At 64.9% G+C, this 55,995-nt stretch carries 53 protein-coding genes, 1 tRNA gene, 1 pseudogene and 1 CRISPR repeat array (1 of these 56 cut by a window edge); of the genes and pseudogenes, 11 read left to right on the plus strand and 44 right to left on the minus strand.

Annotation, left to right across the window (positions count from 1 at the left end):
• The 10 genes from L0F51_RS07820 to L0F51_RS07865 form a co-directional block, all read right to left on the minus strand.
• Positions 1–1,218, minus strand: the 5' portion of a protein-coding gene (locus tag L0F51_RS07820) for a peptidoglycan DD-metalloendopeptidase family protein (RefSeq protein ID WP_234628646.1). 234 nt of this gene lie to the left of the window's left edge; 1,218 of the gene's 1,452 nt are visible here — the first part of the coding sequence; its start codon is at positions 1,216–1,218; the stop codon falls past the left edge of the window.
• A gap of 94 nt (positions 1,219–1,312) precedes the next feature.
• Entirely contained in the window at positions 1,313–1,792 is a 480-nt protein-coding gene (rlmH, locus tag L0F51_RS07825; protein WP_234628647.1) for a 23S rRNA (pseudouridine(1915)-N(3))-methyltransferase RlmH, read from the minus strand.
• A 19-nt stretch (positions 1,793–1,811) separates the two neighbouring features.
• The gene (gene rsfS / locus L0F51_RS07830) at positions 1,812–2,198 is read right to left on the minus strand and encodes a ribosome silencing factor (RefSeq protein ID WP_092810605.1); all 387 of its coding nucleotides are present in this window, start codon (positions 2,196–2,198) and stop codon (positions 1,812–1,814) included.
• 226 nt (positions 2,199–2,424) lie between these two features.
• Positions 2,425–3,057, minus strand: a complete 633-nt coding sequence (locus L0F51_RS07835) for a nicotinate-nucleotide adenylyltransferase (protein WP_370642380.1) — start codon at positions 3,055–3,057, stop codon at positions 2,425–2,427.
• A 15-nt stretch (positions 3,058–3,072) separates the two neighbouring features.
• Positions 3,073–4,359, minus strand: coding sequence for a glutamate-5-semialdehyde dehydrogenase (locus tag L0F51_RS07840; RefSeq protein ID WP_234628648.1), 1,287 nt, complete (start codon positions 4,357–4,359; stop codon positions 3,073–3,075).
• Positions 4,360–4,432: 73 nt separating this feature from the next.
• Positions 4,433–5,548, minus strand: coding sequence for a glutamate 5-kinase (gene proB / locus L0F51_RS07845; RefSeq protein ID WP_234628649.1), 1,116 nt, complete (start codon positions 5,546–5,548; stop codon positions 4,433–4,435).
• 96 nt (positions 5,549–5,644) lie between these two features.
• Positions 5,645–6,676: a GTPase ObgE gene (gene obgE / locus L0F51_RS07850; protein ID WP_234628650.1), complete on the minus strand. Its 1,032-nt coding sequence runs from the start codon at positions 6,674–6,676 to the stop codon at positions 5,645–5,647.
• Entirely contained in the window at positions 6,673–7,263 is a 591-nt protein-coding gene (locus L0F51_RS07855; RefSeq protein WP_234628651.1) for a GNAT family N-acetyltransferase, read from the minus strand. Before L0F51_RS07855 ends, obgE begins: the two co-directional genes overlap by 4 nt.
• Positions 7,264–7,454: 191 nt before the next feature.
• Positions 7,455–7,724, minus strand: a complete 270-nt coding sequence (rpmA, locus tag L0F51_RS07860) for a 50S ribosomal protein L27 (protein ID WP_092810591.1) — start codon at positions 7,722–7,724, stop codon at positions 7,455–7,457.
• Between the two features lie 2 nt (positions 7,725–7,726).
• Positions 7,727–8,431, minus strand: coding sequence for a 50S ribosomal protein L21 (locus L0F51_RS07865; protein WP_234628652.1), 705 nt, complete (start codon positions 8,429–8,431; stop codon positions 7,727–7,729).
• Between the two features lie 538 nt (positions 8,432–8,969).
• Here L0F51_RS07865 and L0F51_RS07870 point away from each other — a divergent pair.
• Positions 8,970–9,059 (plus strand) — tRNA-Ser (locus L0F51_RS07870).
• A 310-nt stretch (positions 9,060–9,369) separates the two neighbouring features.
• Here the strand turns inward: L0F51_RS07870 and L0F51_RS07875 are convergent.
• Positions 9,370–10,188, minus strand: coding sequence for an SDR family NAD(P)-dependent oxidoreductase (locus L0F51_RS07875; RefSeq protein WP_234628653.1), 819 nt, complete (start codon positions 10,186–10,188; stop codon positions 9,370–9,372).
• 28 nt (positions 10,189–10,216) lie between these two features.
• Here L0F51_RS07875 and L0F51_RS07880 point away from each other — a divergent pair, with 28 nt between their 5' ends.
• Entirely contained in the window at positions 10,217–10,858 is a 642-nt protein-coding gene (locus L0F51_RS07880; protein WP_234628654.1) for a TetR family transcriptional regulator, read from the plus strand.
• A 311-nt stretch (positions 10,859–11,169) separates the two neighbouring features.
• Here the strand turns inward: L0F51_RS07880 and L0F51_RS07885 are convergent, their stop codons facing one another.
• Positions 11,170–12,069 (minus strand): SDR family NAD(P)-dependent oxidoreductase, encoded by a 900-nt coding sequence (locus L0F51_RS07885; protein WP_234629378.1) that lies wholly within the window; start codon positions 12,067–12,069, stop codon positions 11,170–11,172.
• A 67-nt stretch (positions 12,070–12,136) separates the two neighbouring features.
• Positions 12,137–13,111 carry an SDR family NAD(P)-dependent oxidoreductase gene (locus tag L0F51_RS07890; protein ID WP_234628655.1) on the minus strand — a complete coding sequence of 325 codons (975 nt, stop codon included), beginning with the start codon at positions 13,109–13,111 and terminating at the stop codon, positions 12,137–12,139.
• A 98-nt stretch (positions 13,112–13,209) separates the two neighbouring features.
• Between L0F51_RS07890 and L0F51_RS07895 the strand changes: the two genes are divergently transcribed.
• A complete protein-coding gene (locus L0F51_RS07895) occupies positions 13,210–14,127 on the plus strand; it encodes an AraC family transcriptional regulator (RefSeq protein WP_234628656.1) in 918 nt (305 codons plus the stop codon).
• Positions 14,128–14,481: 354 nt separating this feature from the next.
• Here the strand turns inward: L0F51_RS07895 and L0F51_RS07900 are convergent, their stop codons facing one another.
• The 3 genes from L0F51_RS07900 to L0F51_RS07910 form a co-directional block, all read right to left on the minus strand.
• Positions 14,482–15,003, minus strand: a complete 522-nt coding sequence (locus L0F51_RS07900) for a ClbS/DfsB family four-helix bundle protein (RefSeq protein ID WP_234628657.1) — start codon at positions 15,001–15,003, stop codon at positions 14,482–14,484.
• 62 nt (positions 15,004–15,065) lie between these two features.
• The gene (locus L0F51_RS07905; protein ID WP_234628658.1) at positions 15,066–15,488 is read right to left on the minus strand and encodes a type II toxin-antitoxin system VapC family toxin; all 423 of its coding nucleotides are present in this window, start codon (positions 15,486–15,488) and stop codon (positions 15,066–15,068) included.
• Positions 15,485–15,739 carry a plasmid stabilization protein gene (locus tag L0F51_RS07910; protein ID WP_234628659.1) on the minus strand — a complete coding sequence of 85 codons (255 nt, stop codon included), beginning with the start codon at positions 15,737–15,739 and terminating at the stop codon, positions 15,485–15,487. The genes L0F51_RS07905 and L0F51_RS07910 overlap by 4 nt, the downstream gene beginning before the upstream one ends.
• 179 nt (positions 15,740–15,918) lie before the next feature.
• Here L0F51_RS07910 and L0F51_RS07915 point away from each other — a divergent pair, with 179 nt between their 5' ends.
• A complete protein-coding gene (locus L0F51_RS07915) occupies positions 15,919–16,956 on the plus strand; it encodes a zinc-dependent alcohol dehydrogenase family protein (RefSeq protein WP_234628660.1) in 1,038 nt (345 codons plus the stop codon).
• A gap of 172 nt (positions 16,957–17,128) precedes the next feature.
• Positions 17,129–17,836 (plus strand): trans-aconitate 2-methyltransferase, encoded by a 708-nt coding sequence (locus L0F51_RS07920; RefSeq protein ID WP_234628661.1) that lies wholly within the window; start codon positions 17,129–17,131, stop codon positions 17,834–17,836.
• 113 nt (positions 17,837–17,949) lie between these two features.
• Positions 17,950–19,501: direct repeats of the CRISPR family, unit length 21 nt; unit sequence GTTTCGATCCACGCCCCTGCG.
• Positions 19,502–19,787: 286 nt separating this feature from the next.
• On the opposite strand, the gene L0F51_RS07925 is transcribed toward L0F51_RS07920, so the two are convergent.
• The 15 genes from L0F51_RS07925 to modA all read right to left on the minus strand — a co-directional run bounded on the left by L0F51_RS07925 (position 19,788) and on the right by modA (position 36,122).
• On the minus strand, positions 19,788–21,002 hold the full coding sequence (locus tag L0F51_RS07925; RefSeq protein ID WP_234628662.1) for an acetate/propionate family kinase: 1,215 nt from the start codon (positions 21,000–21,002) through the stop codon (positions 19,788–19,790).
• 13 nt (positions 21,003–21,015) lie between these two features.
• Positions 21,016–21,957, minus strand: coding sequence for a bifunctional enoyl-CoA hydratase/phosphate acetyltransferase (locus L0F51_RS07930; protein WP_234628663.1), 942 nt, complete (start codon positions 21,955–21,957; stop codon positions 21,016–21,018).
• Between the two features lie 193 nt (positions 21,958–22,150).
• On the minus strand, positions 22,151–23,326 hold the full coding sequence (locus tag L0F51_RS07935) for an acetyl-CoA C-acetyltransferase (RefSeq protein ID WP_234628664.1): 1,176 nt from the start codon (positions 23,324–23,326) through the stop codon (positions 22,151–22,153).
• A 115-nt stretch (positions 23,327–23,441) separates the two neighbouring features.
• Positions 23,442–24,098 carry a 3-oxoacid CoA-transferase subunit B gene (locus L0F51_RS07940; protein ID WP_128291325.1) on the minus strand — a complete coding sequence of 219 codons (657 nt, stop codon included), beginning with the start codon at positions 24,096–24,098 and terminating at the stop codon, positions 23,442–23,444.
• A complete protein-coding gene (locus tag L0F51_RS07945) occupies positions 24,091–24,753 on the minus strand; it encodes a CoA transferase subunit A (protein WP_234628665.1) in 663 nt (220 codons plus the stop codon). Before L0F51_RS07945 ends, L0F51_RS07940 begins: the two co-directional genes overlap by 8 nt.
• 96 nt (positions 24,754–24,849) lie before the next feature.
• Positions 24,850–25,164 (minus strand): hypothetical protein, encoded by a 315-nt coding sequence (locus L0F51_RS07950; protein WP_128291323.1) that lies wholly within the window; start codon positions 25,162–25,164, stop codon positions 24,850–24,852.
• Positions 25,161–26,501 carry an acyclic terpene utilization AtuA family protein gene (locus L0F51_RS07955; RefSeq protein WP_234628666.1) on the minus strand — a complete coding sequence of 447 codons (1,341 nt, stop codon included), beginning with the start codon at positions 26,499–26,501 and terminating at the stop codon, positions 25,161–25,163. The genes L0F51_RS07950 and L0F51_RS07955 overlap by 4 nt, the downstream gene beginning before the upstream one ends.
• Before the next feature lie 48 nt (positions 26,502–26,549).
• The gene (locus L0F51_RS07960) at positions 26,550–27,857 is read right to left on the minus strand and encodes a CitMHS family transporter (protein ID WP_234628667.1); all 1,308 of its coding nucleotides are present in this window, start codon (positions 27,855–27,857) and stop codon (positions 26,550–26,552) included.
• Positions 27,858–28,591: 734 nt separating this feature from the next.
• Positions 28,592–29,575 carry a LysR family transcriptional regulator gene (locus L0F51_RS07965; protein WP_234628668.1) on the minus strand — a complete coding sequence of 328 codons (984 nt, stop codon included), beginning with the start codon at positions 29,573–29,575 and terminating at the stop codon, positions 28,592–28,594.
• Positions 29,576–29,895: 320 nt separating this feature from the next.
• Positions 29,896–30,213 carry a multidrug efflux SMR transporter gene (locus L0F51_RS07970; RefSeq protein ID WP_234628669.1) on the minus strand — a complete coding sequence of 106 codons (318 nt, stop codon included), beginning with the start codon at positions 30,211–30,213 and terminating at the stop codon, positions 29,896–29,898.
• 164 nt (positions 30,214–30,377) lie between these two features.
• Positions 30,378–31,664, minus strand: a complete 1,287-nt coding sequence (locus L0F51_RS07975; RefSeq protein WP_234628670.1) for a glycosyltransferase — start codon at positions 31,662–31,664, stop codon at positions 30,378–30,380.
• Positions 31,665–31,808: 144 nt separating this feature from the next.
• Positions 31,809–32,828 (minus strand): NAD(P)H-binding protein, encoded by a 1,020-nt coding sequence (locus tag L0F51_RS07980; RefSeq protein ID WP_234628671.1) that lies wholly within the window; start codon positions 32,826–32,828, stop codon positions 31,809–31,811.
• A 137-nt stretch (positions 32,829–32,965) separates the two neighbouring features.
• Positions 32,966–34,558 carry a ModD protein gene (gene modD / locus L0F51_RS20140; protein WP_370642333.1) on the minus strand — a complete coding sequence of 531 codons (1,593 nt, stop codon included), beginning with the start codon at positions 34,556–34,558 and terminating at the stop codon, positions 32,966–32,968.
• Positions 34,555–35,349: an ABC transporter permease gene (locus tag L0F51_RS07995; RefSeq protein WP_234628672.1), complete on the minus strand. Its 795-nt coding sequence runs from the start codon at positions 35,347–35,349 to the stop codon at positions 34,555–34,557. The genes modD and L0F51_RS07995 overlap by 4 nt, the downstream gene beginning before the upstream one ends.
• Complete coding sequence (modA, locus tag L0F51_RS08000; protein ID WP_234628673.1) at positions 35,346–36,122, minus strand: molybdate ABC transporter substrate-binding protein; 777 nt, start codon at positions 36,120–36,122, stop codon at positions 35,346–35,348. The genes L0F51_RS07995 and modA overlap by 4 nt, the downstream gene beginning before the upstream one ends.
• A gap of 220 nt (positions 36,123–36,342) precedes the next feature.
• On the opposite strand from modA, the gene L0F51_RS08005 reads away from it, so the two are divergent.
• On the plus strand, positions 36,343–37,428 hold the full coding sequence (locus tag L0F51_RS08005; RefSeq protein ID WP_234628674.1) for a trypsin-like peptidase domain-containing protein: 1,086 nt from the start codon (positions 36,343–36,345) through the stop codon (positions 37,426–37,428).
• A gap of 68 nt (positions 37,429–37,496) precedes the next feature.
• Here the strand turns inward: L0F51_RS08005 and L0F51_RS08010 are convergent, their stop codons facing one another.
• A complete protein-coding gene (locus L0F51_RS08010) occupies positions 37,497–37,715 on the minus strand; it encodes a hypothetical protein (protein ID WP_234628675.1) in 219 nt (72 codons plus the stop codon).
• Here L0F51_RS08010 and L0F51_RS08015 point away from each other — a divergent pair.
• The 5 genes from L0F51_RS08015 to L0F51_RS08035 all read left to right on the plus strand — a co-directional run bounded on the left by L0F51_RS08015 (position 37,709) and on the right by L0F51_RS08035 (position 42,621).
• A complete protein-coding gene (locus L0F51_RS08015) occupies positions 37,709–38,773 on the plus strand; it encodes an ABC transporter ATP-binding protein (protein ID WP_234628676.1) in 1,065 nt (354 codons plus the stop codon). The genes L0F51_RS08010 and L0F51_RS08015 overlap by 7 nt on opposite strands.
• A gap of 135 nt (positions 38,774–38,908) precedes the next feature.
• Positions 38,909–40,225, plus strand: coding sequence for an ABC transporter substrate-binding protein (locus L0F51_RS08020; RefSeq protein ID WP_234628677.1), 1,317 nt, complete (start codon positions 38,909–38,911; stop codon positions 40,223–40,225).
• Between the two features lie 119 nt (positions 40,226–40,344).
• Complete coding sequence (locus L0F51_RS08025; protein ID WP_128291311.1) at positions 40,345–41,274, plus strand: carbohydrate ABC transporter permease; 930 nt, start codon at positions 40,345–40,347, stop codon at positions 41,272–41,274.
• Between the two features lie 12 nt (positions 41,275–41,286).
• On the plus strand, positions 41,287–42,186 hold the full coding sequence (locus tag L0F51_RS08030; protein WP_370642334.1) for a carbohydrate ABC transporter permease: 900 nt from the start codon (positions 41,287–41,289) through the stop codon (positions 42,184–42,186).
• A gap of 234 nt (positions 42,187–42,420) precedes the next feature.
• The gene (locus L0F51_RS08035) at positions 42,421–42,621 is read left to right on the plus strand and encodes a hypothetical protein (RefSeq protein ID WP_234628678.1); all 201 of its coding nucleotides are present in this window, start codon (positions 42,421–42,423) and stop codon (positions 42,619–42,621) included.
• 193 nt (positions 42,622–42,814) lie between these two features.
• Here L0F51_RS08035 and L0F51_RS08040 read toward each other — a convergent pair whose 3' ends face one another.
• The 12 genes and pseudogenes from L0F51_RS08040 to L0F51_RS08095 all read right to left on the minus strand — a co-directional run bounded on the left by L0F51_RS08040 (position 42,815) and on the right by L0F51_RS08095 (position 55,868).
• Positions 42,815–43,756, minus strand: a complete 942-nt coding sequence (locus L0F51_RS08040) for a 2-hydroxyacid dehydrogenase (protein ID WP_234628679.1) — start codon at positions 43,754–43,756, stop codon at positions 42,815–42,817.
• A gap of 31 nt (positions 43,757–43,787) precedes the next feature.
• Entirely contained in the window at positions 43,788–45,308 is a 1,521-nt protein-coding gene (locus tag L0F51_RS08045) for a tripartite tricarboxylate transporter permease (RefSeq protein WP_234628680.1), read from the minus strand.
• A 5-nt stretch (positions 45,309–45,313) separates the two neighbouring features.
• The gene (locus L0F51_RS08050; RefSeq protein WP_234628681.1) at positions 45,314–45,787 is read right to left on the minus strand and encodes a tripartite tricarboxylate transporter TctB family protein; all 474 of its coding nucleotides are present in this window, start codon (positions 45,785–45,787) and stop codon (positions 45,314–45,316) included.
• Between the two features lie 48 nt (positions 45,788–45,835).
• On the minus strand, positions 45,836–46,822 hold the full coding sequence (locus L0F51_RS08055; RefSeq protein WP_234628682.1) for a tripartite tricarboxylate transporter substrate binding protein: 987 nt from the start codon (positions 46,820–46,822) through the stop codon (positions 45,836–45,838).
• A 215-nt stretch (positions 46,823–47,037) separates the two neighbouring features.
• Positions 47,038–47,880 (minus strand): fumarylacetoacetate hydrolase family protein, encoded by an 843-nt coding sequence (locus L0F51_RS08060; RefSeq protein ID WP_234628683.1) that lies wholly within the window; start codon positions 47,878–47,880, stop codon positions 47,038–47,040.
• A gap of 39 nt (positions 47,881–47,919) precedes the next feature.
• Positions 47,920–48,666 (minus strand): SDR family NAD(P)-dependent oxidoreductase, encoded by a 747-nt coding sequence (locus L0F51_RS08065; RefSeq protein WP_234628684.1) that lies wholly within the window; start codon positions 48,664–48,666, stop codon positions 47,920–47,922.
• 83 nt (positions 48,667–48,749) lie between these two features.
• Complete coding sequence (locus L0F51_RS08070; RefSeq protein WP_234628685.1) at positions 48,750–49,541, minus strand: GntR family transcriptional regulator; 792 nt, start codon at positions 49,539–49,541, stop codon at positions 48,750–48,752.
• Positions 49,525–50,424, minus strand: a complete 900-nt coding sequence (locus tag L0F51_RS08075) for an NAD(P)-dependent oxidoreductase (RefSeq protein WP_234628686.1) — start codon at positions 50,422–50,424, stop codon at positions 49,525–49,527. Before L0F51_RS08075 ends, L0F51_RS08070 begins: the two co-directional genes overlap by 17 nt.
• Positions 50,424–51,416, minus strand: coding sequence for a D-erythronate dehydrogenase (gene denD / locus L0F51_RS08080; RefSeq protein WP_234628687.1), 993 nt, complete (start codon positions 51,414–51,416; stop codon positions 50,424–50,426). Before denD ends, L0F51_RS08075 begins: the two co-directional genes overlap by 1 nt.
• 34 nt (positions 51,417–51,450) lie before the next feature.
• A complete protein-coding gene (locus L0F51_RS08085) occupies positions 51,451–52,203 on the minus strand; it encodes an SDR family oxidoreductase (RefSeq protein WP_234628688.1) in 753 nt (250 codons plus the stop codon).
• Positions 52,204–52,335: 132 nt separating this feature from the next.
• Positions 52,336–54,124 (minus strand): annotated as a pseudogene (locus L0F51_RS08090) (IlvD/Edd family dehydratase).
• A gap of 268 nt (positions 54,125–54,392) precedes the next feature.
• Positions 54,393–55,868, minus strand: coding sequence for a mannitol dehydrogenase family protein (locus tag L0F51_RS08095; RefSeq protein ID WP_234628689.1), 1,476 nt, complete (start codon positions 55,866–55,868; stop codon positions 54,393–54,395).
• Positions 55,869–55,995: the final 127 nt, after the last annotated feature.

A 55,995-nucleotide genomic window follows, 5' to 3' on the forward strand; every position in this document is an offset into this window, starting at 1 on the left:
CCCGACGTTCAGGATCAAGACCTGCCCGTAGCTGCGGAAGGGGCCCGCATAGACGACCCAGCCATCGGCGGGTGAGACAACACGCGCATCCGGGCGTGTGGCGATCGAAATCCCGCCGGCATGCGCCCCGAATTCGTCCCTTTCGCCGAAATGCGTCAGGATCGGGCCCGCCGCCGGCAGCGGCAAAATCCCGCGCGCCTTGTCGAACTCCACGGCCGGCGCCATGCGCGCCGTATCCTGGAGATCGCGCGCCGCCTCTTCGGGCGTCTTGTTGCGGGCGGCCTCCTCGGCCCGTCGCGCCTCTTCGGCGGCCCGCGCCGCGGCCTCGACCTCTTTCTCCAGCGAGCCGATCAGGTCTTCGAGCCCGCTCGCATCTTCGGCGAGCGCGGCCGCTTTCTTCTGTTCGTCGGTGAGTGCGGCCTCGGTTCTTTGGCGCTGCTCTTTCTTCGATTCGATCAACAGATTGATGCGCGTCTGTTCCTCGCCGAGCGTGGCGTACTGCTTCTTCAGATCCTCGTGCTCTTCTTCGATCCGCGCCTTGAGCTGCGTGAGCTCGGCAAGATCGGCGGCGAGCGCCTCCGCCTCCACGCGAATATCCGGCAGAACGGCACCGGCGAGGATCGATCCGCGGATCGCCTTCAAGGCATCCTCCGGCCGCGACAGGATCGGCGGCGGCGGCGTGCCGCCCATGCGCTGCAAGGCCGCAAGCACTTCGCCCAGAACTTCGCGCCGCGCTTCCAGCGACTGCCGCACCCCGTCCTCGTTGGCCTGCAGCCGGTCGAGCCGGACCTCGGTCTCCTGGATGCTGTTTTCCGCCCGGCGCAGCCGTTGCGCCGTCGCAATCAGCTCGCTGCTGAGCTTCGCCCGATCGGCTTCCACCGTCTCGATCTCGCGGCGGAGCGCTTCCTGGCGTTTTTTGGAGACTTCGATCGAGCGCCGCACCGCTTCGAGCTCGGCCGCCCGTGCCCGGCGTCTGGCTTCGGCGGACAGGGACATGCCCCCCTCCGTCACACCTTCGTCCGCGACCGCCGCCTCGTCCGGCAGCTCCGTCTCGGTGGCGAAACTCGGCCCGAACGCGAGCGGCAGCCCGGCGCAGACGAGCACCGCCGCCCGAATGCCGTTCCTCAGGATCCGCGCCCGATATGTCGGAGAGTGATTCGTCACCGTCTCACGATGCCAGTCGATCAAGGCCTTGCGCCACGCCTTTTGGAGAGACACCCACGCACGCCCGTCCGGTCAAGTGCGTTCTCGCAGGCGTCTTTCACACGCCCCGGCCTCTCATGCCCGGTGGCCTCTCATGCACGGTGACCCCTCACGCCCGGTGATAAGGATGCCCGCTCAAGATGGTGACGGCCCGGTAGACCTGCTCGGCGAGCATGGCACGCGCGAGCTTGTGCGGCCATGTCATCCGCCCGAAGGCGATGGCCGCGATCGCCTCCTCGCGCAGGCCTGCATCGAGCCCGTCCGGTCCGCCGATCACGAGACAAAGGCCGGAAACGCCCTTTTCCGCCTCGCCACCGATGAGCCCGGCGAAATCTTCCGATGAGAGATTGCGGCCCGTCTCGTCGAGCGCGACGATCGGGTATCCGGCCGCAAGCTTTTTGAGGCTCGCAGCTTCCTCCGCCTTGCGGTCGTCTGCCCTCGAGGCGGAGGATTCGGCAATTTCGCGCACGCTGATCCCGCTGATGCCGACCGACCGGCCGGCTTTGCCGACCCGCTCGAGATAGCGGGCCGCAAGCTCGGCTTCCGGTCCGGCCTTCATCCGGCCGACCGCGAGAACAAGGATCTGCAACGCGTCTAACCCGGCCTACTCAGCCCTGGACGCGGCGCTCCGCATAGGGCTCCGCCGACCACATCTTTTCCAGATTGTAGAACTCGCGCACTTCCGGACGGAAGACATGGACGATCACGTCCCCGGTGTCGATCAGCACCCAGTCGCAATGGGGCAGCCCTTCGACGCGGGGAATGTTATGGCCGAGGCCCTTGAGCTCGCTGATCACCCTTTCGGCGATGGCGCCGACATGGCGATGCGAGCGCCCCGAGGCGACCACCATGTGATCCCCCAGCGCGGATTTCCCGGCGATGTCGATGGTCACAACATCCTCGGCCTTCGCATCATCCAGGCTCGAGAGGACGGTTTTCAGCTCATCCGCCGCTATAAGGTTGGCGCCGGCATGAGACGCGTGAGGCGCAAACATCGGAATGCTCGCCTCGCTCTGGCTAGTAGTCAGGAGTAAGATCCTCTTTCCTTCCTGCCGTGAATAGGCCGGGCCAAAGTAAGCCACATGCCTACGGTGACGTTGTGTCACCCCTTAAAGATAGAAACGACACCATGACGGTTTCAAGTCCAATCTCTCCGGAAGAGGCCTGTCATGGACGATGTGACGCGAAAAATCGCGCTTTCCGGCATAGCCTTAGCGCAAGTCAGCCGCTCGCGGCCCGCAGCGCCGTCGACGAAACCGGCGTGCGCGGACCGGGCAGGACGACGAAGGCGGGCGCTCTCAGGTCGGCGAGGCAGGCCGCTGATTCGTTGCCCTGGCGATAAGGCGCAAGCGCCCGCGCTGCCGGCGCGGCCAGCGGCGCACTCAAAGACCCCGGCCGCGGGACGATGGCGATCGGAACGCTCGCAGCGATCTCCTGCCAGCTTTCCCACAGGTGAAAGTTCTGGAGATTGTCGCCGCCCATGATCCAGACGAAGCGCGTCGCCGGCTCGCGCACCGCAAGTCGCGTCACGAGATCGGCCGTGAAGCGGATGTGCCAGCGGTTTTCGATCGCCGTCACCTTGAAGCGCGGATGGCTCGCAATCCGCGCCGTCGCTTCCAGGCGCTCCCGCAGCGGCTTTAAGCCATGCGGCGCCTTCAAGGGATTGCCCGGCGTCACCAGCCACCACACCTGATCGAGCTGCAAAAGCCGCAGCGCCCGCAGCGCCACCTGCCGGTGCCCGATATGCGGCGGATTGAACGAGCCGCCATAAAGCCCGATCCGCTGCCCCCGCCCATGCGGCGGGAGGCCCTCGTAAATCCGGCTGTCGCGGGCGATATGGATCGAACGGGAGATCGTTGCGCCTCGCGCCTAGGGCCGTGTCTGGCCGCTGCCATAAACGCAGTATTTGAAGCTCGTCAGCTGCTCCACGCCGACGGGCCCGCGCGCATGCATCCGCCCCGTCGCGATGCCGATCTCCGCCCCCATGCCGAATTCGCCGCCATCGGCGAATTGGGTGGAGGCGTTGTGCAGCACGATGGCGGAATCGACGAGCGCCATGAAACGGCGGGCGGCCGCCTCATCCTGCGTGATGATCGTCTCCGTATGCCCGGACCCGTAGCGGGCGATGTGCTCGCTCGCCGCTTCGACGCCGTCCACCACCTTCACGGCGATGATCTTGTCGAGATACTCCTTCGGCCAGTCCTCCTCGCTCGCCGCATGGGCCTGCGGGAAGAGCGCCCGCACGCTCTCGTCGCCGCGGATCTCGCAGCCGCCCATTGAAAGCGCCGACAGGATCGGCTCGAGATGCGTCTTGGCAACGGCCTGGTCGACGAGCAGCGTCTCCGCCGCCCCGCAAATACCCGTGCGCCGGAGCTTGGAATTGACGGTCACGTCCACCGCCATCTGCAGGTCGGCCGCCTCATGCACATAGACGTGGCAGACGCCTTCCAGATGCGCGAAGACCGGCACGCGCGCCTCCTTCTGCACCCGTTCCACCAGGCTGCGCCCGCCGCGCGGCACGATGACGTCGAGATTGCCGGCGAGGCCTGCGAGCATTTCGCCGACGGCCGCACGGTCGCGCAGCGGCACGAGCTGGATCGCATCCTCCGGCAATCCGGCGACGCGCAGCCCCTCGCTGAGGCAGGCATGGATCGCCGAAGAACTCTCGAGCGAATCCGAGCCCCCGCGCAAGATGACGGCATTGCCCGCCTTGAGGCAGAGTGCGCCCGCATCGGCGGTCACGTTCGGGCGGCTTTCATAGATCACGCCGATGACGCCGAGCGGCGTGCGCACGCGCGAAATCTTGAGCCCGTTCGGCCGCTCCCAGGAGGCGATCACGTCGCCGATCGGATCGGGCAGCGACGCCACCTCTTCAAGGCTCCTCGCGATCGCCTCGATGCGCGCCGCATCGAGCTTCAGTCGGTCCAGCATCGCCGGCGCGAGCCCGTCCGCCTCGCCGCGCTGCATATCGCGCGCATTGGCCTCCAGAATTTCGTCGGCCCGTCCGCGTACGGCATCCGCCATCGCACGAAGCGCCGTATTCTTCTCGTCCGTCGTCGCAAGCCCCAGCGGTCGCGAAGCCGCACGGGCACGAATGCCCATCTCAGCCATCAAGGCAGCGGCGTCGTTGTTCTGTCGCAGGGCTGCGAAAACCATCTTCGTCTCCACGTTTTTGGAGGGGAACAAGTGCTGTTAGCGCGCCAGGCGCAAGAGGAGCAAGGTTTACCGCTCACGTCTCTCGGAGCACGAGATCGTCGTGATGGACGATCGCCGAGCGCCGCACATAGCCGAGAATTTCGGAGATCTCCTTCGATTGGTGCCCGATGATCTGCGCCGCCTCGTCGGCATCGTAACCGACGATGCCGCGGCCGATCTCGATCCCCTCAGGATCGACGAGAAGCACCGTATCGCCACGGGCGAAATGACCGGAAAAACCGCTGACGCCCGGCGGCAGCAGCGACCGCCCGGCCCTGAGTGCCTTCACCGCCCCCGCATCGAGGCTGAGCGAGCCCTTCGGCTCCAGATGCCCGGCAATCCACGCTTTTCGCGCCGTGGCGGGCGTCGTCTGCGGCCGGAACCAGGTGACGGGCGCCCCGCTGTCGATGCGCGTCAGCGGATTGAGGTGATGGCCGGAGCCAATCACCATGGCGGCGCCGGCCGCGACCGCGATCTTCGCCGCCTCGACCTTGGTGCGCATGCCACCGCGCGACAAATCCGAGCCGGCGTCGCCTGCCATCGCCTCGATCTCGGGCGTGATCGCCGTCACCTCGGGAATGAGACGGGCATTGGCATCCTGCGCCGGAGGGGCCGAATAAAGCCCGTCCACATCCGACAAGAGCACCAGAAGATCGGCTCCGACCATCGCCGCGACGCGCGCCGCCAGCCGGTCGTTGTCGCCGTAGCGAATTTCGGTCGTCGCGACCGTGTCGTTTTCGTTGACGACCGGCACGACGCCCATGCCGAGAAGCGTCGTCAAAGTGGCGCGCGCATTGAGATAGCGCCGCCGCTCTTCGGTGTCGCCCAACGTCAGGAGCACCTGCGCAGCGTGAATCTCGCGCGTCTGCAGCTCCTCCGCCCAGGCCTTTGCGAGCGCGATCTGGCCGACGGCCGCGGCAGCCTGCGCTTCTTCCAGCTTGAAGCGCCGGCCGTTGAGGGAAAGCCGCCCCCGCCCGAGCGCGATCGCCCCGGACGAGACGACGAGGCATTCCGCCCCCTCCTGGCGCAAAGCCGCGAGATCGGCGGCCAGCGAACCGAGCCAGTCGCGGCGCACGCCGCCGCCGCGCTCCACCAGAAGGGCGGAGCCCACTTTGACGACGATGCGCCTGTAACCCGATAGTTTTCTCATTGCCCCCTCGCCCGGCTCCCGGCACCACAACCGGCCCCGCCGACGCTTGCCCACGCTTCCGCGCCGGGCAAAACCCGTCTCATCAAAGAACGCGCCTCATGAGAGCGGCGTCCATTCGCCGTCCTCCTCCGCCTCCTTCTTGCCGCCGCGCGGCAGCGCCGCAAGGCAGGCGTCGAGAACCTCCGAGACGCCTTCGCCCGTCCCGGCAGACACCAGGAACGGCTCCTTCCCCGACGCGTCGACAATCTCCGAAATCGCCACGTCCCGCGCATCGTCGTCGAGAAGGTCGACGCGCGACAGCGCGACAATGACCGGCTTTTCGGCAAGACCGTGACCATAGGCGTTGAGTTCCTCGCGCACGGTGCGATAAGCGGCCGCCGGATCGCCCGAGGCATCGACGAGATGCAGAAGCGCCCGGCAGCGTTCGATATGGCCTAAGAACCGGTCGCCGATCCCCGCCCCGTCATGCGCGCCTTCGATCAGGCCCGGAATGTCCGCGAGCACGAATTCGCCGCCCTTGTGGCGCACGACGCCGAGATTGGGGTGCAGCGTCGTGAAGGGATAATCGGCGATCTTCGGCTTTGCCGCCGAAACGCGGGCGAGAAACGTCGACTTGCCGGCGTTCGGCAGACCGACGAGCCCGATATCGGCAATCAGCTTCAGGCGCAGCCACACCCACATCTCCTGGCCTTCCTGGCCGGGATTGGCACGCCGCGGCGCCTGGTTGATGGAGCTCTTGAAATGGATGTTGCCGAAGCCGCCATTGCCGCCATGGAGAAGCTTCACCCGCTCGCCGACATGGTCGAGGTCGGCGAGAATCGTCTCGTTGTCTTCGGCAAAGACCTGCGTGCCGACCGGCACCTTCAAGACCACGTCCTTGCCGCCGGCACCGGTGCGGTTGCGGCCCATGCCGTGGCCGCCGCGCTCCGCCTTGAAATGCTGCTGGTAGCGATAGTCGATGAGCGTGTTGAGCCCGTCGACCGCCTCCAGCCACACATCGCCACCGCGTCCGCCGTCGCCGCCGTCCGGCCCGCCGAATTCGATGAACTTTTCGCGCCGGAACGAGACGGATCCCGAACCGCCGTCGCCGGAGCGCAGATAGACCTTCGCCTGGTCGAGAAACTTCATGGCGTTCTGCCTCCAACGGCCGCAAATTCGGACCGGGTCACCTGCATGTCGTCGACATCGACGTCACTGTCGCGGGCCCGGCAATAGAGGGAATAGCCGCCCGCCTTCGTAAAGCCGAGCTTTTCCAGGACCCGGCGCGAGGCGGGGTTGTCGACGAAGACGCCGGCGCCCACACGCTCGGCCGGCGCATCGCCGCCGAAGCCGGGTCGATCGAAAATCGCCGCGACTGTCGCCGCCAGCGCTTCCGTCGCATAGCCGCGCCCCCAGAACGGGCGGCCGACGAAATAGCCGAGACGCGGCATCTTGCGCGGCGGCGTGCCCGATCCGGCGCGCTTCACCGTCACCTCGCCGACGATCTGCTTCCCCCAGAGCATCGTGAGATGATGAAAACCTTCGTCCTGCTCCACCTGGTCGGAGCGCTGCACGAACGGCCAGGCCGGCATCGCCAGCATGCGCGCCACCTCCCGATCGTTCTTGAAGCGCTCGAGCGTCGCGACATGCCGCGAGCGCTTCGGCGTCAAAACGAGCCGTTCGGTGGTCAAATCGCTGAGCGGTAAGTGCATCGTCTCGTAAACCTTGCGGGCCAAAAACCTTGCGGCCTCTTCTGAGATTTCGGCAAAGGCCGGCGGGCACCCCCTGCCCGGCAGCGCCAGGCACGGACGATCCGCGACAACGGGACCCCGAATCGAAAAGGGGCCCGAATCGAAAAGGGGAAGCGGTCGCCCGCTTCCCCTTCATCACTTGCGCTGGATCGGCGGGAGGCCGCGTCGCAACGCAGCTATTCGGCAGCCTCCACCGGCGGCAGCACCGAAATATAGGTGCGCCCCTTGAGGCCCTTGTGGAATTCCACGCGTCCGTCGGTCAGCGCGAAGATCGTGTGGTCCTTGCCAAGCCCGACATTCTGGCCCGGATGCCACTGCGTGCCGCGCTGGCGAACGATGATGTTGCCGGAGACGACCGCTTCGCCGCCGAACTTCTTGACGCCGAGGCGCCGGCCAGCGGTATCGCGGCCGTTTCTCGAAGAGCCGCCTGCTTTTTTGTGCGCCATGGTTACTTCTCCTTCGATTCGTCAGCGAGGGTCTTGGCCTGCGCGACCCAATCCTCGTTTTCGGCCTTGCCCTTGAGCTTCAGAGCCTCGTCCAGCTTCTGAAGGTCGTCCTTCGAAAAGCCGGCGATCTGGTCGTAGCGCGTGACGCCGGCCGCATTCAGCTTCTTTTCCATGGCCGGGCCGACGCCGCTCAGCTTCTTCAGGTCGTCCGGCTCGCCCGCCGGCGCCTCGAAGACGGCACCGTCCGTCTCGGCGTCCTTGGCAGGCTTCTTGGCTTCCGCCTTTTCGGCCGCTTTCGTCTCGGCCTTCGTCTCCGCCGGGGCGTCCGCCTTCGTCTCGGCCGGCTTCGCCTCGTCCTTCGGCGCCGCCTTCTTCGCCTTCGAAGGCTTCTTGCCGTCGGTCAGGATGTCGGTCACGCGGATGAGCGTGTAATCCTGGCGATGGCCGTTCTTGCGGCGCGAATTCTGCCGCCGGCGCTTCTTGAAGATGATGACCTTGCGGCCGCGCGTATGCTCCACGATTTCCGCGGTGACGGCGGCGCCGCCGACAAACGGCGAACCGATCTTCGGATCACCCTCGCCGCCGATCATGAGCACCTCTCCGAAGGTGACCGTGTCGCCGGCTTCGCCTGCGAGCTTTTCGACTTCCAGAAGCGTATCGGCGGCAACGCGATATTGCTTGCCGCCGGTTTTGATGACTGCGAACATTTCGTCCTCAATTCCCGTCCTGGCGGTGGCCCGCCGGATCGGCTTTTTGTTCAGTCTGAACCGGTTGATATGGGGCCGCTTGCGGCCAAAGCAAAACGGCGCCGGGCAGAGCCCACGCCGATTTCAGCCGCATAAAGAGCAGCGAGCCCCGAAAGTCAAGGCCGCCGGCACCTGAAGACAGCCCTCGCTGCGCCCTTGCGTATCCCCCCCCGAGGCTCCTCCTTCGGAGCCCCGCGAAACATCCTCGCTCGGCGCTCCCTGTGAGCGCACCCTTCGGCAAGCCTTCCGACCTCCCTGCTGCCGGACGCGCCGGACGCTCCCCATTGAGCACCGAAGCGTCTCTTCGGGAGCACCGCTCTGGGCGCCCCATCAAACACCCCTTAGGAACGCCCCGAAGCGGCCCGGCCGGTCCGAAACGCTGTCACGAAAACGGCCGATCTTGCGACAGGCTTGCACTTTTCCAGGAAATCTTTCCGACACCCTTGTCAGACGCATCATGCATGCGTAGATACGCGGCGCCTCGAATTTCAGCGCCCGCGGAGGGGTGCCGGAGCGGTCGAACGGGGCGGTCTCGAAAACCGTTGTGCGCGTGAGCGTACCCAGGGTTCGAATCCCTGCCCCTCCGCCATTTTTTGATCTCACGCCGGTTTGCTTCGCTCACGGCTCCGATGGGGCGGCCGAAAGGGCGGGCCGCAGTCGCGGCCTGAGGCGTCGAGTTTGAAATCTCTCCCCAGCTCTCCGCCAATTACCTCCGATTGCCCTGGGTCCCGTATGCCCTGCCAATTTCTTACTTCCAGCTGACAGGGGCCAATTGCTTCCAGTGTCGGGAAATGCAAGGTTGCTGCGCGCCCCAAGCACAATGTTCGTGCTTGCCATCTGCGCTGCCGCAGCCATCGGCTGATTGACAGACGTGATCGCGGCCTTGCAAACAAATTGCGCTATCCCTGGGCGGCGTTGGAAAGTTCCGTCCATTCATCCCAATCCTTCAGCCGTTGTTCGTAAGCGGATCGGAAGACCGGGATCGTGGTTGAACCGAGCACCAGGCGAAGCGGCGGTTCCGGAGTATCAACAAGACGGGCGATCACGTCGGCCGTCGCCAGCGGATTACCCGTGTCTTCGGGCTTGAAACCGGCGCGCATGGACTGGCGCAGCGTATCGTATTCCACCATGGCGGGCGCTGCGGTCGTCGATGAGCGAAAGCTGGTTGCATAGCTGCCAGGTTCAAGCATCGTCACCTTGATACCAAAACTTCCAACTTCACCGGCCAGCGCCTCGGTGAAGGCTTCAACCGCGAACTTGCTAGCGACATAGCTTCCGCCGGTAGGAAAGCCGACCACGCCGCCAATGCTGGACAATGTAATAATATGGCCGTTCCCCTGCGCCCGAAGCAGGGGCAGCACGGCTTGGATGACGGAAAGCGTGCCGAAGACATTGGTCTCGAAGTTCGCCTTCGCTGCTGCGAAATCCAGTTCTTCAACCGCCCCCATATAGGCGTAGCCTGCATTGCATATGACGACATCCAGTCGACCGAAATGATCGTGAGCCCGGCCAACCGCTTCAAACACGGCCTTTCGGTCGGTGACGTCGAGCGTCAGGACCAGCAACGTGTCCGGATAGGCCGAAGCGAGATCTTTCATGCTGCTCGGGTCTCGTACTGTCGCCGCCACCCTCTCGCCGCGCTTGAGCGCGGCCTCGGTCCAGATGCGTCCGAAACCCCGCGACGCTCCCGTGATGAACCAAACCCGGTCTTGAGACATTGCATTCTCTCCTGTAAAGTCACACTCAGTGCAAAATATTTATTACACTCGGTGTAAATTGACAAGCGCAGCAGACGAATTCCCAGACGTCGGCCCATCGGATGGCAAGCGCGCGGTAAAGCGCCGTGAGACACTGAAGCGCATCGCAAAAGTCGGATTGCGGCTTTTCATCGAAAAAGGCTTTGACGCGACGACCTTGGACGAGATCGCCGAGGCAGCGGGCATCTCGCGCAGGACGTTCTTCTACTATTTCGAGTCCAAGGAAGATGTGCTTCTTGCACATGAAGGTGGTGACTTCGCCAAGGCATTGCGGCCCGCAATGCTTCGCCAGTCGCCAGGACAACCGCCGTTGATGGCCATTCGGAAATGCATTCTGGAACTGGCGCCTCAATACGAGGGGCCGGACGCCATAGCCGCCGACCGGCTCTTGCGGTCGACCGAAGCTCTTCGGCTGCGAAAGGCGGCTCTGTTCGTCGAAATGGAAAAGGCGCTGGCGGATGCCATGGCAGAGCTGTGGCCCGACTTGGAGAAGACAGGTGTCTTACGAACCGCCGCAATGGTCGCCATGGGCGCAGTCCGGCTGGCCTTAGACGACTGGAGGACCGGCGAGGGCGGATCATCGCTCGCTACCTGTATCAATCTGAGCTTCGATCGCCTGGACCTGGTATAGGCGTTGAGGGGCGACTACCCTTTTGTGCGGCTACAGAGGGTTATTGAGTAGACATAGTTCTCATCGCTATCCCGCATGTCCCGCCATTTCCCGCTGATTGCCACCGAAAACAGCCTATGTGCCGCCGATCGTCGCCGATGACCGGCCAACCCCCCTGTGTCTAACCTTCGGCGTGTGCTGTAGGGCGCGGCCGTTTCAGCGCAGTTCGTCTGGTGCGAGATGCCCGAAGTTCTGGCGCAGACCCTCCGATCGCCTGCCGTTCCTCCGCCGAGACAGGCGGAAAGAAGCGACCGCGAATGTGAATGCGGCGGTCAGCCAGAATCGCGCGCGCTCCCTTGGTTCTGCGATCTCGGGTTCTGAGGTCTTGCAATCTCGTTCAGCGAAGAGCCGAGCGCCTTTTCTATCAGTCCAATGCTCAGGGTCCGAAGCCGCCGGCGGGCGTCGGTGTCATAAGCTTGCGGGTTGGCTCGCGCGTCCTGCTGTCCGTCGAAGTAGAGGCCGGACGTTCCCGCCAGATCCGGCCGCATCAGGAGGGCCAGGATCGCATCGGCACCGGTCTCGACCGAATTCACAGGCCTAATTCCCGTCGCGCGCACCATGCCTGTGTCCATGAATGTGGCCGGATGCAGGGCGTTGGCTGTGACCCTGGCCGGATCGCGTTCCCGTGCCAGATCGAAGGCATGCATGATGTTGGCGAGCTTACTCTGAGCGCAGGCTCTGCGTCCGTCATAGTTGCGCTCCAGCATGACGTTGTCGAAGTCGATCGGCATCTGTCCCGCAGCGGCAACGTTGATGATCCGGGACGGTCGCTCGACGCCAAGGATCGGTTTCAGCAGATGTGTCAGCAGGAATGGCGCGAGGTAGTTGACGGCGAAGTTCAGTTCGATCCCGTCGCGGCTTTCCCTGCGGGGACCGTGAAAGTCGGCGATGCCTGCATTATTGACCAGCGCATCCAGATGCGCATGCGTCCGCGTGACGGCGTCGGCGAGCGCAACCACATCGGAAAGCGACGCATAATCGGCACGATGGAAACTGGCGCTGCCGCCGCCCTTCGCTATCGATGCGGCCACGGCCTGCCCGCGATCGACGTCGCGACCCTGCAGGACAATATGGACGCCCGACGTCGTCAGCCGCTCGGCAACCCGGCGGCCCAGGCCATCGGTCGATCCAGTAATGAAGATGATCTGTTGTTTGGGCATGACCGATTCCATCACGTCAGGCCTTCGCGTCTCGCCGATGCGTTGGACGCATGATGCTCTGGTCGCGCCGTGGAACGCATCAGTCACGCTCGCTGGCGAGGCGTTCCAGCATCTCCCAATAGGCAAGCGCGTGGTCGGGATCGAGCGCATAGGGCCGCACCCCGCCTTCGAGAAGATCTGCCTCTTCGTCGTCGCTAAGCGTATCAGCTACGCGGCAATCCTCGCAGTAGCGACCGCCGATGACATCCGGGTCGGCAACGACCCCGGCCCAGACGGTCGTTGCCGCACCCTGCGCGATGGTCTTGCCTTCGAAAGGCGGCTTGCCGGCCTTCTCGCGCTCTTCCGTGACAGTCTTCATCGTTGCCTGTGTCTCTGCCGGATCGAGATGTCGACCGATGCCGGTTTGGATGAGCCCGGGATGGACACTTGCAGCGCGAATGCCGCGATCGCGGTTCTTCAGATCGAATGCAAGCGCGAGCAGCGCGTTCCCGGTCTTGGCGCGGCTGTAGGAGAACCACGGTTCGTATTCTGTGTGCTCGAAGTTCGGGTCATCCAAATCGGCATCGGCGAACCGATGGCTGTTCGAGGACAAGACGATCAGACGGGCACCCTCGCGCATCAGGGGGGTGAGGCGCTGAATCAAAACGAAATGGCCAACGACGTTGACGCCGAACTGAAGCTCGAATCCGTCCTTTGTGCGCCCGAACGGTGTCGCCATGACACCGGCATTGGCGACGACAAGGTCGAACCGCTCGCCCCGCTCGACGAGGGCATCAGCCGCCTTGCGCACAGACGCGAGATCATCGAGTTCGAGCGCCACGACCTCGAAGCTCCCACCGAAAGCCGCTGCTTCCCGGATTTCAGCAACGGTTTCGGCGTGGATCCTTGCCTCCCGTGCCGTGCCGATAACCGACGCACCGCGCGCGACGAGCGCGCGTGCCGTCTCGGCTCCAAGACCTGAGACCGCGCCGGTCACGAACACATGCTTGCCCCTGAGATCCACGCCTTCCAGAACGCCGTCCGCTGTAGAGTGCTCGTTAAGATCCTTGGCCATCTCATTCTCCTGCGGGTTGTTTCATCGCTCACCAATGAATGACGGACGGAGGAATGAGATTGAATGCGCGAGAAGCCATAGTATCGTATTGATCGTCCATGACCGATCCGCTGACCCAAATTGTGACACTGCTTCAGCCGCAGGCCGTGCTGATGACGGAAATTCATGGCGCCGGGCGGTGGGGCATTCGCTTTCCCGGCTTCGGCGTCACCAACTTCGTTGTGGTGGCCGAGGGCGCCTGCTGGCTGAAGCTCGGCGATGAGACGCCGATGCCATTTCGGGAGGGTGACTTTCTCCTGCAGCCGGCTGCCGGGACATTCGCGTTTTCCAGCGCACCCGATTCCGAGACGGTGCTGGGCGATGCCGCCTACAAGCAGGCCGCCGGGCCCATCATTCGGTTGGGGACGAAGGACGCCACGGCGACGCGTCTCGTCGGCGGCTATTGCACGGTCGACCGGGTCAATGCCGATCTGTTCACCGCTCTCCTCCCGCGTGCGATCCATATCCAGTCCGACCAGACGGGTGCGGATCGCTTCGGCCGTCTGATGCAGGACATCGCGGACGAGGCACGGGGCGATCGCCCGGGTCGGACGCTCATCCTTCAGCGGCTCGTCGAGGTCTTGGTGCTGGAAGCGCTGCGCAGACCCACGCTCATCGACCATATCCCATCCGCTTCGGGGCTTCTTGCGGCCTTGCGCGACCGCTCGCTCTCGGCCGCTTTGCGTGCCTTACACGATGATGTCCGCGCGCCCTGGACGGTCTCGAAGCTGGCTGGCGTCGCTGGCATGTCGCGTTCGGCCTTCTCGCCCGCGTTCCACAACCGGATGGGAATGACGCCGATGACCTATCTGACGAGCTGGCGCATGGCTCTGGCGAAAGCGGCGCTCATCCACGAGAGGCTGACGCTCGAAGAGGTTGCCGACCGGACCGGCTATGGGTCCGCCGGGGCATTTAGCCACGCTTTCCTTCGTAGCGTCGGCCAGACCCCCAGCGCCTTTCGGCGCAAATGGGCGTGATGCCTCAAACCGCGCATCGTCGGCTCTCGGGCGGTTTTTGGAATACGGATAGAGGGCTATGGAGTAGACATGGTTCTCATCGCTATCCCGCATGTCCCGCCATGTCCCGCTGATTGCGTGCATTTCGATGTCCGCACTTAGCTGCCCGCAAGTGTCAGAGGTGATCTTGAATTTACGACCGATCTGCCACTGGACGACGCTAGTGCATTGGTTTCATTGCACGCATTGACCGGGACCGACGCCCCGGATTTCTCCCGTTTGGCCGGGCGGCCCCTACCGCAAAACGGCCGCTGACACCCCTGTGTCAGGGATTGAAGCCGCACGGCGCCAACGCGCCATGATCTGATGCCGGTTTCAAGATTGGCGCGATACGTTTTTCGTTTTCAGCCACGTCCGCAGCCGCCCGCGTGCATTGGCGTAAGGCGATGCCGTATTGAATTGAATCATGCGCCCCATCGTCCATTTCTCATACCACGGGTGACCGTATAGGTCGTCGTTATTACGGGCTTCGATCAACGCTACGATCCGGGCCTTGGCCTCTGCCAAACGCTCGATAAGCTGGGGATAGGGGACGCCCTCATAATCACGATAGAACTTCTGAGCGAGACGGCCCAGCTCGTTCCACTTGAAGCCCGTTTCTGGGAAATCGACCGGCTCGCCGGCCGCGTCCCGGTCAAGCCATTTCAAGACCAGCTCATTCCATCCGACCAGATAGGCAACGAGGTCGGCAACGCTCATTTGCGTTCCTCTCGCATGGCCTTCCAAACTGCATTCATCGACCAGCGACCCCGGAACGCCGCGGAGGTCCTTGATAAGCTTATCAAAGTTTAAATCTATCGCTTTGAGCAATTCGTCTTTGTTCGTGGGAACAGCCATACGTTCCTGCCTTGTTGCCAGATCCCGAAAGCTGCGACGGTCTGCTTTCGGCTTCGGCCTTCTCAGCGCCGGGCCGTCCAGGGGTCGATCACCGGAACGCCTGCCGCCTTGAAGGCGCTGGCGTCGCGTGTCGCGACCGTGAAACCATGGGCGGTTGCAATCGCAGCGATATAGCCGTCCGGCGTTGGAAAGCCCTTGCCGGCCTTGCGGGCAGCAACGGCGAGATCGGCATAATGACGGGCGGCATCGGTGTCGAAGGCGAGGATTCGGCCTTCAAACAGCGGCAGCATCGCGTCGACCATCGCTGCGAGTGTCTGCTTGCGCCGCCCATCCGGCAGCGCGCCGATGCCGAACAGGAGTTCCGCCACGCTCACGCTGGAGATGTAGAGGGTTTCGGCCACTTGTTCGTCCAGCCAGTCGCGCACGGCAGGGTCCGGCTCCGGCTTCATCGCCTCGGAGACGACGTTCGTATCCAGAACGATCATTCAAAGCTCATCGGCGTGGCGGCCGTCTTGTCGCGGGCCTGTTCCAGCGCCTCGAAATCGGCATTCGTCAGCCCGGCCTCGCGGCTCAACGCCGACAGGGCAGAGCCGAGGCGCAGGCGCTCGGCGGGACGCACGGCCGCTTCCAGAATGTCACGCATTTCGGCTTCGGTGCTGCGGCCATGCTGCGCCGCGCGCACCTTGAGGGCGCGATGGGTCTCGTCCGAAAGATTGCGAATGGTCACCGCAGGCATCTGATGGCATCTCCGACCCAGTGATGGCAATGATATCAAAATAGATTAGGTGACATCGTCCGACAAGGCGTGGCCGTTATCGGGCGGCGGGTCGTGAGCGGACCCACGAGATCGGCAAAGGCATTCTCACCTCTTCGATTTGCCCCTAAAGCTCTCGGCGAAACGGAGAGACCCCTGCGATGAAAGCCGTCCTGTTCGAAAAATTTCAAGAAGCGCCCCGGCTGGTCACGGTGGATGACCCGAGCCCGGAGATGCATGGGGTCGTGCTGAAGGTCGCGGCGACCGGCGTCTGCCGAAGCGACTGGCATGGCTGGATGGGGCATGACAGCGACATCGAACTGCCGCATGTTCCAGGTCACGAGCTCGCCGGCGTCGTTGCGGCCGTCGGCCGGGATGTCACCCGCTGGAAGGTGGGCGACAAGGTCACCGTGCCCTTCATCTGCGGCTGCGGCAGCTGTCCGGAATGCGCCGCGGGCCAACAGCAGGTCTGTCTCAATCAGGAGCAGCCGGGCTTCACCCATTGGGGCTCGTTTGCGGAATATGTCGCCATCCATCAGGCCGATCTGAACCTCGTCGCGCTGCCCGAAGGCATGGCGTTTGCGACCGCGGCGAGCCTCGGCTGCCGCTTTGCCACCTCCTTCCGGGCGGTGATCGATCAGGGCAAGGTGCGCGCCGGCCAGTGGGTGGCCGTGCATGGCTGCGGCGGTGTCGGCCTCTCGGCCGTCATGATCGCCTCGGCGGCCGGGGCGAACGTCATCGGCGTCGATCTCGATGCGGCAAAACTCGACCTCGCGAAAGACCTCGGCGCCGTCGCCGTCATCAACGGCCAGGAGGCCGATGTCCCCGCCGCGATCCGAGAGATCACCAGGGGCGGCGCGCATGTCTCCCTCGATGCGCTCGGCCATCCGGTGACCATGACGAACTCCATCCTCGGCCTCAGGCCCCGGGGCAGACACATTCAGGTCGGGCTGATGCTCGGCGAGCACGCCGCCCCCGCCGTCCCCATGCCCAAGATCGTCGGCCAGGAGATCGAGCTCATCGGCTCTCACGGGATGCAGGCGCACCGCTATGGCGCCATGCTCGACATGGTGGCGAGCGGCAAGCTCGATCCCGCCCGCCTGGTGGGCGATCAGATCAGCCTTGCCGAGGCCCCCGAGGCCCTCATGGCCATGGACAAATTCCAGTCCGTCGGCGCCACCGTCATCACCCGCTTCTGAGACGGGCCGAACGTCGTTCGTCGGTCCGGCCTGGCGACAAGGTTCCGCGGCGCCTGCCCATGCGGATCTCCTTGCGCGTCGGTCCCGCGGATTGGGGTCAAGCGCAGAACCCTGGCGGCCGCGCCAAAATGCGCATCTTCCCAGCTGGGGACGGATCGGCGACACCAGAGGCATGAAACTCTACGACGAGCTTGCCGATTGGTGGCCGTTGATGTCGCCGCCGGAGGACTACGCGGCCGAGGCCGGCCCCGTTGCGCGCCTGCTCGCCCCGAACGCCGGCACGCACCGGCCCCGCCTTCTCGAACTCGGCGCGGGCGGCGGCCATCTGGCGTCGCATCTGAAAGCCTGGTTCGACATGACGCTGGTCGATCTCTCGCCGCGCATGCTGGAAGAGAGCCGCCGCCTCAACCCGGAATGCCGTCATCTCGTGGGCGACATGCGCGATCTGCGCCTTGATGAGCGCTTCGACGCCGTGCTCGTCTTCGACGCGATCAGCCATATGACGCGCGAGAGCGATCTCATGGCGACGCTGCGCACGGCCCGCGCCCATCTGAATGACGGCGGCAGAGCTCTTTTCTGCCCGGACTGGACCGTCGAATGCTTCGCGCCCTCCACCTCCATGGGCGGCACGGACGGGCCAAAGCGCGGCATGCGGTATCTGGAATGGACGCAGCCCGCGATCGTCGGAACCACCTACGAAAGCGACCTCGTCTATCTTCTGCGCGAGGCCGATGGCAGCCGCCGGGTGGTCGAGGACCGGATCGTCATGGGCATTTTTCCGCGCGACACCTGGCTGCGGCTTCTCGCCAAAGCGGGCTTCGGAGAAATGGCGATCGTCCCCCAATCCGGACGCGACGTCTTTCAAGCGGTCGCCGCCTGAGGCCAAGCAAAGCGCCCCGGCGCCACGAAAGCCCGCAGCGGCCGAACCGCTTGTGCCAGCGCGCCAACGAAGGACGACATGACGTCCGATGACGGCACCTCGATGGCTCAGGCGTTTCGATCCACGCCCCTACGCGAGGGGCGACGCGCCGCCCGGTCGATTGTCTTGGCCTGTGCCATGTTTCGATCCACGCCCCTGCGTGAGGGGCGACCGGTCTGACGGTCAAAGAGTTCGAGTTCATCCGGTTTCGATCCACGCCCCTGCGCGAGGGGCGACGCGGTGGCGCAGAAACGCGCGATAGCCGCCCTTGTTTCGATCCACGCCCCTGCGCGAGGGGCGACGAGACGGCCGAGGCGGTGCGCGCGCTCATTCGCGTTTCGATCCACGCCCCTGCGCAGGGGCGACCAAAACGAGTGCCCGCATTCGGGACAGGCGATGTGGTTTCGATCCACGCCCCTGCGTGAGCGGCGACTGCCTTCCTCAGGCATAAGAATGCCATACAGATAGTTTCGATCCACGCCCCTGCGTGAGGGGCGACCGCGCTTGTTTGTCCGGTCGACCGCCGCGGCCAGGTTTCGATCCACGCCCCTGCGTGAGGGGCGACTGCGCGGGGTCGACGCAAAGCCGAAGAGGCGCGCGGGTTTCGATCCACGCCCCTGCGTGAGGGGCGACCTCATAGCCAGACAGCCCGGCGGTCAGGTTTTCGTTTCGATCCACGCCCCTGCGCGAGGGGCGACTTGCCGGCCTTGTCGACGACTTCCTGCGTGTTCGACACGATGTTTCGATCCACGCCCCTGCGTGAGGGGCGACCGACGCACCCCGGCACGCCGCTTACCAACGCGTGGTTTCGATCCACGCCCCTGCGTGAGGGGCGACAATCCATCGCCGCCGAACCGGCCGGCAATATTGGTTTCGATCCACGCCCCTGCGTGAGGGGCGACGCGCGGCGAAACGCGTTGCGAATTTTTTGCTTGCTGTTTCGATCCACGCCCCTGCGTGAGGGGCGACGCGCTCCTACAATCCGGCTTTCGAGGACATCGAGTTTCGATCCACGCCCCTGCGTGAGGGGCGACCCCGATTGTGACATCAGTGATTGTGCCCGCGAACGTTTCGATCCACGCCCCTGCGTGAGGGGCGACATTCGGGGCTGGCTGGCCGGTGGGGATATGGCGGTTTCGATCCACGCCCCTGCGTGAGGGGCGACCCGGGCGCAGGAAATCCAGCACCTGCTTGTCGCCGTTTCGATCCACGCCCCTGCGTGAGGGGCGACGGTCAATGCGGCAGATGCTTACAAGGCCTTCGTGTTTCGATCCACGCCCCTGCGTGAGGGGCGACCGGGTCGCAGGGCGTGCTTTTGCATTTCGGGATCGTTTCGATCCACGCCCCTGCGTGAGGGGCGACACAATGCCAAGGGGGTTTGGCCCTTTCGTCGAAAGTTTCGATCCACGCCCCTGCGCGAGGGGCGACCGCCCCGGCGCCGCGAACACCAGCGCGACGAAGCAGTTTCGATCCACGCCCCTGCGCGAGGGGCGACGATCGAGGAGCTGCTCTTCGGCCGCATCCTGCAGTTTCGATCCACGCCCCTGCGCGAGGGGCGACAGGAGATCAGGGCGCGTGCCGAGACCGATCATGAGTTTCGATCCACGCCCCTGCGCGAGGGGCGACGGTCCCCACGATAAGCCAGCGAAACGGCAGAGGAAATGGCGCCGTCTGCGCGAAACGGCGTGGCCGGCTTCCGGCACGGCGGGCGTTTGCGGCCCCCTCCGCCCATCAGAGCTTGTTTTTCAACGCCTTGGCCTATGCGCGAACCGCCCAGGAAAACCCGGCACGCTTCAGGTTCGCGCCGCGCGGGCCGGCGCTTCGGGCCAGAGCCCCGGCACAAAGCCCGCCCAGAGGAGGCCCGGCAAGGCGCACGCGCCTTGCCGCATCTCAAATAGCAGACATGATCCCGTTACGCGGCGTTGCGGAAATTCATGAGATCGACGGCATGGCGGGCGATCATGAATTCCTCGTTCGTCGGGATGATCGCGACGGGAAGCGTCGCCGGCGCGGAGATGAGCGTCTCTCCGCTTTCGTTCGCCGCCGCGTCGATCGAGATCCCAAGGAAGGCGAGGTAGTCGCAGACCCGCGCCCGAACCGGTGCCGAATGCTCGCCGATGCCGGCGGTGAAGACGAGCGCGTCGAGCCCGCCCAGCGCACAGCAGAGCGCCCCGATCTCCTTCGCCACGCGGTAGCAGAAGAGATCGACGGCCTCTTTCGCCTCCGGCCGGTCACTCTCCAGAAGCACCCGCATGTCGTTCGAAATGCCCGAAACGCCGAGAAGCCCGGATTCCTGATAGAGGAGATGTTCGAGCGCATCGGCATCCATGCCCATCTCGCGCATGAGATAGATCAGAATGCCGGGATCGAGGCTGCCGGAACGCGTCCCCATCGGCACGCCTTCGAGCGCCGAGAAACCCATCGTCGTATCGATGCTGCGTCCGTCTTTGAGGCCGCAAAGACTCGAGCCGTTGCCGAGATGCGCGACCACCACCCGGCCCTCGGCCACCTCCGGCAGCGTCTCGCGCAGCTTGCCGGCGATATATTCATAAGAGAGGCCATGAAAGCCGTAGCGCTGCACGCCCTTCTCGCTCAGCCGCCGCGGCAGACCATAGGTCTTCGCCATAAACGGCTGCGAATGGTGAAACGCCGTATCGAAGCAGGCGATCTGCGGCAGGCCATCGAAACTCTCGGCGAGCACCCGGATCGCCGACACGTTCTGCGGCTGATGCAAGGGCGCAAGCGGAACCAGAGTTTCCAGCTCGTCGAGGACGTGGTTCGTCACCCGCACGGGGTGATGGAAGCCGGCCCCGCCATGCACCACGCGGTGCCCGGCGGCGAGAAGCGGCAGATCCGGCAGGCGCGCGCGGATCCAGGCGATGAGATCGCGCAACAGCGGCGCAACACCACCCGTATCCCGCTCCGCCCAGGATTCGCGGGCAAGCGAGGCGCCATCGACGTCTTTGACGGAGAACTCCGCCGCCGTGCCGATGCCGGTCACCTGACCGGAGAACAGAGGGGAAATGTCTTTCCCCGCGTCTGCGACCTGAAAGACGGTGAACTTGATGCTGGAGGAGCCGCTGTTGAGAACCAAGAGGGCGCCTTCGCGCGACATTTCTGAGGGCATGGCAGACTCCATTTCACGCCACCGCGGCATGGTTGGCGACGAGAGAGGCGAGCGCACAGGAGGACAGGCGGGAATCGAGGCTGTCGGCGCGGCTCGTCAGCATCACCGGAACGGCGGTGCCGAGAACGATGCCCGCGACCTCCGCCCGCCCGAGGAAGGTGAGTTCCTTGACGAGCATGTTGCCCGCCGCGAGGTCCGGCACGAGCAGGATGTCGGGACGGCCGGCGACTTCCGAGACGATGCCCTTGGTTTGCGCCGCTTCGGCCGAGATCGCATTGTCGAAGGCGAGCGGCCCGTCGATGATGCCGCCGCGGATCTGGCCGCGATCGGCCATCTTGCAGAGCGCCGCCGCATCGACGGTCGACGGGATCTTAGGATTGACCGTTTCGACCGCGGAAAGAACCGCGACCCGCGGCGCCTCCACGCCCAGCGCCCGCGCCAGGTCGATGGCGTTTTGCGCGATATGCGCCTTGTCTTCGAGCGTCGGCGCGATGTTGACGACGCCGTCGGTGATCATCAGCGATTTCGGATAGGTCGGAACGCGCATCATGAAGACGTGGCTGATGCGCTTCGACGTGCGCAGGCCGCGGTCGCGCTTGACGACGGCGCCCATCAATTCGTCGGAATGCAGCGCCCCCTTCATCACCGCGCCGGTCTCTCCTTCGCGAGCGAGATCGATGCCGCGCGCGGCAGCGGCGGCCGCATTCGGCGCTTCGACGATACGCAGGCCCGAAATGTCGATCTCATGGGCGAGCGCCAGCTTCTCGATCACCGCGCTCGGACCGACGAGCACGGGATCGATCAGCGCCTCGCGGGCGCCATCCGCGGCGCTGCGCAGAGAGGTCTCGTCGCACGGATAGATAACGGAGGTCGGCAGCGGCGGCAGATGCGCGCACAGTTCCTTGAGGCGGGCGAGGTGCGAACGCGTTTCGGGGATCTGAGAAAAGGCAGTCATGGGAAAAGTCCTAGGATAAGCGGAGGGCATGAACGGGGGACGAACGGGCGGAGGAAGCGGCTCCCTGCCGCCTCCCGCCCGGAAGTGTGGACGGGCGGGAGGCGCGACCGCCGGACCGATCTGGAATGGGAGGGAGCTGTCGGGCCGGAGGTCGGGGGGAGCGAGGGAGGAGGATGACGGGTGGTTAAGCGCCTCAATCGCGGGCGACGCAGAGCGCCATGCCCATGCCGCCGCCGATGCACAACGTGGCGAGGCCCTTCTTGGCGTCGCGGCGCTGCATTTCGTTGAGAAGCGTCACCAGGATGCGCGCACCGGACGCACCGATCGGATGGCCGAGCGCGATCGCCCCGCCATTGACGTTGACCTTGTCGGTGTCGAAGTCGAGCTCGGTGTTGACGGCGATCGCCTGAGCGGCAAAGGCCTCGTTCGCCTCGATCAGATCGAGATCCGTGGCCGACCATCCGGCCCTGTCGAGAGCCTTGCGCGAGGCCGCGATCGGGCCCGTGCCCATGATCTTCGGATCGACGCCGGCGGTCGCCCAGGAGACGATGCGGGCCATCGGGGTCGCGCCGCGCTTTTCGGCCGTCTCCGCCGACATCAACACCACGCCGGCCGCGCCATCGTTGATGCCCGACGCATTGCCGGCCGTGACGCTGCCCGATTTGCTGAAGGCGGGGCGCAGCTTCGCAAGGCCTTCCGGCGTCGTGTCGGGGCGAATGAATTCATCCGCATCGACGATCGTCTCGCCCTTGCGCGAATGCACGCTCACGGGAACGATCTCGGCGGCGAAACGACCCTCGTCGCGGGCCGCTGCGGCCTTGCGCTGCGAGGCGGCGGCAAAAGCGTCCTGCATCTCGCGGGTGATGCCGTAGCCGTCGGCGACGTTCTCCGCCGTCATGCCCATGTGATAATCGTTGAAGGCGTCCCACAGGCCGTCCTTGATCATCGTATCGACCATCTCGGCCGGCCCCATCTTCACGCCCTTGCGCAGATAGGTGGCATGCGGGGCGAGGCTCATATTCTCCTGCCCGCCGGCGATGATGACATTGGCGTCGCCGCAGGTGAGAGATTGCAGGCCGAGCGCGACGGCGCGCAGCCCCGAGCCGCAGACCTGGTTGACGGTCAACGCCGTCGTGGTCACCGGCAGCCCGGCCTGGATCGCCGCCTGCCGCGCCGGGTTCTGCCCGAGCCCCGCCGTCAGCACATGGCCGAGGATCACGTCGTCGACCTCCTGCGGGGCGAGCCCCGCGCGGCTCAGAAGCGCACGGATGACGACGGCGCCGAGCTCTGCTGCCGGAACCGTGGAAAGCCCGCCTGCGAACGATCCGATGGCGGTGCGTGCGGCTGCGGTGATTACGATGTCAGTCATGATGGGATGTCCCATGAGAAGAGGTTGCTGCGACCCCCTCCCCGCCCCGTTGAAGGCGCCCGCGCGTTCTGCCGGGCGGCCGCGGTGCCGGGAGAGGGTTGTTGTCGGCGGTCGCTCAGGCGGCCACCTTCATCTCGCCCACGGCGTCGGGAACGATGAGGCTCGCTTCGGTTGCCGCAAGGACGTCCTCGACGCTCGTTCCGGGTGCGACCTCGCTGAGGACGAGGCCGTCCGCGGTCGGCGTGATGACCGCCATTTCCGTCACGATCAGATCGACGCGGCGTTCCGCCGTCAGCGGCAGGCTGCATTCCTTGACGATCTTCGGCGCGCCCTTGGCGGTGTGCGTCATGGCGACGATCACCTTCTTCGCCCCGGCGACGAGGTCCATCGCCCCGCCCATGCCCGGCACCATCTTTCCGGGCACCATCCAGTTGGCGAGATAGCCGCGCTCGTCGACCTGCAGGCCGCCGAGCACCGTCACGTCGAGATGCCCGCCGCGGATGAGGCCGAAGGAGAAGCCGGAATCGAAGCCCGCCGCTCCCGGCACGGCGCCGATCGGATTGCCGCCGGCATCCGTCAGATCGAGATCTTCCAGACCCGGATGCGGCAGCATGCTCATGCCGATGATGCCGTTCTCGGACTGAAAGAAGACCTCCAGATCCTTCGGCAGATAGGAGGCGACGAGCGTCGGCATGCCGATGCCGAGATTGACGAGATCGCCGGATTTCAGCTCCTGCGCGATCCGCTTGGCGATCAGAACCTTGTTATCCATGGCAGGCTTCCTTCGAGACCAGATAGTCGACCAGGACGTGCGGCGTGGCGATCACATCGGGCGCCAGCGTTCCGACCGGGACGATCGCTTCGGCTTCGGCGAACACCTTGTCGGCCGCCATCGCCATCAGCGGATTGAAGTTCCTCGCCGTCAGCGAATAGGTGAGATTGCCGAGATAATCGGTGAGCTTGGCGTTGATGAGCGCCACATCGGCGCGCAACGGCTTGGCGAGCACATACGTCTCGCCGTCGACCTCGAGCGTCGTCTCGCCTTCGGCCGCCAGCGTGCCGACGCCGGTGCGGGTGAGAACCCCGCCGAGGCCGAAGCCGCCCGCCCGGATGCGCTCGGCGAGCGTGCCCTGCGGCACCAGCTCCACGTCGAGCTCCTCGGCGATCATCAGCTTCTGGGTGACCGGATTGGTGCCGATATGGCTGGTGATGACCTTGCGCACGAGGCCGGCGTCGATGAGCTTGCCGATGCCGATGCCGGGTTTCGCCGTATCGTTTGAGATGATCGTGAGATCGGACTTCTTCTGCCGCACCAGGGCATCGATCAGCCGCGGCGGCGTGCCGGAGCCCATGAAACCGCCGATCATCACCACCGCGCCGTCTTCGATCCGTTCAACGGCATCGTCGACGCAGATGACTTCGCACATGATATTTTCCTTGCCTGCGAGAGGGTTTCTTCGGGGGAGGACCGGTCTGCGCCGAAGGCCTGCCGGAAGGGGGGAGTTCCTCCCCCGAAGAGGGGCTCAGACGTCGCTGTCGGGGATTTCCAGCGCCAGAAGCGCGGAGCCGAGACACTTGCCGTGCGGGTCGAGAGCGAGCGACCGGGTCACGCCGCCGCCGAGCGCTTCGTACATGACGAAGTTCAGGGCGCCGATGCTGGGCAGTTCGTAGCGGACGACGTCGCCGTGAACGATGCCCTTGAAATGCTCCTTCACCCGTTCGGCCGTCACATGGGCGGCAAGCCGCGCATAGTCTTTCTCGTCATAGGCAATGACCGAGATGTTGGAGATGTCGCCTTTGTCGCCGGTACGCGAATGGGCAATGTCGAAGAGTTTCATGATTGCACCTCAATGATCTGGATCCGCGGGGTCACGGCTGCCCGTGGCACGAGGGCGGAAAGCATCGCCACGACCTGGCGGGCCGATTTGGTCGCACCGCCGCCGCCGGCCGGGCCGTTCGTGTAGAGGGTCTCCACCTCGTTGCCGATGCGCACGGCCTCCTTCATGCTCTCGCAACGGCCGGTGACGCGGGCGCGCACTTCGGTCGGCTCGGGCTGAGGCGCGAGGACGTCGCGGTGGATGGCGTTGACGCCGATGAGGTCGTAGCGCAGCTCGCTGCTCTGCAGACCGATGATGTCGAGCCGCTCCTGGACGATCTCGAGAGCGAGCTTCGCCCGGGCCAAGGCACCCGGCCCCGCATAGGAGATCTGACCCTCGCCGATATACCCGTCGACATAGCCGACGGAGACCTTCAGCGTCGCCGGCCTCTCGCGGCCCGTCACGCCATCGACCCGGACCCGGTCCGGGCCTTCCTGGGTGAAGGTGATCTGCGAGAAATCGGCCGTCACGTCGGGCGTCAGATAGCTCTTCGGATCATGCACCTCGTAGAGGATCTGCTCTTTGCAGGTGTCGGTCGTGACGTGACCGCCCGCGCTCTCCACCTTGGTGATGACGAAGCTGCCGTCCTCGCTGACTTCCGCGATCGGGAAGCCGAGATGGCCGAGACCCTGCACGTCCTTGCGGCCCGGCTCTGCGAAATAGCCGCCGGTGACCTGGCCGCCGCATTCCAGGAGATGGCCGACGGCCGTCCCCTTGGCGAGATGCGCCCAGTCGTCGAAGGCCCAGCCGAACTCCTTGATCTGCGGAGCGAGGAACAAGGCCGGATCCGCAACGCGGCCGGTGATGACGACATCGGCCCCCTGCTCCAGCGCTTCCACGATCGGCGCGGCGCCGAGATAGGCATTGCCGGAGACGAGCACGTTCGACATCGACGCCGCCGGCTGCCCGGTCTCGGTGATCTTGATGTCGCCCGACTTCAGCGTCTCCAGAACGTCGTCGCCGGAAACGGCAGCGATCTTCAGGGAAAGCCCCTGCGCGGCCGCGATTTCCCGGGTCTTTTCGGCCCCGGCTTCAGGGTTCGCCGCACCCATATTGGTGATGATCTTGATGCCCTTTTCGGCACAGACCTTGAGAACGGCCTCCATGCGATCGGACAGAAGCGCGTCATAGCCCTTGGTGGGATCGGCGAGCTTTGCCTTCTGGGCGATGGCGATCGTGCGCTCGGCCAGGCACTCGAAGACGAGGTAGTCGATCTTGCCTTTTTGGGCGAGCTCGAGCGCCGGCTCGATGCGGTCTCCGGAATATCCGGCACCGGCACCGATACGAATGGTTTTCATGATGAAATACTCCTGGAATGAAACGTCAGGCTCGGAGCGGGCCGGGCGTTAGAAGGGGAAGACACCGATCAGGGCGGCGACGAACGTCATCAGGACGGAGGCGCCGAACAGGAAGGGGATCGCGAATTTCTGGTGTTCGCCGAGCGAGATGCCGGTCAGACCGACCACCAGGAAGGTGGCGGGGGTGAGCGGGCTCACCGGGAAACCGGTGGTCATCTGGCCGAGGACGGACGCCTGGGCGATTTCGATCGGAGCACCACCGAAGTTCTCGTAGACATGGGCCACGACCGGCATGACGCCGAAGTAGTAGGAGTCCGGATCGAACAGGAGGCTGAGCGGCATGGCGATGAGACCGATGCCGAACGGGATGTGCTGGGCCATCGCCTCCGGCACGAAGCCGGCAGCGCTCTGCGCCATCGCGGTCAGCATGCCCGTCCCGCGCATGATGCCGGTGAAGGAGCCCGCGGCGAAGAGGATGGTCGCCATCATCAAGGCCGCCTTGGCATGGGCGTCGACCCGCGCCTTCTGATCGTCGACCTTCGGATAGTTGATGACGAGGGCGATGACGGTGCCGATCATGAACATGATGGCGGCAGGAACCACACCCGACATCATCGTCCCGAGCACGCCGAGGGTGAGCAGGATGTTGACCCAGAAGAGCTTCGGACGGCGGGTTTTCTGTTCCGCTTCGGTGAGCACGCGGCCGGTGACGACGGCTTCGCCAGCGGCATCGGCCCCGCCGGTCAGACCGAGACGCTTCTCTTCGCGCCGACCCAGCAGATAGGCGGTCGTGAAGGTGAAGAGGAGGCCGACGACCTGCACCAGAATGAGCGGGTTGAAGATGTCGGTGACGGGAACGCTGAGAGCGGCGGAGGCGCGCAGCACCGGACCGGTCCATGGCAGGAAGTTGACGCCGGCGGCGAGAGACGCGACCAGGGCCAGAACGCGACGATCCATGCCGAGCCGGTCATAGAGCGGCAGCATGGCAGGGATGGTGATGAGGAACGTGACCGCACCCGACCCGTCCAGATGGATGATCAGCGCAAGCAGCGCCGTCCCCATGACGATGCGTGTCGGACGCAGGCCGACGGCCTTCAGGATCCGGTCGATGATCGGGTCCATCATGCCGGCGTCGGTGACGATGCCGAAGAAGACGATCGCGAAGACGAACATCGCCGCGACCGGAGCAATTCCTTTGAGCCCATCGACAATGAACTTTGCGGTCTCAAGACCGAAACCGCCGAGGAGGGCGGCAATCAGAGGCACGAGGATCAGAGCGACCAGCGGCGACAGCCGGTTGGTCATGATCGACGTGAGCAGAACGAGGATTGTTATGAGTCCGAGTAGAGCCAACATGGCTTGACCTCAACTGGCTTGCCCCAAGTAACGTATATTTTAGTTCAAGGGGCCCGTTTTTGGGATCTACTGATTTAACAGAAAATACAGGCGCCACTTTCCCCGCGGATTTACCGTCCGCATGACAAAGATATACGTCGCTTAACTGCTTTTGATCTGAGGCGACCTCATCTCGGGAAGAGAATGTGTCAGAAGAGCGACATTTAAGGAATTGAATTTATTGGAACGGACTAATAGGAAAAAATTATAAATGGACACCTTGGCCTCGCTCTGAGCTGGCGAAGAATGCCCGAAAAATGAGCGCCTTACGCCGACGGCACGCTGTTCCGAGCCTTCGCCCGGCGAACACCCCGAAGGCCGGCATGTTCTCACAGCAGAATTGAGTACACTCGACGGCAGCCGTGCCACCAGCGGCGGAATCGGGATGGAGCCTTGCAGCTCTTCGCATGTCCGCTCGGGCGCGCGGAACGACGATCGAAGTGGAAAGCCGAGGCGGCTGCACAGGAAATGCTCTTTGCTGAAAAAACGCGCGGATGGCAGCGCATGGCCCCCGCCTGGCAGACCGCGTGCCCGGCAAGTAAAACGATTTCCGTCACGCCGACATCGTCGGACGGCCATCGGTTCGCCGCCTTTTCGCCCCAATGTCTGATCTGGACGACGCCCCCTTCGAGGTCGTCTGAGACGCTGAAGAACGTCGAGGGTGATCCCCCTCTCCGTCCCCTCTCTTCGTCTTGTCAGGACGCCTTGCGTTCCACCGATGCGATCGGCTCGGAGCGGCGCACGGAGCGGAAATTCGCGCTCGGCAGATTGCCCGCCGTATCCTGCACCGCCTGGATGAAATGCTCCACGACCGGGCTCAGATAGCGGCCGGACTTGCGGATGATGCCGACGCGGCGGTTGAGCCAGGGCGCGTCGATGCGCTTGAAGCCGAGGCCCATCGTATGGCCGGAATCCACTGCCGATGTCGGCAGGATGCCGATGCCGTAGCCCGCCCGCACCATGCCGAGCGCGGTCGACATGTAGTTCACGTCGCCGGCGATATGGACTTCCACCCCCTCGCGCGCCAGCGCCCGTTCGAACAGCACCCGCACGCTGCTGGTGCGGCTCGTCAGGATGAGCGGATAGGGCGCGCAATCCTTGATGGTGAGAACGGGCGGTGCGTCCTCGATCGGGTGCCCCCGCCGGAAGAAGGCGCAGATATGGTCGGTGATGAAATTCTCGACCTTGATGTCGCGGTCGGGCGTCAGGCGGATGCCGATGCCGAAATCGACCTGTTCGGCCTTCACCAGATTGATGATGTCGTCGGCGACCACGTCGCGGATGCGCACGCTGATATTGGGATGCGTGCGCCGAAACGAAACGAGCGCCTTCGGCAGCAGGCTGGCGGAGACGGAGGGGAGTGCCGCCACACGCACCGCCCCGCGCCGCGCATAGGCGAGATCGGTGCTCGCAATGACCACGTCTTCGAGATCGGTGACGATGCGCTCGAACATCGGCAAAAGGTTGCGCCCCGCCGGCGTCAGCGACACCTGTCTTTTGTTGCGATCGAAGAGCTTGATGGAGAGCACCTCTTCAAGCTGATTGATCTGCACCGTCAACGCCGGCTGCGAGATGTTGAGATCTTCCGCCGCCCGGGTGAAGCGCAGATGCTTCGCGACGGCGAGAAAGGCCCGAATCTGGCGGACATTGGGTGTCCGTACCGGAGAAACTCTCGCCATATCAGCCTCGCTGAACCCAAGGGGACGCCGATTGGCGCCGATGCCGCCCGCCGTCGACGGCAGGCGCTCGCAGCCGCATCGACCGGACATTTCGGTCCCGAACGCTGGCACCAGAGTTGCGTGAAGAGCACCAGAAAGAACCGTGCTGCCCTTCTAACTCATTCTTTCCACGTAAGAAACGTTCTGCAACGAGTGCACCGATGCAGAAGGTCGCAGGCCGGCGCGGAAGCGGTTGATCCGGCCCGTTTTTTTTCGCGCTGCGCCCCAACCGCGGCTGCATCCGAGAGCCGGCAGCTCCGCGCCCTGGCAGAACGAAACCCTCAGGCGCTCGCCACCCGCATCAGCACGAGCCCCGAAACGATCAGGAGCGCAGCCAAAATCCTCGCCGCATTCAGCGGCTCCCCGAGAAAGACGATCCCGACGACGAACGCCCCCATCGCGCCGATGCCGGTCCAGATCGTATAGGCCGTGCCGAGCGGGATGCTGCGCATGGCGAGCGCGAGAAGCCACAGGCTCACCGCCATGGCGGTCACTGTAATGAGCGTCGGGACAAGCCGGCTGAAGCCATCGGACTGCTTCATCGCAAAAGCCCACACGACCTCGAGAATACCGGCGACAACGAGATAGATCCAAGGCACGAGCCCCTCCACATCTGATGGGCCAGGCCGTCCTGGACATTGCAGCCCGAAATGGGCGACCCGAGCTGGGCAACCCGAAACGGGAGAGGTCGTCCTCCTTTTGAGGCGGGATCTATCTCCCGCCACCGCCTCCGCCAAGACCTCGTGCGAAAATCCCCCCGAACTTACCGGCGAGCGGGCCCGGCCCCCGCGCTCTCGATCAGCCCCCGCGCCACCGCCACGCCGTCCTCTTTGGAAATCAGCGCCCCGACCTCCGCCGCCCTCGCCTGCATCTCTTGCGAGCGCGTCATCTCGCGCATGGCCGCGGCGAGCCGGCCTGCGCTGAGCTTGCCTCTCGGGATCGGTTTCGGCCCTGCGCCGATCGCATGCACCCGCGCGCCCCAGAACGGCTGATCGCCGAAGAACGGCACGACGAGCGAGGGTTTTCCGGCCCTGAGCGCGGCGGCCGTCGTGCCGGCGCCGCCGTGATGCACGATCGCCGCCATGCGCGGAAACAGCCAATGATGCGGCGCCTCTTTGATCAGAAGCACGTTCTCCGGCAAGTCGTCCGCCCTCAGCCCGCCCCAGCCGCTTGCCAGGATGCCTCTCACACCGGCGGCCGCCAAAGCCTCCACCGAGAGCCGCGTGAGCGTCTCCGGCTGGCGCACCGACATCGAGCCGAAGCCGACATAGACGGGCGGCGGACCGCCCGCCAGAAACGCGGCAAGCGCCTCGGGCGGCGCCCAATCGCCATCCTCGGGCAGAAACCAATAGCCGGTGACATGGGCGCTCTCGGGCCAGTCCTCGGGGCGCGGCAGCACCACCTCGCTGAAGCCGTGCAGCACCGGAATATCGCTCCCGTCGCCCCGCTTCAGCGGATCGTAACTCTGGATCGCAGGCAGATCGATCGAGCCCCTGAAATCCTGGAGGAGAGGCCCGAAAACCCTTTTGACGACGGCATTGATGAGCCCGTAGCTCGCTGTGTTGAACCAACCCCCGAGCGGAACTCGCGGCAGGATCGCAAAGCGGAAGGCGCGCGTCGGCACATGCATCGGCACCGGCGTCGCGAGCACGCAGGCGCAGCCGAGCTTGTCGGCGATCGAGGGCGCCGCGGCCGCTTTCGAATGATAGACGATGATCTCGGGACCAAACGCCCTGGCGACTTCCCAGCATTCCTGCATCAGCGCCTGCTGCAAGGGCTTCAGCTGCCGCCACATCTCGAGGCTGCTTTTGACGACCTGAAAGAGGCCGCCGCCCTTCTCCAACAGCATCTTGCCCTGATCGGTGTCGAGGATCGCAAGAAGCGCGTCGCTGAGCGGCCCGAAGCGCAATCCATGCGCCTCGACGAAGCCCTGAAACCGCCAGCTCGTCGCCAGCACGACGTCATGGCCATGCGCCTCGAGCCCGAGGCCCAGCGCCACATAGGGCTCGACATCGCCGCGCGATCCATAGGTGAGGATGAGCACTTTCATGTGCGTCTCCTATGGGCTTTCCGCAAAGCAATCGGTCTCGTGCGCGCGTCTCATCGCGACGATCGTTCCGTCATCGCCGAGCGCCTGTAAAGCGTGGCGGCAAAGCCCGCCTGCCGGGGAGGCGGAAAACGGCCGGACTGGCCGTCAAAACACCGCGTGGTCGCCGCGTTCCACGCGCGCCTCGCCCGTGACGAGCCGCGCATAGAAATCGAACAGCGTCTCGGTGCCGTAGGACGGCGTCGCTGCCGCGTCGTAACGCCCGGTCTCGGGGTTGAGGAGCAGCATCGATTCCGTCGCGTAATAGCGGCCGATCCGGGCAAGCTCCGCCTTGGCGCGCAGCTTCGGCGAGAACCTGCCAAGCCCGCTCAGCCCGGCGATGATCGCATCCATCAGCGCCACCGGCACATGCTTGAATTTCGGCTCCTTGCCCAGAAGCTGAAACAGCCTTTCCCCCTGCTCGATCGGCGTCACCGCATCGCCCGGCCCGCCGATCGGCAGGATCTGGTCGTGGCGGTCCTCGTCATCCACGCATTCGGCGAGATAGCGCCCGAGATCGTCGTCGCTGATCGGCTTGCACGCCGTCAGCCGCCCGTCGCCGAAGAGAAGATAGGGCTTTCCGGCACGCAGCCGGTCGATCTGGCCGGCAAGCGATTTGAAGAAGGCCGTCGGCCGCACGATCGAATAGGTGAGCCCCGACGCGATCAATTCCTTCTCGAAGGCGAGTTTTGCCTGCTGGAAGGCGAGAAGCGGTTTCTGCACGCAGATCGCCGACAAGAGCACCATCTGGCTCACGCCGGCCTCCCGCGCCGCGGCAAGGGCGTCTGAATGCGCCTGATAATCGATCGCCCAGGCGTCTTTTTCTCCGCCGGTGCGCGAGGCGAGGCAGGAGACGAGAACGTCGAACGGCTCGCCCGAAAATCCGTCGCGTCTGAGCGAGGCCGGGTCCGTCACCTCGCCGAAGCGCAGTTTTGCCCCCTCCAGAAGCTTCGCCGTCCCCTCCGGCGTCAGCGCCCCGCCGACACCGGCTTTCGGCCGCACGAAACAGACGACCTCATGGCCGCGGGCCATGAGCGCCTTCACCGTGGCACGGCCGATCGTCCCGGTCGCGCCCAGAACGAGGATTCGTTTGGGCTTCAGATCGCTCGCATTCTGTGGATCCGTCATCGCTTCGCCCGCAGGACTGGCATGGCGCAAAGAAAGTCGTGCATCGCGTCAGCTAGCGGACCGAACCGACTGGACGCAATGGGACAAGACCTCGCTGCGGCCCCACCGCAGCGGTGGACGCGACCGCCTGCGCACCCTCACCCGCGCTCGATCGTGACCTTCACATCGCTCGGCCGGCCGAAATAGGGCGCCGATGTCACCAGCACGTCGCAGCCCGTCGCCGCGTAGCGCGCCGCATTCGCCTCGTTGACGCCGCCGGCCATCGCCACCACCGGCCGCGGCGTCAGGCTCGCAACCCGCCGCACCATCTCCGCAACTTCCTCGGGCTCCAGCTTTTCCAGCTGGATGACGTCGGCCCCGGCCTTCGCGAGCGCCTCGGCCTCGTCGAGGTCATCGCTCTCCACCACGATCTTCTTCTCCGGCGCGTGCCGCTTCAGCGCCGTCATCCACGCCGCCATGTCGCCATCCAGAAACACGCGGTGCTCCGGAAAGACGAGGATCGTTTCCGACAGCCCGAGCCGGTGGATGCCGGCCCCGCCGGCCATCACCGCCTTGATGCTGATCTCCTTGGTGCCCGGAAAATTCTTGCGCGTGCAGGCAACCACGATCTCCGGCGCCTCCGCCCGGGCCGCCGCGACGATCCGGTTGGCGCGCGTGGCGATGCCGGAGGCGTATTCGACGAGCGTCTGCGACACCTTCCAGGCCTTGTGCAGCGCGGCGGCCGGCCCGACCGCACTCAAAAACACCGTCCCCGCCTCGATCGTCGATCCGCTCGGTAACACCGAAGCGATCTCCCCGCCCACGCGCCGGATCATCCGCGCCGCCTCTTCGGACGCACACAGCACCATCGCATCGCGGGCGGCAAAGCTCATGCGCCCGGCCTTCCCGCCGATCTGCAGAGCCTGCGTGGTGAGGTCCCCATAAGGCGCATCCTGCGCGAGAAGCCGGTTGAGATCGGCATCGGAAAGATCAGGCATGTGGGATTCCTTCTGGCTGGGGAGAGGGAGTGCGGGCAAAATCGGCGGGCGCATCGTTTCCGGAGGCGCAAGACCGCACCCGCCATGATCGCCACGAACCTCTCCGAGGGAAGCCGGGCGCGCTGCGGCCTTCAGCCTCCCCTCGCGCATCGCAAGCACCTCGTCGCCGAGAGCGAAGGCCTCATCGAGGTCGTGCGTGACCATGAGCGTCGTCAGGCCGAACGCGTCGTGCAGCCGCTTCACCTCGCCTTGCAGATGCCGGCGCGTCTGATCGTCGAGGCTGCTGAACGGCTCGTCGAGGAGGAGAAGCGACGGCGCGCCGATGAGCGCGCGGGCCAGCGCGACGCGCTGCTTCTCGCCGCCGCTGATCTCTTTCGGGCGCCGCTCGGCGAGATGCGCAATCCGCAACTGCTCCAGGAGTTGCGCCACCCGCGCCTGCCGCGCCGCCGGATCGAGCCGCTGCCGCTCCAGCGCGAGCAGAAGATTGCCGGCGACGCTGCGATGCGGAAAAAGGCAGAGATCCTGCGGCACATAGCCGATCTCCCGTTGATGCGGCGCCGCTCTCTCGATCGCCGCCCCGCCCCACAGGATCTGGCCGGCATGGCGCACGAGCCCGGCGATCGCCTTCAAAAGCGTGGATTTCCCGGCCCCCGACGGCCCGATCAGCGTGACGAAGGCGCCGCGTGCGATCCGGCAATCGACGTCGTGCAGAATGCCGTTGCGCACACCTTCGAGGGTAAGCCCGCCCGTCATGCCCGTTTCAGCCCGCGCATCATGAGAAGCAGCGCGAAAGCGGTCACCAGCAGCACGAGCGCACAGGCGACCGCCACCTCCACCTCGCCCGTCGCCATGTTGAGATAGATCGCCATCGGCAGGGTTTCGGTGCGAAAGCGCGTGGCGCCGGCGACCATCAGCGTCGCGCCGAATTCGCCGAGCGCCCGCGCCCAGGCGAGAATGGCGCCGGAGACGATGCCGCCAGCGGCCAGCGGCAGATCGATGGCGAAGAAGACGCGTGCCGGGCGGAGACCGAGCGTGCCGGCGACGTCGCGGTAACCGGGATCGACAGCCTCGAACGCCGCTTTCGCACTCCGGACGATGATGGTCGTCGCAATAAAGGTCTGGGCGAGCACGATGCCCGCCGGCGAGAACAGAAACACGGCCCCGATTTCGGCAAGCGGCGGCAGCGGCGAGGCGCGCCCGATGACGAAAAGAAGCCCGAGCCCGGCGACGAGCGGCGGCATCACCAGCGGCAGATCGAGAAGCGTGTCGACCAGCGCCATGCCGCGAAAGCGCCGCCGCGCCAGGAGATAGGCGGCCGGCACGCCGAGAAGCAGCGAAAGAGCAAGCGAGATCAGCGACGTCGAAAACGACAGGCGCAGTGCAAACAGTGTCTCCGGTTCGCTCAGCGCCCGAGCCAGCTCATGCGGCGTGAGCCTGGCCCCGAGCCCGAGAATGACGAGCCCGATTGCAGCCGCAATGATGAGAAGCGGAACCGCGAGCAGCACATCGAGCGGGATGGGCAGCCGTGGCGCCCGCCCGTTCATTCGGCGTCGCGTGCGACCGGCGTGAAGCCGAAGCGCTCCCACACCGCGCGCCCTTCGTCGGAGGCGAGCTTTTCCGCGAACGCCTCGGCCGCCTCGGGCTCCTTGGCGGTCGTCAGAACCACCACCGGCACGATCTCGGCCGTGTACCACTCCTTCGGGATCGCAACGATCGCGACCTTGTCCGGGTTCATCGCCGCATCGCTCGCCGCGATGATCGCCGCATCGACATCGCCGTCGAACACGTAGAGAGCGAGCTGCTTCACCGTCGCCGCCCGCACCGCCACGTTCGGCAGAATCTGTTTCGCCATGCCGGAGGCTTTGAGGATATCTTCCGCCGTGCGCCCGAGCGCCATCGCCTCGGGATCGCCGAGCCCAAGGCGCACGCCCGGTTTGGCAAGATCGGCGAACGTTGTGATCTCGCCGGCTTTCGCCTTCGTCACTGCCAGCACCGGCCCATGCTCGACGAGAAGCCGCGTCGACCGCACGAGCCCCTTCTCCGCGAGCTTGTCGCTGTAGAACGTCGAACCCGGAACGAAGACGTCGCCTTCGCCCGCCTCCGCATAGCGCGCCATGATCTGGCCGGAGCCACCGAATTCGATGACGACATCGGTGCCGGTCTCCGCCTTGAACAGATCGGCGATCGCACTCACCGGCTGGCGCAACCCCGCACCGGCATAGACGTGAAGCTCGTCGGCCATGGCCCGCGGTGCCACGAGCGCCAGGACCAGCACCAGGACCAGCGCCGCTCCTGGCAGAAAACCTCTCTTCGCCATTTCTCAGCTGCCCCCCGCTTGATGAGAAATTCCACGATATATAGTTCGACTATATAGCGACGACGCAAGACCGCCGTTCGTCGTATCCGGCAAAGACCTGTCTTCGCGCGCTTCCCCACCGCGCCCTCTTATCTCCGCGCCCCAAATCCCCGCCTGCGTGGTTGCCTCTCCGAAAAGCCGGTGCCAATCATCTGAGGAGGCCCGCTCGGAGAGATTGGACGTGAACGAAACCCGCACCCGCGCACTTCTTGCGCTTCTCGTCGTCCTTCTCGCGCTTCTCTTGCTGCAGCCCTATGTCGACCGCCTTCTCTTCTCGGCGACCGCGCCGCGCCCGATCGCCCCGCGTGCCGAACTCTCCGATTTCGAGCGCTCCAGCGTTTCCGTCTTCGAGGAGATCGCCCCCTCCGTCGTCCAGGTCGTGGCGCGCCCGCGGGGAAGCGGCTTCGGTCAGAGCAACGGCCTGCAATCGGGCACCGGCTTCGTCTGGGACGAGGCCGGCCACATCGTCACCAACAACCATGTGGTGGAGAACGCCGCATCCATCTCCGTGCGTCTCGCCGATGACGAGGTGGTGGCTGCGAGCCTCGTCGGCCGCGCCCCCAATTACGATCTCGCCGTCCTCCGCCTTGCCCCGCGCACGCGCCTGCCGCCGCCGGTGCCGCTCGGCACCACGGACGATCTAAAAGTCGGCCAGACCGCCTATGCGATCGGCAATCCCTTCGGCCTCGACCAGTCCTTGACGATGGGCATCATCTCCGCGCTGAAGCGGCGCCTGCCGACGAGCGGCGGCCGCGAGATCGCCGACGTCATCCAGACCGACGCGGCGATCAATCCCGGCAATTCCGGCGGCCCCCTGCTCGATTCGGCCGGCCGTCTCATCGGCATCAACACGGCGATCTTCTCGCCTTCGGGCGCCAATGCCGGCATCGGCTTCGCCATCCCCGTCGATGTCGCGAACCGCGTCGTCCCCTCCCTCATCTCGTCAGGGCGCGTGCCGACACCCGGCATCGGCATTCTGGCGGCAGATGAATCGATCGCCGCCCATCTCGGCATATCGGGCGTCGTCATCGCCGGAATCGTGCCGGGCTCGCCCGCCGACCGGGCCGGCATCGAAGGCCTCAACCAGTACCGCGGCACCATCGGCGACATCATCGTCGGCATCGACGGCGAGGAAGTCCGCGGCCTCACCGGCCTCACCAAAAAGCTCGAAGCGGCGGGCGTCGGCGGCACCGTCGAGCTCACGCTCGAACGCGACGGCCGCACCCGAGACGTCACCGTCGACGTGGTCGATATCGGCCAGCAATAGAGCGCTGCCCCCAGGTTTATCTCAGCGTCGCTCGCAGAGCGCCGTGCGGCGCCCCTCACGGCACCTCGTCACGCCCAAAAGACATCGCACAATGTGCGTATACGTGAACGCTCAGACAGCGCCGTCAGCTTTCCGCCACCGTCTTCCGTCGCGTCACCTTCCAGCATTTCCGGAGTTTTTCGGTCGCTTTCCGCATTGTTGAGGAAACGGTTGCACAGCGCCGGAAGAGCCGCCACTATAGCCATAACGAATACATTAATAATCCAAGGCGAGGAAACGTATGGCATCGGTGACGTTCCGCGACGTCCGCAAGGCGTTCGGATCGGTGGAAGTGTTGCACGGCGTCTCGATCGATATCGAGGAAGGCCAGTTCGTCGTGCTCGTCGGCCCTTCGGGCTGCGGAAAGTCCACGCTCCTGCGCATGCTGGCAGGTCTGGAACACATCACCGCCGGCGAGATTTTGATCGGGGATCGCGTCGTGAACGCGCTGCCGCCCAAAGAGCGCGACATCGCCATGGTGTTCCAGAACTACGCGCTCTACCCCCACATCACAGTGGCGGAGAACATGGGCTTCTCCCTGAAGCTCAAGGGCGTCTCCAAGAAGGAGATCGAAAGCCTCGTCTCGCCCGCCGCGGAAATGCTCGGCCTCTCCCATCTCCTCGACCGCTATCCGCGCCAGCTCTCCGGCGGCCAGCGCCAGCGCGTCGCCATGGGCCGCGCCATCGTCAGAAAACCGCAGGTCTTCCTCTTCGACGAGCCGCTCTCCAATCTGGACGCCAAATTGCGCGTCTCCATGCGCACGGAGATCAAGAACCTCCATCAGCGCCTGAAGACCACCACCGTCTACGTCACCCACGACCAGATCGAAGCGATGACCATGGCCGACAAGATCGTCGTCATGCATGACGGCATCGTCGCGCAGGTCGGCGCCCCCCTCGATCTCTACGACCGGCCGGAAAACCTCTTCGTCGCGGGCTTCATCGGCTCGCCGGCGATGAACATGGTGACGGGCACCCTCGACGCGAACGACCGCAACATCTTCGTCACCGGCGACGGCGAGCGTCTGCCGATCGCCGAGCCTGGCGATGCCGAACCCGGCCGCGAGATGATCTACGGCGTGCGCCCCGAACACTTTCAGCTCGGCGGCGATACCACGCTCCGCGTGGAGGTGGTCGAGCCGACGGGCTCTGAGACCCATGTCGTCGCCTTCCTCGGCGAGACGGAAGTCGTCTGCGTCTTCCGCGAACGCATCTCCGCCGGCCCCGGCGACGAGCTCAAAGTCACCATCGACGCAGGTTCCGTCCATCTCTTCGATGCGAAGGAGGGCGACCGGCTCTCCGTGTGAGTGCCTTGACGATCTGAATGGGTGAAATCTCCGGCCAAAGGCCGGCCAGAAGGGCAGAAAGCCCTCGTCGCTGCGGTCGCGGGAGCCGCAAGAAGCGCATCAAAAAAACATCCCGCAACGTGGAGGAAACCGACAATGCCAATCGATCGCAGAACCTTTCTGAGCGGCACGGCGAGCCTTGCCGCCGGCGCCGCCTTTTCCGGCGTCCCGGGCGCCCGCCGGGCGTTCGCCCAATCCGCCGGCATGACGTTCCAGCCGGAAGAAGGCGCTTCGCTTCGCCTCCTGCGCTGGGTGCCCTTCGTCACCGGCGAGGAAGAGGCCTGGAACGCCAACACCAAGGCCTTCACCGAGGCGACGGGCGTCGAGGTGCGCATCGACCAGGAAAGCTGGGAGGATGTCCGTCCGAAAGCTGCGGTCGCCGCCAATGTCGGCTCGGGCCCGGACATGGTGATGAGCTGGTTCGACGATCCCTTCCAGTATCCCGACAAGCTCGTCGACGTGACCGATCTCGCCACCAAACTCGGCGAGGCGCATGGCGGCTGGTACGAAGGCCTCGAAGGCTATGCCCGTCAGGACGACACCTTCATCGCCGTCCCGCTCTGCGCCATCGGCAACGCCGTCTGCTACCGCCAGAGCCATATGGAGAAAGCCGGTTTCTCCGAATTCCCGAAGGATACGGACGGCTTCCTGGAACTCTGCAAGGCGCTGAAGGCGAACGGCACGCCCGCCGGCTTCCCGCACGGCAAGGCCGTCGGCGACGGCAACAATTACGCCCATTGGCTTCTCTGGAGCCATGGCGGCATGATGGTCGATGAAAACAGCAAGGTGACGATCAACAGCCCCGAGACCAAGGCCGCGATCGAATACGCCAAGGCGCTCTACGAGACCTTCATTCCGGGCACGGAAAGCTGGCTCGACATCAACAACAACCGCGCCTTCCTCGCCGAACAGATCTCGCTGACGGCAAACGGCGTCTCGCTTTATTACGCCGCCGCCAAGGACCCGGCGATGAAGGAGATCGCCGAGGACATCCGCACGGTGAACCTGCCGGTCGGCCCGATCGGAAAATCGGTGGAGCTGCACCAGACCTCGACGCTCTCGATCTTCAAGCACTGCAAATATCCGCAGGCGGCGAAAGCCTATCTGGAATTCATGTACCAGTCGGACAAGATGAATGCCTGGATCGAAGGCGCGAGCGCCTATTGCTGCCAGGCGCTCAAAGAATTCGCCGACAATCCGGTGTGGACGTCGAACCCGGTGCACGAGCCATATTCGCGCGCCTCTGAAAGCCTGCGGCCGAACGGCTATGCCGGCCCGCTCGGACCGGCCTCCGCCGGCGTCATGGCCGATTACGTTCTCGTCGACATGTTCGCCGAGGCCGTCACCGGCCAGCGCTCGCCCGAAGACGCCATGGCGAACGCGGAACGCCGCGCCAGGCGCTACTACAGCTGAGGCACCGGGGGGAGCCGGGCGCCGGCTAAGGCCGGCGCCCGTTATCTCAAAGCCCCCCTCAGACAGTGAGCGCGCGCCCTTAAGCCGCCGCGCCGACCAAAAGATGAGACAGGCTCACAATGACGGATGTGCCGCTGACACCACGCCGCTCGCTGCTTTCGAGGTTCCTGGAGAGCCGCAACGGCCTCGGGCTTCTTTTCATGCTGCCGGCGGCGGTCTTTCTCCTGTGCTTCCTGACCTATCCGCTCGGTCTCGGCGTCTGGCTCGGCTTCACCGACACGCGCATCGGCCGCACCGGCGAATTCATCGGCCTTGAGAATTACATCTGGCTCTTCGACGACCCGATCTTCTGGCTGTCGGTCTACAACACTATTCTCTACACCGTCGTCGCCTCGGTCCTGAAATTCGGCCTCGGCCTCTGGCTCGCCCTCATCTTGAACGAGCATCTGCCCTTCAAGACCTTCTTCCGGGCGATCATCCTTCTCCCGTGGGTGGTGCCGACGGTTTTGTCCGCGCTGGCCTTCTGGTGGATCTACGACAGCCAGTTCTCGATTATTTCCTGGGTCTTGATGCAATGGGGGCTGATCGATGCGCCGATCAACTTCCTCGGCCAGCCGAACCATGCCCGCGCCTCGGTGATCGCCGCCAATGTCTGGCGCGGTATTCCCTTCGTGGCGATCTCGCTTCTCGCCGGCCTGCAGACGATCCCGCAATCCCTGAACGAGGCGGCAGCGCTTGATGGCGCCACCTCCTGGCAGCGCTTCACCAAGGTGACGCTGCCGCTTCTCACCCCGATCATCGCCGTCGTCATGACCTTCTCGGTGCTCTTCACCTTCACCGACTTCCAGCTCATCTACGTTCTGACGCGCGGCGGACCGGTCAACGCCACGCATCTGATGGCCACCCTATCCTTCCAGCGCGCCATTCCCGGCGGTCAGCTCGGCGAAGGTGCGGCGATCGCGGTCGCCATGATCCCCTTCCTGCTCGCCGCCATTCTGTTCTCGTTCTTCGGGCTGCAGCGCCGCCGCTGGCAGCAGGGCAACGACTGAGGAAACGCACCCATGGCCAAGAAAAGCCTCAGCCCCGCAGCCTCCACCCGCGACGACACGGAGGGCATGGATCAGTTCAACACGGTGACGCGGCGCATCCTCGTCGTCTATCTGCCGCTCGCCGTCTTCATCTTCGTGCTGCTCTTCCCGTTCTATTGGATGGCGATCACGGCGATCAAACCGGACCACCAGCTCACCAATTACGACCGCTACAGCCCCTTCTGGGTGGTCGAGCCGACGCTCGACCATATCCGCTACCTGCTCTTCGAGACGTCCTATCCGGGCTGGCTGTGGAACACGATGCTCGTTGCCTTCGCCTCCACCTTCCTGTCGCTGTTTGCCTCCGTCCTCGCCGCCTATGCGATCGAGCGCATCCGCTTCACCGGCGCGCGCACGACCGGCCTCCTCATCTTTCTCGCCTATCTTGTGCCGCCGTCGATCCTCTTCATTCCGCTCGCCTTCATCGTCTTCCAGGTCGGCATCTTCGATTCCCGCCTGGCGCTCATCCTCACCTATCCGACCTTCCTCATCCCGTTCTGCACCTGGCTGCTGATGGGCTATTTCCGCACCATCCCCTTCGAGCTTGAGGAAAGCGCCCTCGTCGACGGCGCCTCGCGTTTTCAGATTCTGACGAAGGTGGTCCTGCCGCTCGCCGTTCCCGGCCTCATCTCCGCCGGCATTTTCGCCTTCACCCTGTCGTGGAACGAGTTCATCTACGCCCTCACCTTCATCTCCTCCTCGGAGAACAAGACGGTGCCCGTCGGTGTCCTCACCGAGCTCGTGCGCGGCGACATCTACGAATGGGGAGCTCTCATGTCCGGCGCCCTCCTGGGCTCGCTGCCGGTCGTCATCCTCTATTCCTTCTTCGTCGACTACTACGTCTCGTCGATGACCGGCGCCGTGAAGGAATAGGCGTGCCGGGCGGGGGACCCGTCGCCCTCAGATCCAAGCTGGAACTACGAAAATCGGCACCAAAAAAATAAACGATACAAAGAATTCAAATATTACTGGAATATCACGTGATTACCGTCACGCCTTTGAGCAACTACAAAAGACAGCTCTTGAATAAGTTAGAAGATAATCGTATAATTCATGCGTTGGCTTCGGAAGAAGACACTCTGAAGCCCGAAAACAAAGGAGAGAGCCATGGCTGACAAACCCGTATGCAGCAGCTGCGCTTTCTTTGAAGATCACCACGCCAACAACGACCGCGAGATCAGAGATGCTGGTCTCTGCCGGTTCAACCCGCCCGTCACGCAGCCCGTGGCGGATGCCGTTGGATACTGGCCGGTCGTGAAAGAGAGCGATTGGTGCGGCCATTTCGCAAAGGAGGGCCTGGCGGCCTGATTTTCCGAAACGCGCATGGCGCGGCTTGGACCGCGCAACGGGGCGCAGCATGGCGCTGCGCCTCCTTCAAAGGGTCGGACGACATAGCCTGACGATGACAGTCTGAAGACGACAGGGCGGCATGCATGCCGCCCTTCTGCGTTATGGGCTCGAAGTCCTTACCGACAGCAGACAGCCGGCCTTCCCGGCCACCTCAGGCGACGGGGCTCAGAAGCGGCTCGCCCTTGAGATGCGCGCGCAGATTGTCGACCACCATCTGCCCCATCGCCGCGCGCGTCTTGTGTGTGGCGCTGCCCTGATGCGGCGACAAGACGACATTGTCGAGCGCCTTCAGTTCGTCCGGCACGTTGGGCTCATCGGCAAAGACGTCGAGCGCCGCGCCGCCGAGCCCGCCCGATTGCAGAAGCTCGATCATCGCCGGCTCGTCGACGAGCGAGCCGCGCGCCATGTTGACGAGCATCCCCTCCGGCCCGAGCGCCTCCATCACGCCGCGGCTGACGATGCCTTGCGTCTCTTTCGAACCCGGCGCGATCACCACCAGCCAGTCGCAGGCCTTCGCCATCTCGGTGAGGTCGGCGAAATAGGGATAGGGCTCGTGCGCCTGCTTGTGGCGGCCGTGATAGACGACCTCCATCTTGAAGACCTGCAGCCGCCTCGCGATCTCCTTGCCGATGCGCCCGAGCCCGAGAATGCCGGCCCGCGCCCCGCGGAGTTCGTCGGTCAGCGGAAAATCGCCCCCCGGCCAGCGCCCCTCGCGCACATAACGGTCGGTCTGCGGCAGCCGATGGGCGAGCGCAATCATCAGCCCCACCGTCATCTCCGCCACGCAATCGTTGAGGACGTCGGGCGTGTTGGTCACGTGCACCCCTGCCCGCTTCGCCGCCTCCACATCGACGGCGTCATAGCCGACGCCGAAGGAGGAAATGATTTCGAGCTTCGGCAGCGCCTCGATGATCTTCGCCGAACAGCCATGGTGCCCGCCGGTCGCGACGAAGCGCACCCGCTCGCCGATCTCGGAGAGAAGCGCCTCCTTGTCGTCCGCCGCAAAATAGCGATGGACGGTGAAATCCTTCTCGATCTCGGCAGTCACCGCGTCGGCGAGAGGGCCGACCATCAAAAGCTCGGGTCGCGTCATGACATCTTCCATTGGTTTTCAGGGGCGCTCCTCATCCTTGCGGCAGATCCTCCTTGGGAGAGGCCGCGGAGCCCGCCCATCGCCGTCGCAGATAGAGGATGATCGGGATCGACCAGACCACGATCGTAAAGATGCCGAGCCCCGCCGCGATCGGCCGCTCGAAGAAGGCGAGGAAGCTGCCGTCGGCCTTGATCATCGAGGTGATGAAATTCTGCTCCAGCATCGGCCCGAGCACGAGGCCGAGGATCGCCGGTGCGATCGGAATGTCGTTCTCCTCCATGATGAAGCCGAGCACGCCGAAGATCAGCATCAGGAGAACGCCGAAAACGGAATTGTTGATGGCGAACGAGCCGACGATGCAGAAGAGCAGAATGACCGGCATCAGCACCCGGTTCGGGATCGACAACAGCGTCGAGGCGCCTTTGATCGCCACCCAGCCGAGCGGCAGCATGATGATGTTCGCCAGAAAGAACACCATGAACACCGCATAGATCAGCTGCGGATCGTTGATGAACACGGTCGGGCCCGGATTCATGCCTTTGACGTAGAGGACGCCGATCACGATCGCGGTGATGGAATCGCCCGGAATGCCGAAGACGAGCGCCGGGATCCAGGCGCCGGAAACGGCGCCGTTGTTGGACGCTCCGGCCTCCACCAGCCCCTCCACATGCCCGCGCCCGAACTTCTCTTTCTGCCGCGAAAACTGCTTGGAGACGGCATAGGAAATCCACGCCGCGATATCGGCGCCGGCGCCTGGAAGCGCGCCGATCGCCGTCCCCGTCGCGCTCCCGCGCAGCATCTGGATCGGATAGCGGCGGATATTCGTCCATTGCCGCGTGAACACCGTATGCTTGCCGGAGCGATCGACGCTCGGCCGATCCTTCGAATAGACGATCGAGCGCAGAACCTCCGACACGGCAAAGAGCCCGATCATCGCCGGAATGAACTGCACGCCGGCCAAAAGCTCGACATTGCCAAAAGTGTAGCGCGGCTGCCCGGCCGGATTGTCGATGCCGATCGTCGCTGCAAAAAGCCCGATCAGAAGCGCAATCATGCCGCGCGTGACGGAACTCGGCGACACGAAGATGGCGCAGGACAGCCCCAAAAGCACCAGCCAGAAATATTCGAACGAGGAGAATTTGAGCGCGATTTCGGCAAGTGTGGGCGCCGTCGTCACGAGCACGATGGTGCCGAAGATGCCGCCGATCGAGGAAAACACGAGGACGGCGCCGAGCGCCTCGTCGCCGCGCCCGTCCTGCGTCATCCGATAGGCGTCTTCGACGTAAGCGGCACTCGCCGGCGTCCCCGGCATGCGCAGGAGCGCGCCCGGAATGTCGCCGGCGAAGATCGCCATCGCCGTCGCCGTCACGATCGCCGCGATCGCCGGCACCGGATCCATGAAGAAGGTGATCGGCACCAGAAGCGCCGTCGCCATCGTCGCCGTCAGCCCCGGGATCGCACCGACGAAAAGCCCGAAACAGGCGGAGGCAAAGATGACGAGAAGCACGTAGGGCTGAAAGACGAGGCCCGCGGCCTGCGCGAGAATATCCATCGTCGTCACCACAAAAAGGAAAGAAAGTCGTTGCGCGGCAGCGGCACCAGAAGAAGCCGCCCGAAGGTCTGCTGCACCAGGATCGTGGCGAAGATCGCCACCGGCACGGCGACGATGATGCGCGTGCGCAAGGTCAGCATGAAGACGAGGAGAATGAGGAAGGCGATCGGCACGAAGCCGACGCGCTCGGAAAAGACGATATAGACGCCGATCAGCGCCAAAGCCGTCGCCACCCCGACCACCGCCGTCGGCGATCTCGTCCAGTCGGCGAGCGCCACCGCCCGCCCCTGAAAGCCCGCAAGCGCGCTTTTCGCCATCATGAAGATGCCGAGCCCGGCCGCCACGATGCCGATCGCGTTCGGCATGGTTTCGGCGCCATAGGCCTGGCCTGGGATCGGCGTGAAGTTCCGCGCCGAAACGAGGATCGCGGCGGCGCCGATCAGCACCAGCACGCCGAGCACGAAATCGTTGAATTTCATCGCAGGTTCCCGGCAGATGGCGGCGTCCGAAGACGCCGCCGATCGCCCTTATTCGGCCGCGAGTCCGGCCTCTTTCATGACGCGCCCAAGGCTCTCATCGTCGGACCCGACGATCTTCGTCGCCTCGTCCGGCCCCGCCCAGCGCATGCCGAACCCGCGATCGGCCATGAACTTCTTGTATTCTTCGCTGTTGTAGGCCTTCTCGACGGCCCCCGCGAGTTTCGCCTTCACGTCGTCCGGCAGACCCTTCGGCGCCGCAACGGTGCGCCACACCGCAAGCGTCCAGTCGGACCCCACGGCCTCTTTCAGCGTCGGCACGTCCGGGAACATCTCCTGGCGCTCCTCCGACATCGACGCGAGCGGACGCACCTTGCCGGCCTCGATCATCGAGCGGCCTTCCGCCAGCGACGAGGGAACGAGGTCGACACCGCCCGCCACCATATCGGTGATGCCGGCGGCCGAACCCTGGCTCGGCACCCAGGTGATCTGATCGGGCGGCAGATCTTCCGACAACATCCAGCCGAGAAGGCCGAGATGCCAGATGCCGCCCTGCCCGGTGCCGGAGGCCTTCAAAGACCCCTTCGGCTCGGACTTGATCGCGTCGAGAAGATCCTGCGCCGTCTCGTAATCGGAATCGGCCGACACCATGACGCCGCCCGGATCGGCATTCACCATCGCCAGGAAATCGAAGTCCTTGTAGGTGAGATCCGTCAGCCCCTGCCAATGCATCATGTCGATCTCGATCGTCACGATGCCGATCGTGTAGCCGTCCGGCTTGGCCGTCGCGATGGCGCTGTGGCCGACGACACCCGACCCGCCGGTGCGGTTGACGACGTTGACCGGCACGCCGAGCTCTTCCTGCAGGATCGAAGCGAAGATGCGCCCGACGGCATCCGTGCCGCCGCCCGCACCCCACGGCACGATCATCTGGATCGGACGGTCCGGATAGCTGGACTGCGCCATCGCGGCCGGCGCGCTGAACACGGCTGTGGCAAGAAGCGCCGCGGCCGCGGCGAGAAAGGTTCTTTTGCGCATGTTTCCTCCCGGTGCGCGATGTCTGTTCGCGGCAGGCCTCTTCTTTGGAAGGCTCTGCCCGGCTGCGTCACGCGCAGCTCTTTTTGTTCACGGAGAGACTATCTCCTGCGTCGACCGAAGATGTCAACGTATACATTGTGGCGCCGGCAAGCGTCGGAGCGCTTTTTTGAGGCGCCGGCGCAGCACAGGGCTGCACCGGCCACCGGATCTCAACCTCAGGCCGCGACGACTGTCTGCCGCTGCCTGCCGAGCCCTTCGATCGCCAGCTCCATCACATCGCCGACTTTGAGATAGACGGGCGGCTTCATGCCCATGCCCACGCCCGGCGGCGTGCCGGTGGAAATGACGTCGCCCGGCATCAGCGTCATGAACTGCGACAGATACGAGACGACATGCGGCACGTTGAAGATGAGCGTGTTGGTGTTGCCGCTCTGGCGCCGCTCGCCGTTGACGTCGAGATGCATGTCGAGATTGTGCGGATCGGCGACCGCATCGCGCGTGACGAGCCACGGTCCGAGCGGGCCGAACGTGTCGTGGCTCTTGCCCTTCGTCCACTGGCCGGAGCGCTTCGTCTGGAAGTCGCGTTCGGAGACGTCGTTCATGATGGCAAAGCCCGCCACATGCTGCATCGCCTCGTCTTCGGAGACGTATTTGGCGCGCTTGCCGATGATGACGGCAAGCTCCACCTCCCAGTCGAGCGCCTTGGAGCCGCGCGGCATCTCCACGTCGTCATTGGGCCCGCAGAGAGCCGACAACGCCTTGGCGAAGATGATCGGCTCGCTCGGCGGCTCGGCGCCCGTCTCCGCCGCATGGTCGGAATAATTGAGGCCGATGCACAAGATCTTCGAGACATGGCCGACACAGGGGCCAAAGCGGGGCACGCCCTCGACCTTCGGCAGCGACGCGGGATCGAGCGCGCGCAGCTTCTCGAGCCCGGCATCGGAGATCACCTCCCCGGCGATGTCGTCGACCTCGCCGGACAGATCGCGCAGCGCGCCCTCGTCATCGATGAGGCCGGGCTTTTCCTGGCCGGCAGGGCCGTAGCGAACGAGCTTCATGGCATCCTTTCTCGGATTGTCTTAGGGGATTTCTGAGGATCAGTAGACGGCGCGGCCGCCGGAAATGTCAAAGACGGCGCCCGTCGAAAACGAGCATTCCTCCGAAGCGAGCCAGCAGATCATCGCCGCCACCTCGGCCGGCTCCACGAACCGGTTCATCGGGATCTTCGACAGCATGTAATCGATATGCTCCTGCGTCATCTGATCGAAGATCGCCGTGCGGGCCGCCGCCGGCGTGATGCAATTGACGAGGATGTTGTGCCCGGCGAGCTCCTTGCCGAGCGATTTCGTGAGCCCGATCAGACCCGCCTTCGAGGCAGAATAATGCGAGGCGTTGGGATTGCCCTCCTTGCCGGCGATCGAGGCGACGTTGACGATCCGCCCGTAGCCCTTTTCGAGCATCAACGGCACGACGGCATGGCTCGTCAGAAACGGCGCCACGAGATTGACCTCGATCACCTTGCGCCAGGTGTCCGGATCGAGCTCCCAGGTCTTCGCATTGCCGCCGGTGATGCCGGCATTGTTGACGAGAATGTCGATACCGCCGGCCTTCCGGGCCGCCTCTTTCGCGGCCTCCGCCACCGCGCCCGCATCCGTCAGCTCGACGACGGCGCCGCTCGCTTTCTCGCCGAGTTCGCCGAGCGCATTCTCGATCGCCGCTCCGTCGATGTCCCAGATGACGGCCCGCCCGCCGCTGTCGAGCACGCGTTTCGCCGTCGCAAAGCCGATGCCGCGGGCGCCGCCGGTGATGACGGCCGTGCGGTTTTCAAGGTCGATCCTGTTCATGGGGCGTGTTCCTCGTAGCGTTTATCGCTGCCGCTTTCTCGCGGCTTGGACGTTGTGGGGAAAGAAGACGGGCGCAGGCAGCCTCAAGCCGGCCCCCGCCGCAGAAGTTCGAGCGCCAGCCGGTCGGCGCGGTCGCGGTGCTGCTGATGCAGATGCGCCGCGCGGCGGATATCGCGCTCCACCACGGCCTGAAGGATCGCCCGATGCTCGCGGTCCGACTGCGCCGTGCTCGGCCGCATATGCACGATCGCCATGCGCGCCCGGTATTGCTGGTCCCAGTATTGCCGCAGCGTCGCGCACAGCCGGTTGTTGCCGCTGAGGCTGACGAGCTCGGAATGGAACTGATCGTCGAGATGCGACCAGCGCACCGGGTCTTCGCGCTGCGTCGCCCGCTCCAGCTGGTCGAGAATGCCGGAAAGCCGGCGCCCGTCGTTCGTCTCGATGCCGCGCCTTGCGGCAAGCTCCACGGCCTTCACTTCGAGCGTCGAAAAGACGTCGTAGATGTCGGAGAGATCGTCGATCGACTGCGCCCGCACGCTGATGCCGTGACGCGGCCGCACATCGACGAGCCCTTCCTCTTCGAGCTTGATCAGGGCCTCGCGCACCGGCGTGCGCGACAGGCCGAGAAGGTTCGCCACCTCCGCTTCGAGAAGCGTCGTTCCGGGCGGCAGCCGGCCTTCCATGATGCGAAATTTGAGCTCGTGATAGGCCCGCTCGCGCGCCGGCATGTCGGCGACGCCTTCAAGGCTCGGCCGCCCGCGCGCACCTTTCACCGCCGGCGGCACGGGCCGCCGCCGGGCATTGTCCGCCGGCGCTCTCACGCCCGCCGCATCCAGGGGCTCACCGCCCGCAGCGTTGTCACGATCCTGTCTCATGTTTGATGCCGTTGAGCTCCGCCACGATGTCGGCGATGCGCGGCAGATATTCCTCGCCATGCCCGGTCGCATCGGCGGTGGCGAAATTGTTCTTCACCGCCGAGGAGACATGCGAGGCGATGCCGCTTTCGTTCGCCAGCGATACGACATAGCGCATATCCTTATGCGCATTCTTGAGCGCGAATTTGTGCGCGTCGGGATCGCGCTCCACCACCCATTTCATAAAAGTCTGGTAGAAGCCGCAATCCATCCGCCCACCGCCGATGATGGAATGAAACGTCGCCGCATCGAGGCCGTTCTTCGCCCCGATCGCCAGCGCCTCCGAATAGATCGCGGCATAGCCGAGCGACAGGAAATTGTTGAGAAGCTTCATCGTGTGGCCGGCACCCGGCTCGCCGACGCGCACGATCTTGCCGGCCCAGGTGGCGATGATCGGCTGAACGCGGTCGAAATCCGCCTCGCTCGCTCCCACCATCGCATCGAGAAGCCCTTCCCAGGCCTCCTTCGGCGTGCGCGACAGAGGCGCATCGATGAGCGTCACGCCGTCCGCCCGGCACTTTTCGACGAGGGCGCGCGTCGACACCGGATTGCTGGTCGAGGTGTCGATGATCGTCTTGCCAGACGCCCCCGCCGCCAGGATTTCACCGACGACGGCTTCCACCTGCGGGCTTCCCGGCAGGCACAGAAAGATGACGTCGGAGGCCTCCGTCAGCGCCGCGACATCCTCCGCCTCCTTGGCGCCCCGGCCCTTCAGATCCTCCACCGGCGCGCGGTTGCGGTGGCCGAGGATCGTCAGGGGATAGCCCTTTTCGACAAGATTCTTCGCCATGCCCTGGCCCATCAGCCCGACGCCGATGAAGCCGATCTGCGGTTTCTCGCTCATCATCCCGTCTCCTTTTCGCGTCGCGCCTCTTCGTCGGCGATATGCGCGCGGATGATGGAGGCGAAATCGGCATCGGCGGAAAAGCCCGCCTCGCGCGCCCGCTGTGTCTCGAAGTCGCGCGGCCAGCCATGGACCATGCCGCGGATCGCCTCGTCCGGCTCGCGCCGGATGCGCCCCGCGACCTCGTCGCCCGCCACCTCCTGCAGGGTCGCGATCATCTCGCCCACCGTCACCGAAAGCCCCGGCATGTTGAGCGAGCGCCGCGGCCCGAGCGTCGACGTATCCATTGTCGCTGCATGCATCAGGAAGCCGACGGCCGCTGCCGGGCTCGCGATCCAATGGCGCACATCGTCTTCGACCGGCAGCACGGCCTCGAGACCCGCAAGCGGCTCGCGGATGATGCCGGAGAAGAAGCCGGACGCGGCCTTGTTCGGCTTGCCCGGCCGCACCACGATCGTCGGCAGGCGGATCCCCACCCCGTCGACGAAGCCCTTGCGCGTGTAATCGGCGAGAAGCAGCTCCGAGATCGCCTTCTGCGTGCCGTAGCTCGTCAAAGGCGCCGACAAAAACGTGTCGGAGATTTTCTCCTCGAACGGCGCGCCGAAGACGGCGATCGACGAGGTGAAGACGAGCCGCGGCCGATAGGCCTCGCCCGCCTGTCGGATCGCCTCCAGGAGATGGCGGGTCCCGTCGAGATTGATGCGGTAGCCCTTGTCGAAATCCGCTTCCGCCTCGCCCGAGACGATGGCCGCGAGATGGAAGATCACGTCCGGCTGACGCGTAATCAGCCCTTCGACCGTCTCCGCGGACGCGATATCGCCCGCCTCGCAGGTCACCGTGATCGTCTCCGGCACATCCGGATAGTCCGGCGCCACCACGTCGAAGGCATCGATCGCCGCAATCGGCCGCCCACCGAGCTCCTTGTCCGCAAGCAGCCTTTCGACCAGGCGCCGCCCGACCATGCCGGCCGCGCCGAGCACCAATATCCGCATCAAATCCTCCCCGACCCTTCGGGCCTTTTATCGTTCAAAGCGACCAGCCGCCGTCGATCACCTGCGTCGTGCCGGTCGTGAAGCGGCTCTCGTCGGAACCGAGATAGACGGCGAGATCGGCGATCTCGTCGGGCGTGCCGATCCGGCCGATCGGCTGACGCTCGACGAACATCGCCCGCGCCTTTTCCACACCGCCCACCTCTTCGCCGAGCGCAGAAATCCGCGCTTCCAGCGACGGGCTCTCGATCGTGCCCGGGCAGATGGCGTTGCAGCGGATGCCTTTGCGGATGAAGTCGATGGCGATCGAGCGCGTCAGCCCGATCACCGCCGCCTTCGTCGCCATATAGACGTAGCGATTGGGCGCAGCTTTGATCGAGGAGGCCGCCGACGACATGTTGATGATCGACCCGCCCCCGTTCTCCAGCATGCGCGGCAACAAGGCCGAGATCGTGCGGTGCATGGAGGTGACATTGAGGTCGAAGGAAAAATCCCAGTCCTTGTCGTCGCAATCGAGCACCGTGCCGTGGTGCACGAAGCCCGCGCAATTGAAGAGGATGTCGGGCGTGTCGACCGTCTTCATATAGGAGCCGACGGCGCGGCCGTCGGTCACGTCGAGCACGGCCGTATCGACCTCGCCCAGAGTATTAAGCCCCTTCAGCTTCTCGGCGTCGAGATCGGTCGCATAAACCCGCGCCCCCTCTTCCAGAAACCGTTCCGCCACGCGGCGGCCGATCCCCTGCCCCGCCGCTGTGCACACTGCGATCTTTCCCTCAAGTCGCCGCCCCATCAGGCTTCCTCCGTTCCTCGTTTATTGATTTTTGCGGGAGGGTTAGGCCCTCCACACGTTCTTGAGATGCTTTGCTTTTCACGCCGCCCCGCCGCCCGCCGCGCCAGACGCGGAGCCCATGAACCGTGACCGCTAGTGATTGTCGCGCGGAATGCCGCTCGTCTGGGCGATGCGGTGGTATTTGACCGCCGGCTCCAAAACCATGCCGGTTTCGAGCTGCGAGACCATGGCGCGCTGGATCTCCTGCCAGGGCGTCTGGCTCTCCGGGAAGGGATAGCCGCCCGCCGCTTTCAGCGCCTCGCGCCGCTGTTCAAGCTCCTCGTCGCCAATGAGGATATTCGCCTCCCCGCGCCCGAGATCGATGCGCACGCGGTCGCCCGTCTTCAACAGTCCGAGACCGCCACCGGCCGCCGCCTCAGGCGAGGCGTTGAGGATCGAGGGCGACCCCGACGTGCCCGACTGCCGCCCGTCGCCGATGCACGGCAGCGAATGCACGCCCCGCTTCAGGAGATAATCGGGCGCGCGCATGTTCACGACCTCCGCCGCACCCGGATAGCCGATCGGCCCCGCCCCGCGCATGAACAGGATGGTGTTCTCGTCGATCTGAAGTTCCGGATCGTCGATGCGGTGATGATAATCCTCCGGCCCGTCGAAGACGGCCGCCTTGCCCTCGAACGCCATCGGATCGTCGGGATTGGAGAGATAGCGCTCCCGGAATTCGGTGGAGATCACCGAAAGCTTCATGATCGCCGAGGAGAAGAGATTGCCCTTGAGGACGCGGAACCCCGCACCCTTCAAAAGCGGCTGGTCGAACGGGCGGATAACGTTGAGATCGGCAATCTCGGCGCCGCGGCAATTGTCGCCCATCGTCTGCCCATTCACCGTGATCGCCGCTTCGTTGATGAGCCCCGCCCCCATCAATTGGTTGACGACCGCCGGCACGCCGCCCGCGTGATAATAATCCTCGCCGAGATATTCGCCCGCCGGCTGCAGATTGACGAGAAGCGGAATGTCCTCGCCATAGGTCTGCCAGTCGTCGATCGAAAGCTCCACGCCGACATGCCGCGCGAGCGCGTTGAGATGGATCGGCGCGTTGGTCGAGCCGCCGATCGCCGAATTCACCCGGATCGCATTGATGAAGGCATCGCGCGTCAGGATATCCGACGGCTTCAGGTCGTCGCGCACCATGTCGACGATGCGAAGCCCCGTCAGATACGAGACCTCCTGCCGGTCGCGGTAGGGTGCCGGGATCGCGGCGGACCCCGGCAATTGCATGCCGAGCGCTTCGGCGAGCGAATTCATCGTCGAGGCCGTGCCCATCGTGTTGCAATAGCCGGTCGAAGGCGCCGAGGATGACGAAGCCCGGATAATCGATCTCACCGGCGGCCAGCAATTCGCGCGCCTTCCACACGATCGTGCCGGAGCCCGTCCGCTCGCCGCGGAACCAGCCGTTCAGCATCGGCCCGACGGAGAGCGCGATCGCCGGAATGTTGACCGTCGCCGCCGCCATCAGGCACGCCGGCGTGGTCTTGTCGCAACCGATCGTCAGCACCACGCCGTCGAGCGGATAGCCGTAGAGCACCTCGACGAGCCCGAGATAGGCGAGATTGCGGTCGAGCGCCGCCGTCGGCCTCTTGCCCGTCTCCTGGATCGGATGCACCGGAAACTCGATCGCGATGCCGCCGGCCTCGCGAATGCCGTCGCGCACGCGCTTGGCGAGCTCGAGGTGATGCCGGTTGCACGGCGAAAGGTCGGAACCCGTCTGCGCGATGCCGATGATCGGCTTGCCCGATTGCAGCTCTTCCTGGGACAGGCCGAAATTCAGGTAGCGCTCCAGATAAAGCGCCGTCATATCGGGGTTGTCGGGGTTGTCGAACCAGGCACGCGAGCGCAGTTGCGGCAGATTGGCAGCGTCGGTCATCTCATCTCCAAAGGGTTTGACCCGCCGGAAAAGCTCGTTGCGGGTCGCCCGATTGCCAACAACGTATACCTCATTGTTGGGGCCTTTCAACGGCCTTTAGGTAGAGAACTGGCCAGGCGGAAATCTTACTGCATACGCAAAATGCGGACGAAAGCCCGCTCCGCCTAGCGCGCCCGCCGCGCAAATCCGCCAAAAATCGAGAAAGAAAAAGGCCCACCCGCAACCGGTGCGGGCAGGCCTCTGCAGAAAGCGAAATGTCGATGCGCGGTTAGCGCGTGCCGTCGAGATAGCGCTGAAGTGTCTTCTCGGTCCCCTCGTCCCACAGCGTGCGCAGCCAATGCGCGAAAAGCTCGCGGAAATCGTCGGAGCGCCCGACATCGCCATAGACATCGTCCATGCCGAGCCATTCGCCCGGATCGGCGCGCGCCGCCTGCGCCTTCGGCACGAGCAGATCCCAGTTCGGGTCGTTCGGCTCGATGACGGCCCCGCTCTCCGTCTCGCCGAAGCAATAGCGGCACCACAGCGCCGATTCGAGCGCGAGACCGGTCACGTCGCGGCCCTCCTTCAGCCGATCGGCGATCGTCGGCACGATGAATTTCGGCTGCCGGTTGGACCCGTCGAGGCAGAGACGGCGCACCGTGTCGCCGATCTTCGGATTGGCGAAGCGGCGCTTGATCTCGCCGAAATAGACCTGCAGATCCGTATCCGGCACAGGCGGCACGGCCGGCACGATCTCATCCTGCTCGATCTTCTCAAGGAACGCCGCCACGAGCGGATGCTCCATCGCCTCATGCACGAAATGGATGTCGAGAAGCCCCGCCGGATAGGCGATCACCGCATGCCCGCCGTTCAGAATCCGGATCTTCATGATCTCGAACGGCGTCACGTCCGGCACGAACTGCACGCCGACAGTCTGAAGCGCCGGCCGCCCGGCCGGGAAATTGTCCTCGAGCACCCATTGCTTGAAATCCTCGCAGAACACCGGCCAGGCATCTTCGACGCCGAATTCCTCTTGAAGCAGCCGGCGCTCTCGGTCCCCGGTCGCCGGCGTAATCCGGTCGACCATGCCGTTCGGAAAGGCGACGTTCTCGGTGATCCAGTCGGCGAAGGCCGGGTCTGAAAGCCGGGCCGTCCCGGCGACGGCGTTTTTCGCCACCACGCCATTGTGGGGGATGTTGTCGCACGACATCACGGTGAAAGCCTGAAGCCCGCGGCCCCGCCGCTCCTTGAGCCCCGCCGCGATCAGCCCGAAGACGGTCTTCGGATCGTCGGGCGTCTTGCCGTCGGCGGCGATCGCCGGATGCTCCGGATTGAAGCGCCCGGTGGAATCGATGAAGTAGCCGCCCTCCGTCACCGTCAGCGAGACGATGCGGATCGCAGGATCGGCGAGCTTTTCGATGATCGCCTGCGCATCGCCCACGGGCAGCATGCCGACCATGGCCCCGGTGACGCGCGCATTGGAAGCTGCCGCCGACTGATCGACGACCGTCGTCAGAAAATCCTGGCCGCTGAGCGCCTGGCGCATCTTTTCGTCGCCCGCCATGACGCCGGCGCCAAGGATCGCGAAATCGTGGTCGCGCCCGGTTTCAAACAGCTCGTCGAGATAGACGGCCTGATGCGCGCGGTGAAAATTGCCGATGCCGAAATGCAAAATCCCGGCCGACAACCCGGCCCGGTCATAGCCAGGGACATGCACCCTCGGCGCCATTTCGCTCAGGTTCTCGGCTGCAAGCTTCGTCGTCATGTCACTCCTTCCGGGGCGGAGGAACGTCCTCTCCGAACCCCTCCGGGGCCGCGCCCCATTCGATAAGTCCGCACTTGCCGGCCCTGCGAGACAGGCCGAAAGGCGGATCGTCATGCGTCCCCCTCCC

Origin of the sequence: Afifella sp. H1R (genome assembly GCF_021462425.1) — a bacterium.
Taxonomy (GTDB): Bacteria; Pseudomonadota; Alphaproteobacteria; order Rhizobiales; family Afifellaceae; genus Afifella; species Afifella aestuarii.

Excerpts from the sequence above, each read along its gene's own strand:
- L0F51_RS07920 (WP_234628661.1), top strand. The coding sequence starts at position 17,129 with ATGAAACTCTACGACGAGCTTGCCGATTGGTGGCCGTTGATGTCGCCG.
- L0F51_RS08050 (WP_234628681.1), bottom strand. The coding sequence starts at position 45,787 with ATGAAATTCAACGATTTCGTGCTCGGCGTGCTGGTGCTGATCGGCGCC.
- L0F51_RS07995 (WP_234628672.1), bottom strand. The coding sequence starts at position 35,349 with ATGAACGGGCGGGCGCCACGGCTGCCCATCCCGCTCGATGTGCTGCTC.
- L0F51_RS07925 (WP_234628662.1), bottom strand. The coding sequence starts at position 21,002 with ATGCCCTCAGAAATGTCGCGCGAAGGCGCCCTCTTGGTTCTCAACAGC.
- L0F51_RS07875 (WP_234628653.1), bottom strand. The coding sequence starts at position 10,188 with ATGTCTCAAGACCGGGTTTGGTTCATCACGGGAGCGTCGCGGGGTTTC.
- L0F51_RS07840 (WP_234628648.1), bottom strand. The coding sequence starts at position 4,359 with ATGGTTTTCGCAGCCCTGCGACAGAACAACGACGCCGCTGCCTTGATG.
- obgE (WP_234628650.1), bottom strand. The coding sequence starts at position 6,676 with ATGAAGTTTCTCGACCAGGCGAAGGTCTATCTGCGCTCCGGCGACGGC.
- modA (WP_234628673.1), bottom strand. The coding sequence starts at position 36,122 with ATGGCGAAGAGAGGTTTTCTGCCAGGAGCGGCGCTGGTCCTGGTGCTG.
- L0F51_RS07980 (WP_234628671.1), bottom strand. The coding sequence starts at position 32,828 with ATGACGGATCCACAGAATGCGAGCGATCTGAAGCCCAAACGAATCCTC.
- L0F51_RS07945 (WP_234628665.1), bottom strand. The coding sequence starts at position 24,753 with ATGTGCGAAGTCATCTGCGTCGACGATGCCGTTGAACGGATCGAAGAC.
- L0F51_RS07885 (WP_234629378.1), bottom strand. The coding sequence starts at position 12,069 with ATGGAATCGGTCATGCCCAAACAACAGATCATCTTCATTACTGGATCG.
- L0F51_RS07935 (WP_234628664.1), bottom strand. The coding sequence starts at position 23,326 with ATGACTGACATCGTAATCACCGCAGCCGCACGCACCGCCATCGGATCG.
- modD (WP_370642333.1), bottom strand. The coding sequence starts at position 34,558 with ATGACGGGCGGGCTTACCCTCGAAGGTGTGCGCAACGGCATTCTGCAC.
- proB (WP_234628649.1), bottom strand. The coding sequence starts at position 5,548 with ATGAGAAAACTATCGGGTTACAGGCGCATCGTCGTCAAAGTGGGCTCC.
- denD (WP_234628687.1), bottom strand. The coding sequence starts at position 51,416 with ATGCGGATATTGGTGCTCGGCGCGGCCGGCATGGTCGGGCGGCGCCTG.
- L0F51_RS08065 (WP_234628684.1), bottom strand. The coding sequence starts at position 48,666 with ATGAACAGGATCGACCTTGAAAACCGCACGGCCGTCATCACCGGCGGC.
- L0F51_RS08035 (WP_234628678.1), top strand. The coding sequence starts at position 42,421 with ATGGCTGACAAACCCGTATGCAGCAGCTGCGCTTTCTTTGAAGATCAC.
- L0F51_RS08075 (WP_234628686.1), bottom strand. The coding sequence starts at position 50,424 with ATGAGCGAGAAACCGCAGATCGGCTTCATCGGCGTCGGGCTGATGGGC.
- rpmA (WP_092810591.1), bottom strand. The coding sequence starts at position 7,724 with ATGGCGCACAAAAAAGCAGGCGGCTCTTCGAGAAACGGCCGCGATACC.
- L0F51_RS08070 (WP_234628685.1), bottom strand. The coding sequence starts at position 49,541 with ATGAGACAGGATCGTGACAACGCTGCGGGCGGTGAGCCCCTGGATGCG.
- L0F51_RS08060 (WP_234628683.1), bottom strand. The coding sequence starts at position 47,880 with ATGAAGCTCGTTCGCTACGGCCCTGCCGGCCAGGAAAAGCCCGGCCTC.
- L0F51_RS07890 (WP_234628655.1), bottom strand. The coding sequence starts at position 13,111 with ATGGCCAAGGATCTTAACGAGCACTCTACAGCGGACGGCGTTCTGGAA.
- L0F51_RS07915 (WP_234628660.1), top strand. The coding sequence starts at position 15,919 with ATGAAAGCCGTCCTGTTCGAAAAATTTCAAGAAGCGCCCCGGCTGGTC.
- L0F51_RS07940 (WP_128291325.1), bottom strand. The coding sequence starts at position 24,098 with ATGGATAACAAGGTTCTGATCGCCAAGCGGATCGCGCAGGAGCTGAAA.
- L0F51_RS07905 (WP_234628658.1), bottom strand. The coding sequence starts at position 15,488 with ATGATCGTTCTGGATACGAACGTCGTCTCCGAGGCGATGAAGCCGGAG.
- L0F51_RS07965 (WP_234628668.1), bottom strand. The coding sequence starts at position 29,575 with ATGGCGAGAGTTTCTCCGGTACGGACACCCAATGTCCGCCAGATTCGG.
- L0F51_RS08025 (WP_128291311.1), top strand. The coding sequence starts at position 40,345 with ATGACGGATGTGCCGCTGACACCACGCCGCTCGCTGCTTTCGAGGTTC.
- L0F51_RS07910 (WP_234628659.1), bottom strand. The coding sequence starts at position 15,739 with ATGCCTGCGGTGACCATTCGCAATCTTTCGGACGAGACCCATCGCGCC.
- L0F51_RS07900 (WP_234628657.1), bottom strand. The coding sequence starts at position 15,003 with ATGGCTGTTCCCACGAACAAAGACGAATTGCTCAAAGCGATAGATTTA.
- L0F51_RS08020 (WP_234628677.1), top strand. The coding sequence starts at position 38,909 with ATGCCAATCGATCGCAGAACCTTTCTGAGCGGCACGGCGAGCCTTGCC.
- L0F51_RS07955 (WP_234628666.1), bottom strand. The coding sequence starts at position 26,501 with ATGAAAACCATTCGTATCGGTGCCGGTGCCGGATATTCCGGAGACCGC.
- L0F51_RS07865 (WP_234628652.1), bottom strand. The coding sequence starts at position 8,431 with ATGTTCGCAGTCATCAAAACCGGCGGCAAGCAATATCGCGTTGCCGCC.
- L0F51_RS07930 (WP_234628663.1), bottom strand. The coding sequence starts at position 21,957 with ATGACTGCCTTTTCTCAGATCCCCGAAACGCGTTCGCACCTCGCCCGC.
- L0F51_RS07960 (WP_234628667.1), bottom strand. The coding sequence starts at position 27,857 with ATGTTGGCTCTACTCGGACTCATAACAATCCTCGTTCTGCTCACGTCG.
- rsfS (WP_092810605.1), bottom strand. The coding sequence starts at position 2,198 with ATGTTTGCGCCTCACGCGTCTCATGCCGGCGCCAACCTTATAGCGGCG.
- L0F51_RS08040 (WP_234628679.1), bottom strand. The coding sequence starts at position 43,756 with ATGACGCGACCCGAGCTTTTGATGGTCGGCCCTCTCGCCGACGCGGTG.
- L0F51_RS07950 (WP_128291323.1), bottom strand. The coding sequence starts at position 25,164 with ATGAAACTCTTCGACATTGCCCATTCGCGTACCGGCGACAAAGGCGAC.
- L0F51_RS08010 (WP_234628675.1), bottom strand. The coding sequence starts at position 37,715 with ATGCCATACGTTTCCTCGCCTTGGATTATTAATGTATTCGTTATGGCT.
- L0F51_RS07975 (WP_234628670.1), bottom strand. The coding sequence starts at position 31,664 with ATGAAAGTGCTCATCCTCACCTATGGATCGCGCGGCGATGTCGAGCCC.
- L0F51_RS08015 (WP_234628676.1), top strand. The coding sequence starts at position 37,709 with ATGGCATCGGTGACGTTCCGCGACGTCCGCAAGGCGTTCGGATCGGTG.
- L0F51_RS08030 (WP_370642334.1), top strand. The coding sequence starts at position 41,287 with ATGGCCAAGAAAAGCCTCAGCCCCGCAGCCTCCACCCGCGACGACACG.
- L0F51_RS08095 (WP_234628689.1), bottom strand. The coding sequence starts at position 55,868 with ATGACGACGAAGCTTGCAGCCGAGAACCTGAGCGAAATGGCGCCGAGG.
- L0F51_RS08085 (WP_234628688.1), bottom strand. The coding sequence starts at position 52,203 with ATGGGGCGGCGACTTGAGGGAAAGATCGCAGTGTGCACAGCGGCGGGG.
- L0F51_RS07895 (WP_234628656.1), top strand. The coding sequence starts at position 13,210 with ATGACCGATCCGCTGACCCAAATTGTGACACTGCTTCAGCCGCAGGCC.
- L0F51_RS08045 (WP_234628680.1), bottom strand. The coding sequence starts at position 45,308 with ATGGATATTCTCGCGCAGGCCGCGGGCCTCGTCTTTCAGCCCTACGTG.
- L0F51_RS08055 (WP_234628682.1), bottom strand. The coding sequence starts at position 46,822 with ATGCGCAAAAGAACCTTTCTCGCCGCGGCCGCGGCGCTTCTTGCCACA.